Below are 56,398 nucleotides of genomic sequence, written 5' to 3' on the forward strand. Positions count from 1 at the left end.
TAACACGAGGCTGGTGCAGACCGGGCTGGAAAACGTTGCCGAGCGTGTCGGATGCCGTGTGTCCGACGGCATTGCCGAGCGGGTGATCTTCCGGTCGCTGTTTCCCATCGGCATGACGGTTTTCGATCCGCTCGATGCGGAGGCACTGGGGGGCATGCCGACCATGAGCCATATCGGGGCGCGGCAGGAATATCGGTTGCTGCTGGAAGCACTCAACCTGTTTTCGCGCCATCGGCGTTCTGGTGAGCACAGTTCGCGCGATCAGCGTGTCCTGGCGGGATCGGTCTAGGCGCGGGCCTTCTCAGATCAGCAGCGATTGCGCCCCATCGATCCAGATGGGCGTTCCCGTGATGTGCCTTGAGGCATCCGAGGCCAGAAAGCAGACCAGATCTGCAACGTCCTCGGCTTTGCCGGGGGCACCGTCCGTCAGCGGAATGTCTCCATCGGGGTAGTGGGCGGGTTCGGCTGCTTTTTCCACATTGCGGAGCTCGGTGTTCTCATCGATCTGGCTTTCGATGGCGCCGGGGCAGATGGCGTTAACGCGGATGCGGTGCTTGGCAAGCTCGAGCGCGGCCATCTGGGCGAGGGCGAGTTGACCGGCCTTTGTTGTGGAATAGGCGGACGCGCCGGCCGTGGTGAAGGTCCGCGTTCCATTGATGGAGGAGGTTATGACGATCGATCCTCCGCGCGCCTTCATCAGGGGCACGGCGTGATGGAGGGTTAGAAACGTGCCGCGCAGATTGACATTGATGGTCCGGTCCCAGTCGTCGACCGTCAGATCCTCGATTGGCGCCCAGGTGCCGTTTATGCCCGCATTGGCGAAAACGAAGTCGAGCCGTCCGAACGTCTCGGTGATCTGATCGAATGCTGCCTGCATGTCGGCGACATCGGAGATGTCGGCATAGAGGGGAAGGGCCTTGCGCCCCAATCGGTTGATTTCAAGGGCGACGGCGTCGACCTCTTCCATCGTGCGGCTCAGAAGGGCGATGTCGGCGCCCTCGGCAGCCAGCTTGAGGGCGCTGGCCTTGCCCAATCCCGAACCGCCGCCGGTCACCAGAGCGATCTTGCCTGTGAGTGCCATACCTGCCTCCGTTGCCAATACCTCAGGCAACGCAAGCAGGGGCAAGCGGTTCCGCTGACCCTAGTCTTCCTGGGGCATATACATGCGCAGGGCGCGGCGTCCGGCGGGATCGAAGACATCGACATCGACCGACACGCGGGGAAGGACCATGCGGCGTGTACGGGACGAAAGGGCCAGCACGACCGAGAGCATGTCCGACATGCGGCGGTGAACGGGCTTGTTTTCTCCCAGGCCGCGGGCCAGCAGGCGCAGGGACTGGACGCGAACCGCGTCATCGTCCGAGGCCAGTGGCGAGCGGGGCTGAAATTGGCCAAGCTCGGAAAGTCGTGTCATTTCGCTCATTGGGCTACTCCATACATCTGCGCCAATTGTCGAAGACCGTCGGTCGTCCTGTTTGTTACCCCTGAACCGTGAGGCAGTTGATCGCGGCTTGTGAGAGCGCATCGCAAGTGGTTCTGGCCTGCGTGCGATCGGCAAAGCCGGCGAAACGGGCGCGGTAATAGGTCACGCCGTTGCGCTCGAAGGTCTCCACATAGCTGCGAAGGTTGGCAAGCTGATCGTATGTGCGGGTCGCTTCGCTCAGCAACTGCTCGGCGTTGTCTTCGCTGTCGGCGGCGCCGACCTGGACCACCCAGCCACCGGCCGGAACGGTCTCGGCGCTGTTTGTGCTCATTGTGTCGAGCGCCAGGCCGTCGGGCCGTGCAATTGGCGCGGGCGGCACGAGAACCTGTCCCGATTGCGGGCCGAGCTGCAGGGATTCTGCAATCCATGCGCCAATCGGATCGTCGGCGGGATAGACCGGGGCTTCGGACGGCATGACGCCGGTTGCGACATAGGTCGCCTGGTCGAGGGCGTTATCGCCCGGACGCGAGGGAATGTCCTCGGCCGAAACGATCTGGAACGGGATGGTCTCGGGTTCGTTCGAGTCCGGCGCTGATCCGGAAGCGGACTGGCTGAGCGACGCCACCTGCATGGCCTGCTCCGCCGTGATAACCGGCAGAAGGTTGACGGGACGGCCGGGGGGCAGGCGATTGAGCGGAACGGCAGCACCCGCCGATGCCACGGCAACGCCATTGCCGAGCAGGGTGGGGCGCGGGATCATCGCTTCGCGCCAGTAGTCGCCCTGGCGCGCCTTGGGGAGATAGGTGCGCACCAGCTCTGCGACGCGCGCGTTGCGCGAAGCGCCGGTGTTGAACCCCAGGCCGATCACCACGATATGGCGGTTGCTGGAGCGGGCGGCGGTCATCAGGTTGTAGCCCGACGCATTGATATAGCCGGTCTTGATACCATCGACGCCGTTCTGGCCCAGAAGGGCGTTGTGCCCGTTGTAGGTTCTGCCGTTGTACTTGAAGCTGCGGGCCTGGAAATAGTCGTAGTAGTGGGGGAAATGGAGATAGACGGCCCGGCCCAGGATCGCTTGGTCGGCGGCCGTCGTGACCTGTCCGGAGTTGGGCAGGCCATTTGCGTTCTTGTATGTGGTGCGCGACATCCCCAGCGCCCTTGCGGTTTGCGTCATCCGCTCGGCGAACTGGGACTCCGTACCCGAAATATTTTCGGCAACGACGCGGGCGACGTCATTGGCCGATATTATAACGAGGGCGTTGATCGCGTCTTCAACGGTGATCGTGCTGCCGGGCTGCACCCAGAGCTTTGTCGGGACTGCCTGAGAGGCGTATTGGGAAACCCTCAGTTTCGAGTCGAGCTTGAGCCGGCCAGCCTCGAGCTCCTGAAAGATGATATAGAGCGTCATCACCTTGGTGAGCGAAGCGGGGTAGCGCAACTCGTTGGCGTTGTCCTGATAGAGGACCTGGCCGGTCTTGGCATCCACGGCGATGCCGGCATAGGCACGCGGCACATTTTGCGCCGCCGCAGGAGCGGAAACGGCGGCAAGGGTCATCGCCGCGATCACAAGTGTGAGAAAAAAGCGTACAAAAGGGACGCGCGCGGAATCGATACGCAGAAGGGTCGGCACCCGATACTCCAACTCTTTACTGGACCGGTACGAAAAACGCCGCACCGTTACTCTACTCTTGGGGTCGTCGCGCGCTGTCCCCCGATGGCGCCGAAAACCCTAACTCGCAGGCACTTTAGGCCGATGCGGTTACAAATCCGTAAAGTGCTTAAAACTTGATGCAAAAACCTTGTGGGCGATCACACCTGATTGATCGGATTTTCGCCCCTTAACATGGCCGAGATTTTGCCTACATAATGGGGCCATCTTGCCTTTCTGATTTGGGATAAAAAAAGCCGTGCCAATATCTGCCCTCCCCACCGGACCTGACCTGCCGCACAACGGCGGTCTGCTCGCAAAGCACGCCGTGCTGCGGGCGATTTCGGCCGGTCCGGAAAAGGGGGACGATGACAGGGACGAAGGAAGCGATGGCCAGACCGGTGTCGCGACCAAGACCAGAACGAGGACCAAGAAGCCAAGCCTTTATAGGGTTCTGCTTCTCAATGACGACTACACGCCCATGGAGTTCGTCATCCTCATTTTGGAGGAGGTCTTCAACAAATCCCGGGAGGATGCGACGCGCATAATGCTGAGCGTCCATAATCAAGGTGTGGGGGAATGCGGGGTTTATCCGTACGAGGTGGCCGAAACCAAGGTCACCAACGTTATGGATGCCGCGCGCCGAAACCAGCATCCGCTGCAATGCGTGATGGAAAAGCAATAGGATAGGACCAACATGCCTTCATTCTCTCGCGGTCTTGAAAAGGCGTTGCATCAGGCCATGAATTTGGCTCGGGAGCGCAGTCATGAATTTGCGACCCTCGAACACCTGCTGCTGGCGCTGACCGAGGATCGCGACACGATTTCGGTTCTGACCGGGTGCGATGTCGATATCGAGTCGCTCAGGGCCGATCTCGAAGAGTTCATCGACGAGGAGCTCGACAGCCTCGTTGTGCCCAACGGCCAGGATGCACGTCCGACGGCCGCCTTCCAGCGCGTCATCCAGCGCGCGGTCATTCACGTTCAATCGTCCGGGCGCGAGGAAGTGACCGGGGCCAACGTGCTCGTTGCGATCTTTGCCGAGCGCGAAAGCCACGCTGCCTATTTCCTCGAGCAGCAGGACATGACCCGGCTCGACGCGGTCAATTTCATTTCCCATGGCATCGCCAAGTCGGGCCGCAATGCCGACCGGCCCGTGCGCGGTGCTGAAGAAGGCGGACCCGGGTTCGAGGGCGAGCAGGAACGCGGCGGGGGCAGCAGCCCGCAGCAGAGTTCGGCGCTTGCCGATTTCTGTGTCAATCTCAACGACAAGGCCAGGGCCGGAAAGATCGATCCGCTGATCGGCCGCGGCATCGAGCTTGAGCGCACAATTCAGGTGCTTTGCCGTCGCTCCAAGAACAACCCGCTCTATGTGGGTGATCCCGGCGTTGGCAAGACCGCTATCGCCGAAGGTCTGGCCCGGCGGATCATTGAGGGTGACGTTCCCGAAGTGCTCGAAACCGCAGTAATCTATGCGCTCGACATGGGTTCGCTTCTGGCGGGCACGCGTTATCGCGGCGATTTCGAGGAACGGCTCAAGGCGATCATGAAAGAGCTCGAAAAGAAGGACAATGTCATTCTTTTCATCGACGAGATCCATACGGTGATCGGCGCGGGGGCAACCTCGGGCGGAGCGCTCGATGCTTCGAACCTTTTGAAGCCTGCTTTGGCCTCGGGAGCGATCCGCTGCATTGGTTCGACCACCTACAAGGAATATCGTCAGTTCTTTGAAAAGGACCGGGCTCTCGTGCGCCGGTTCCAGAAGATCGATGTCAACGAGCCCACGATCCCCGATGCCATCGAGATCATGAAGGGGCTGCGCCCGTATTTCGAGGATTACCACAAGCTCAAATATACCGACGACGCGATCAAGGCATCGGTCGAGCTTTCGGCCCGCTATATCAACGACCGCAAACTGCCCGACAAGGCAATCGATGTGGTTGACGAAACCGGTGCCCGGCAGATGCTGGTGACCGAGGACAAGCGCAAGAAGACCATCGGCGTCGAGGATATCGAGGCGACGATAGCTATGATTGCGCGCATTCCGCCGAAATCGGTCTCCAAGTCCGATACCGAGCTGCTGGGCAATCTCGAAGCCAACCTCAAGCGCGTGGTGTTCGGCCAGGACAAGGCCATCGACGCCCTTTCGTCGGCCATCAAGCTGGCCCGCGCGGGCCTGCGTGAGCCCGAAAAGCCCATCGGTTCGTACATGTTCACCGGCCCGACCGGTGTGGGTAAGACCGAGGTGGCCAAGCAACTGGCCGACACGCTCGGGGTGGAGCTTTTGCGCTTCGACATGTCCGAATACATGGAGCGTCACACCGTTTCGCGGCTGATCGGCGCGCCTCCGGGTTATGTCGGGTTCGACCAGGGCGGGCTGATGACCGATGGGGTCGATCAGCATCCCCATTGCGTGCTGCTGCTCGATGAGATCGAAAAGGCCCATCCGGACCTGTTCAATATCCTTCTGCAGGTCATGGATCACGGCAAGCTCACCGATCATTCGGGCAAGCAGGTCGACTTCCGCAACGTCATCTTGATCATGACGTCGAACGTGGGTGCGACCGAACTGGCGAAATCGCCCATCGGCTTTGGCCGGGTGCGTCAGGAAGGCGACGACGAGGAAGCGATCAACCGGATGTTCACGCCGGAGTTCCGCAACCGGCTCGATGCGATCATCTCGTTCGCGCCGCTGCCGTCCTCGACCGTCAACCGCGTCGTGGAGAAGTTCATTCTCCAGCTTGAAGGCCAGCTTGCCGAACGCGGCATCACCATTGAGCTGACGCCCGAAGCCTCCGATTGGCTGGCGGCCCGCGGCTACGACGAAAAGATGGGTGCCCGCCCGCTGGGTCGGGTGATCCAGGAATACGTCAAGAAGCCGCTGGCCGAGGAAGTGCTGTTCGGCCTGCTCCAGAAGGGCGGTTCGGTCAAGGTGACAGTGGTCGGCGAGGGCAGCGAAGCGCGGCTCGAACTGGTCTCAGTCCCTCCGCGCCCGGCACGTCCAAAGGCGATAACCGGACCCAAGGGCGGCAAGAAGCCGGCCCGCAAGTCCAAGTCCAAGGACGCCGAGCAGAACACCTAAGCGGGTTTGGTGTTCGACCATCCCCTCAAAATCTGGAAAAGGCCGGTCCTACGACTGGCCTTTTCCGTGCCGTGAGGTCCCGGCTTAGCTGCCGGTCGTCGGATCGATGACAGCGGTCACTTCGGTGACGACATTGGCAGGAAACCCACTCAATCGCGCGTGCTCGTGTATCGTGTGTTCGTCTTGGGCAAGATAGATGCAAAAGGTCTTGTCCGCCGTGAAATAGGAATGCTGCCATTGCACCTTGGGTGCGAGTTGGGCGAGGGCGCCGTTTGAGGTGCGCGCCGCCTCGCAAAGCGCTTCGGGGGACATGGCGCCGACGCCGGCAATATCGCGTTCGATGATGAATTTTTTCATGGTTGGCCTTTCTCTCGCCTCACGTGAGAGGATGAAAGCAGCGACAGCTGTATCTCGCCAGTTCACGACCTGAATCAAGCCGGTACAGCTTCTGAACTGGAATCTCATTGCTCTGCCCGTTTAAGATTGCAGGCGGATCGGCAGGAGGCGTGTCCATGACAGAAGCCAGCTACCACCAGTTTTGTCCCGTCGCCATGGCGTCGGAAATCCTTGGTGCCCGATGGACAATTGTTCTCCTACGCGAGCTTTGCGCTGGATCGACACGCTTCAACGACCTGAGGCGCGGCGTGCCGCGCATGTCGCCGGCCCTTCTGGCGCGGCGGTTGCGTGAACTCGAACAGCACGGCGTTGTCGAAAGACGGCTCGTGCGGCGGACGCCTGAACTCTACGAGTACGTCCTCACCGAGGCGGGACAGGGGTTGCGCGATGTTGTCATGGCGGTGGGCATTTGGGGTCAACGTTGGATTGAAAGTGCCCCGAGTCTCGAAAACACGGACCCCTCGCTCCTGATGTGGGACATACGCCGCAACATCAGGCTGGAGAATTTGCCACCGCGACGGGTGACGGTACAGTTCATCTATGCGGACCTTCCCGCTGCATCGGCCAACTGGTGGCTCCTTAGCGATCCGCAAAAAGGCGCCGACTTATGCTCGGTCGATCCGGGGTTCGATGTTGATCTTTTTGTCCGCACCGATCTGCGCACCATGACGGCCATCTGGATGGGGCTCGAAACCGTTGCCAGGGCGGAAAACGAGCAGCGCCTGGCGCGGATCGGAGACAGCGATTTAGGTGCGGCGATGCAAAGCTGGCTCGGGCTCAGCCCGTTCGCAGCCTATGAAAAGCACGCTTTCTAGATCCACTTATTCCGCAAACATTCCAATCGCCATTGCGCGCCGCCTTGCCTGTCCATGAGTAAGACGGCCGGCCTTCCGACCGGCGCTATTGGGGGTTTTCCCCGTACTTATCCCCAGAATTATCCCCGCTACCCCCGCAATTTTCCACAGACCTTAAAACGCGGAGCGGATTTTTTCCGCCTGGGCGGCCAACTCGTCCTGATCGGCCATTTCGCCGGTGTGGGGGCGCAGTGGCACGCCCTCATACATGGGTATGATGTGGAAATGGAGGTGGAACACCGTCTGGCCGGCCGGAGCTTCGTTGAACTGGGCAACGCGCAGGCCGTCGGCATCCATGGCGGTCATGACGGCTTTGGCGACCCGCTGGGTTTTCTGGATCAGATCGGCCAGCACCTGCGGTTCGGCGTCGAACAGATTGCGTGAACCGGTCTTGGGGATCACCAGCGTATGCCCGCGTGATTGGGGCATCACATCCATGAAGGCCAGCGTGTCGTCGTCCTCATAGACCGTGTGGCTCGGGATTTCGCCTTTGAGGATCTTGCCGAAGATATTGTCCGGATCGTAAGCAGTCATAACACGCTCCCTTGCTTTTCAATCCGAGCTATAGCCGAACGGCGATCAGGAACAAACCCCGCTATCCCTTGCGGAAGGGGGCGTAGTCGGCCAGCTCCTGGTTCTGCAGGTCGACATATTTGCGCTCGTCCTCGAGATATTCGGCAACGGCGCGGCGCAGGCCCGGGTGAACGATGTGGTGGATCGAACGGGTGATGGCCGGGGCGTAGCCGCGCGCCAGCTTGTGCTGGCCCTGGGCGCCGGCCTCGACGCGCTTCAGGCCGTGTTCAATGGCAAAGTCGATGGCCTGGTAATAGCAGAGTTCGAAATGGAGGAACGGCACGTCCCGGATGGCACCCCAATTGCGGCCATAGAGCGTGTCTGCGCCAAGGAAATTGAGCGCCCCGGCGATATAGTCGGTACCATCGCGCGCCAGCATCAGGACAATGCTGTCGGCCATGGTTTCGGTGATGCGCGAGAAAAATTCACGATTGAGGTAGGGGCGGCCCCATTTGCGCGCGCCGGTGTCCATGTAGAACTGATAGAAGGCATCCCAGTGTGCTTCCGTCAGATCGGTGCCGGTCACCCATTCGCAGGTGATGCCGTCGATTAGCGCCTCTCGCCGTTCGCGACGGATGGACTTTCGCTTGCGCGATTGCAGCGTGTCGAGAAATTCATCGAAGGTCTTGAACCCGTCATTGGTCCAGTGAAACTGGGTGTCGTGGCGCACCAGCCAATTGGCGCCTGCGGCAATTGCTTCTTCGTCACTGGTTACGAACGTCGCGTGGACCGAGGACGCACCGAGCCGCTCGGCTAACGCTTCGGATGCTTGGAGGAGGAGCGTCTGAGTGTCGGCACTGCCGTCCCGCGTCAGAAGTTTCGGCGCGCTGGCCGGGGTGAACGGCACTGAGGACTGCAGCTTTGGATAGTAGTTTCCGCCGGCCCGTTCGATGGCGTCGGCCCAGGCGTGGTCGAAGACATATTCGCCCATCGAATGGGATTTGAGGAACAGCGGCATGAGGCCGACAGGGGTCTCGCCGCGTGAAATCAGGATATGCTGGGGCTGCCATCCGGTTGCACCTGTGGCGCATCCCGACTCCTCCAGCGCTGAGAAAAAAGCGTGCTCAAGGAATGGGTTGTCGGGCTTTTCTCCACCGCAAGATGCAAGTGCATTCCAGGTGGCGGCGGGGATGGAGGCGGTGGTTGGATGAACCGAGATCGTCAGTTCGGAATTTTCACTCACGCGTCGGGATCGAATCCTTCAAACACTATCTGGTCGGCATTGCGCCGGGCGACCCGGGCCTGATCGGACGAACGGACAGTCCAGCTCATGACCTTAAAGCCGATGGCGCGGAAAAAACGGATCGCTGGCAATGTCAGCGCCGTCTGTTCGCACGATATGAATGTGAAGCGCGTCCACGGGTAGTGCAAGAGGTGGCGCAACATAAATCGCGTGCGCGCGGGCATGTCGCCATACCAGTCCGGTTTGTCGTATCCGTAGGTGATGATGCCGATTTCGCCCTGAAACCCTTGCCCACGCAGCGCGACGATCATGCGGGGATCGAAGGTCTTGAGAACGAACGGACCTTTGTAGGTCGCCAAAGATTGAACGACCCGCTTTGCCAGATCGATTGTATCGCGCTCATTTGCCTGCTTTTTGACCTCGATGACCAGCGGCGCGCGGCCACTGATCTGATCGAGGAAGGCGGCAAAGGTCTGCGGGCAATCGCCCGCAGTGCTGCCAAGCAGGGGAAGCTCCGTTAACGCGCTGGCGGGCACGGAGCGAACGCGGCCGCTGCCGCTCACAAGCCTGGCCAGGTCGTCATCGTGAAAGACAACCGCCTCGCCATCTTCGGTCAACTGAAGATCGCATTCGATGCCAAAGCCGCGTTCGATCGCGGCCGCAAAGGCTGAAAACGAGTTTTCGATGATCCCCCGGTCCCTGTCGTGCAATCCGCGATGGGCGATGGGACGGGCGAACGGGGGATTTGATGTCATTTATTCGATCTCGATGATGGCGTCGATTTCGACTGCGGCGCCAAGGGGAAGGGAGGCCACGCCAAACGCGGCGCGGGCGTGCTTACCCGTGTCGCCCAACAGCTTTATGAACAGATCGGACGCGCCGTTGGCCACCAGATGCTGTTCGTTGAATGTTGGCGTCGAGGCGACGAGAACGGTCAGTTTCTGGACGGCCTTGATCTGCGAGAGCGGCACCACGGTATTGACGTGGGCCAGGATGTTGATGGCGCACAGTTCGGCGGCCTTTTGCCCGGCCCCAACGTCCAGACTGTCACCGAGGCATCCCTTGGTGATGCCATCGGGGCCCTGGGAGATCTGCCCGGAGACAAACAGAAGCTTGCCCGACTGACGCACCGGAACATAACTGGCTGCGGGTGCTGTGGGTGTGGGCAGGGTGTAGCCCAGATCATTGAGTTTCTGTTCGATCGTCATCATCGTTCTCCGGTTTGATCTTTGTGATTTTCGACTGGCGGTAGAGTTTACCGCGCACGAGCGCTTCGCGGCCATATTTGTCGCGCACCTTGTCCATGGCCCGCTCCGCTGCCGCCTTGCGGGCGATTTCGGGTTCGATCAAGTCGACCGGATCGATGCCTGTGGCCACCTCAAGACCGGTAACACCGATGCCGAGCAGGCGAAAGGCCGTGCCGTCCACCTCACGGGCCAGAAGTTTCACGCCGGTTTCATAGAGCGTCGTGGCAAGCTGGGTTGGCAGCATGATGTGTTGCGCGCGGGTGCGGGATTTAAATCCCGCGGTCTTGAGCTTGACGGTAACGGTATCGCCGACCAGTTGCTGCTTTTTGAGCCGTTCCGAGAGCCGCTCACACAATGAGAGCAGGGCGGTCGAAAGCGAGTCGAAATCGGCAAGATCGGTTAAAAAGGTCGTCTCCGTGCTCACCGATTTGGTTTCGCGGTCTATCGAGACGCGACGATAATCTTCACCGCGCGCCAGTTTGGCCAGGCGTGCGCCCATCTCACCATAGCGGCGCATGAGGTCTTCGGGCGCGCGCTGCTGGAGCTGGCCGATGGTGATCAGCCCGTCCTTGCGCAGCGTTTCGGCCATGACCTTGCCGACGCCGAAAATTACGGTGATCGGCTTTTCGGCCAGCAGCGATACGGTCTCGGCCTCGCCGATGATGGCAAAGCCGCGTGGCTTGTCGAGTTCCGAGGCGATCTTGGCGAGGAATTTGTTGTGGCTCAGCCCGATCGAGATGGTGACACCGATCTCTTCCTCAATTCGTTTGGCCAGCCGGGCCAGCGAGACCGCCGGTGCAGCCTTGTGCACCTTTTCGGTGCCGGACAGATCGAGAAACGCTTCATCGATGGAGAGCGGTTGGACCAGCGGGGTCAGTGAATCCATAAGCGTGCGAATCTGGCGGCTGACGCCGACATATTTGGCCATATCGGGCTTGATGATAACGGCTTGCGGGCACAGGCGCTTCGCCTGAAACATCGGCATGGCCGATTTGATGCCACTAATGCGGGCAATATAGCAGCATGTGGAGACCACGCCGCGCTGTCCACCGCCGATGATCAGCGGTTTGTCGATCAGACTCGGATCATCGCGTTTTTCGACCGAGGCATAGAAGGCGTCGCAATCGATATGGGCGATGGACAGCGAGAAGAGCTCTGGGTGAGCCAGGATGCGCGGTGAGCCACATTTGGGGCACCTGGCCGGTGCCTTGGCACTCTCGCCTGTCGCAAAGCAATCGCGGCACAGATGTCCGCCGGCGGCCATACCATCAACTCTGCGGGTTCAGGCCGTGCCAAAGACCCATGACGCGGTTTACGTCCAGACCGGCATTGGCACACATGGCCAGCAACAAGGATTCATTGCGTCCGAAATAGTCGACCAGGCCCTCTGCCAACGGGCGCGTGCCGACAGATTCCCGCAGGCGTTGCGGCGAAAAACCGGCCAGCGCCATGAAACGCTCAAGCTCGTTGACGTCAGCGGCGAGCCAGGTGAGGCAGGCATCGCCAACGGCCAGCAATTCTTGTGTATCGACCCTATCGCGCAAAGCGTCAGACTCAGCTTATTTCTTGTTTCGTAACACATTGCTGTTAGCGCAAAGCAATGACAACTCAAAGCACCCGATTGCCGGTGCCGGGCGAGGGTAGATGGCCAAGACCGTCATGATCGTGGAAGACAACGAGCTCAACATGAAGCTCTTTCACGACCTGCTCGAATCCCGTGGGTACCATACCGTCCAGACCCGCAATGGACTGGAAGCGCTCGATCTGGCGCGCGAGCACCGTCCGGACCTGATCCTGATGGACATCCAGCTGCCCGAAGTGTCGGGGCTGGTGGTCACCAAGTGGCTCAAGGAAGACGACGACCTCGCCCATATCCCGGTGATCGCGGTGACAGCCTTTGCCATGAAGGGCGACGAAGAGCGTATCCTTTCGGGGGGATGTGAGGGTTACATCTCAAAACCGATTTCGGTGCCTCACTTTTTGGAAACGATTGAAAGCTATATTGGCAAGGCCGAATAGCCAGACAACCATTCTTCATTCAGGGCCGAAGGGACGCGCGCCGTGACTGCACGAGTGCTCATCGTTGATGACATTCCCACCAATGTGAAATTGCTCGAAGCGCGCCTACTCGCCGAGTATTTCGAGGTGGTGACCGCGTCATCGGGCGCTCAGGCCATCGAGATCTGCCGCAGCCAGGACATCGATATCGTCCTGCTCGATGTTATGATGCCGGAAATGGACGGGTTCACCTGTTGCCAGATTCTCAAGCGCGACGCCGTGACTGCCCATATCCCCATCGTGATGATCACCGCGCTCGATCAGCCTTCCGACCGTGTGCGCGGTCTGGAGGCGGGGGCTGACGACTTTCTGACCAAGCCCGTCGATGACGTGCAATTGCTGGCGCGGGTCAAGAGCCTTGCCCGACTCAAGGGGCTGGGCGACGAGTTGCGGGCCCGCAGCCGCACCAGTCACGAACTGGCGCTCGAAGACACCGCGCGGACCGAGTTCGGCATTGCTGTCGATGCTGGCCGCATTCTGGTCATCGATACCGAGCGGGCACGGGCCGAACGCATCGAGGCTTATCTGCGCAGTTCCCACAAGGTCACGATTCTGGTCGACCCCTCGGAGGCCGTGTTCCAGATGTCGGGCGGCGACTATGAACTGGCCATCGTCTCGATGGCGCTCGAGGGCTTTGATCCGCTGCGCATCTGTTCGCAGATTCGCACTGTCGATCAGACCCGCTCGCTTCCCATTATCCTCGTTGCCGAGGACAAGGATCGCCCGCAGGTGGTTAAGGCGCTCGATCTGGGGGTCAATGATTTCATCATGCGGCCCGTCGAGCGGCATGAGCTTTCGGCACGGGTTAAGACCCAGATCCGGCGTCAGCGCTATACGGTCGAGCTGCGTGAGAGCCTCAATTCGACAATGGCCATGGCGGTGATCGACGAGTTGACCGGGCTTTACAACCGGCGTTATTTCGAGCGGCATCTGGCCATGGTGCTCAACAAGGCCCAGGAGCAGGATCGCGACATGGCGGTAATGCTGCTCGATATCGACTATTTCAAGCCCGTCAACGACACCTATGGCCATGATGCCGGCGATGTGGTGCTCAAGGAGTTCGCCACGCGGCTGCAGCGCAACATTCGCGGCGTCGATCTTGCCTGCCGGTTCGGCGGTGAAGAGTTCGTGGTGGTCATGCCCGATACCGACATGCGGGCCGCGCAGGGCGTTGCCGAGCGGGTGCGCAGTGCCATTGCTGATGAAGAGTTCAAGGTGGGAGCCGCAAAGCCGCTCAACATCACGGTCAGTGCCGGACTGGCGCTGAACGATCAGGAGAGCGATACACCAGAATCGGTCATCAAACGGGCCGATATCGCGCTCTATCGCGCCAAACGGGCCGGGCGCAATCGTGTGGTCCACGACGCCGCCTGATCCTGGGCGGCCGGTAAGGTTAACACTTCATTATTAATGGTGAAGCCGGGGCCGGACGACCCCGGAATGCTTGGCGTTCGGGTCGGCTGGGAGTAGGTTGCAGGCACTGAGAAGGACGCGCTTGCGCGATCCGGTTCAGTACAAACCCCTACGGTTCTCAGGTCCGCCGCAACTCCTGATCCGTAGGGCGGCTGGCCCGGTATCGGACAAGAGTGGCCTCTTCGACAAACCGGACCGGGTCAGCCAACCCCGCCTCGCTCAGGATTTTCTGGTGCAAACAACAAAAACCCCGCTGCGTGGCGGGGTTTCTCTTGTTCGGCAGATGCTTTCGATCAAACTATTTGATCTTGGCTTCCTTGAATTCGACGTGCTTGCGAACAACCGGATCGTACTTGCGGAACGAGAGCTTTTCGGTCGCGGTACGGGTGTTCTTCTTGGCAACGTAGTAAAAGCCGGTGTCGGCGGTCGAAACCAGCTTGATCTTGATCGTGTTGGACTTTGCCATCGCGGTAGCCTTTGAAACAAACAGGCCGCGCGACGGATTTGCGCACGGCTCGGGAAATGAGTTGGGCGCAAACTATGCATTTCGCGCCAAAAGTCAAGCGGATCAACTCCGCCCGTCATCCTCGAAATCATCATGAGCGCCCACCGGATCGAAGCCGTGCATGTAGCGCGCCCATTGCAGGCCCACGACTGCGCCCTTGGTGACGGGCAGCAGGAGGAGCGAAGAGAGGATGATGAGTGGAATCATCACCCACAGATAGGTCAGGGGATGAAGCGGGGTCGAGCTCATCTCCATGTGCAGAACGGCGCCGACGGCCAGATGGCCGACGATGGTAATCACGATATAGGGCGGCGCATCGTCGGCGCGGTGGTGAAAAAACTCGGTGCCGCAGACATCGCACTGATCTGCGACCTTGAGGTAGCTCGAAAACAGCTTTCCCTGCCGGCAATTGGGGCAGCGGCATTTCATGCCATTGAGCATGGCTGGCCAGGTGGGCCGGGCCGGGCGCAATGTCAGATCGGTATATGGCATCGGCTATCTCCTCGCGCGGTGTCCGCGCGGTGTCGGCTTGCCCTTGCGGTCTCTGCGGCCGCGTGTCGGGCCGGGTGGCTTGACCCGTTCACCTTCAGATAGAACTTCAAACCGCAGCGCGCCAGCCATGGGCGCTGCTTCAAGCAGTCGCACCTCGACCCGGTCGCCGATTCGGAACCGCTCGCCGGTGCGTTCACCGATCAGGGCCTGCTGGTCCTCGAAATGGCGGAAATAATCCTGGCCGAGCGAGGAGACGGGCACGAAACCATCGGCACCGGTTTCATCGAGCCGCACGAACAGGCCCGCGCCGACAAGGCCGGCGATTTTGCCGGTGAACCGGGCGCCGATATGGGCAGCCAGATATTGCGCCAGAAGACGGTCGGACGTTTCGCGCTCGGCAACCATGGCGCGGCGCTCGGTGGCCGAAATGTGCTCGCCAATCGAGCCCAGCCGCTGTTCCTCGGCCACACTCAGCCCATCATCGCCAAGATCGAGCGCCCGGATCAGGGCGCGATGGACGATCAGATCCGCATAGCGGCGGATGGGCGATGTGAAATGGGCGTAGCGGTCGAGGTTGAGGCCGTAATGGCCATAATTGCCCGGCGCATATTCCGCCTGCGCCTGGCTGCGCAGCACCATTTCGTTGACCTGCTGGCTCTTGCCGGCCTTGTCGGCACGGTAAAGGATCTGGTTGAAATCTTTCGGCCTTAGCGCTTCGCTGCGCGGCACAGGCAGGTCGAGAGACTTCAGGAATTCGCCAAGCGTCACGATCTTTTCCTGGCTCGGCGCATCGTGGACACGATAGAGCAGGCCGAGTTTGTGTTTTTCCAGCGTCTCTGCGGCGCAGACGTTGGACAGGATCATCATCTCTTCGATGAGCTTGTGGGCGTCCAGCCTCTCGGGGACATAGACGCCCTCGACCATGCCGTTGGCATCGAGCCGGATGCGGCGCTCGGGCAGGTCGAGCGCCAGCGGGCCGCGCCGGTCGCGGGCTTTCGCGAGCGCCGCATAGGCGGCCCACAGGGGTTTGAGGATCGGTTCGAGCAAGGGGCCGGTCACGTCGTCGGGCTGGCCGTCTATTGCAGCCTGAGCCTGCTGGTAGCTGAGCTTGGCCGCCGAGCGCATCATCACCCGATGGAAGGAATGGCTCTTCTTGTTGCCTTCGGCGTCGATCACGATGCGCAGCGCCATGGAGGCGCGATTTTCACCTTCGCGCAGCGAACACAGATCGTTTGAAATACGCTCGGGCAGCATGGGCACGACCCGGTCGGGGAAATAGACCGAATTGCCACGCAGGAACGCCTCGCGGTCCATGGTCGAGCCCGACTTCACATAATAGGAAACATCGGCGATCCCCACGCGGATTATGAAGCCGCCGGCATTATTGGGGTCGGTATCGGGTTCGGCGTGAACGGCGTCGTCATGGTCCTTGGCATCGGCAGGGTCGATGGTGACCAGCGGGATGTCGCGCCAGTCCTCGCGGCCCTTGAGCGGTGCTTCCTGAGCCTCTTCGGATTCCTTGAGGACGGAGGCGGGGAACCGATAAGGAATATCGAGCGAATGGAGGGCGATCAGGCTGACTGCGCCCTCAGACTGCGGGTTACCCACAACGCTGACCACCTTGGCGCGCGGGATCATCATCCGGCCCGAAACGGTCACCTCGACTTCGACCAGATCGCCGTCTTTGGCGTCACCGAGATCGCCGGCGGAAATCCGCATTTCGCGGGCCTTGCGCTCGATAGGCACCAGCCGGGCGCCGTCGTCGTCCATGCGCACGATGCCCAGATCGGCCTTGCGGGGCTTGTCGAGCACCTTCATGGGCCGGGCGGTGTAGGTCGGCACGGTGCCGCCATCGCGCTGGATGCGGGCAAGAATTCGGTCGCCGGGGCCGGGGACGACGCGGGCATCCTTGCTCACCGACACCGCCACGCGGGGCTTTTCGCCCTCGTCTTCGTCCCATTTGGCGGGGAAGGCGTGAAGATTGTCAGGATCGGCATCGGCGGGAATGTCGAGCACGGTCACTGCAGGCAATTCACCCACGGGACGCAATTCCTTGCGCTTGCGGGCCAGAAGGCCCTCTTTTTCCATGTCGCGCAGCAGCACCTTGAGCGGCACGCGGTCGTCGCCCTTGATGTTGAAATGCCGGGCGATCTCGCGTTTGGAATTGATCTCGGGGAAATCGGCGATCGCTTCGAGAATCTGTTCGCGGGTCGGCAATTGACCGGGTGTAAAGCTGGCCGAACGCCGGCCCTTACGCGGAGCGGGGGCCGAAGGGGATTGTCCTGTGCGTTTGGCCATTTCTATCCTTTAGGCCTCGGCCTTCTTCTTGGCTGCTGGCTTTTTGGTTGCCGTCTTCTTTGCCGCCGGCTTTTTGGCGGCCGGCTTTTTTGCTGCTGCTTTGGGTTTGGCTTTCGCCTTGCCCTTCGAACCGCCCTTGGCGGCGATCAGTTCCAGGGCTTTTTCAAGCGTCACGGCTTCGGGGGCCAGATCCTTGGGCAGGGTGGCGTTGACCTTGCCCTGATTGACATAAGGGCCGTAGCGGCCCGCGCGAACCGTGATCGGACCGTCGTCATGCTCGAAGGTCTGGATCGCCGCCACCGCGGCCCCACGTCCTCCGCGCCCGCCGCCGGCCCGCTTCTGGGCGATCAGGTCAACAGCGCGGTTGAGCCCGACTGTGAAAACTTCTTCCACATCAGGGAGATTGGCATATGTCTTCTCGTGCAACACGAAGGGGCCGTAACGCCCGATCCCTGCGGTGATCGGCTTGCTGTCTTCGGGATGCAGACCGACTTCGCGCGGTAGGGACAGCAGCTTGAGCGCCTTTTCCAGATCCATGGCACCGACATCCCAGCCCTTGGGGATTGAGGAACGCTTGGCATCCTTGGCGTCTTCGCCAAGCTGCACATAGGGGCCGAACCGACCGGTTTTGAGGTAAATTTCCGATCCCGTTTCCGGATCCGCGCCCAGAACGCCATCGCCCTGTGCGGCTTCGGACGCCTGTCCGGTGGCGCTTTCGGCAAGCTGCTGGGTATGGCGGCATTCGGGATAGTTCGAGCAGCCGATAAAGGCGCCGTACTTGCCCAGTTTCAGCGAAAGCTGGCCGGTCCCGCAGGTCGGGCACAGCCGCGGGTCGGTCCCATCGGGCTTTTCGGGGAAGATATGGTGTCCCAGAAGGTCGTTGAGCGCATCGAGGACTTCGGAAACCCGCAGATCCTTGATCTCGTCGGCCTGATGGGAAAAATCCTTCCAGAAACGCCGCAGCACTTCCTTGTAGTCGATCCGGCCGGCCGAAATCTCGTCGAGCTCTTCCTCGAGACCGGCGGTAAAGCCGTATTCGACATATTTGGTGAAAAAGCTCTGCAGGAATGCCGTCACCAGCCGTCCGCGATCCTCGGGCATGATGGCGCGTTTTTCAAGCTTGATATAATCGCGATCCTGGAGCGTCTTGAGCGTCGCCGCATAGGTCGAGGGACGGCCGATCCCCAGCTCTTCCATCTTCTTGATGAGGCTCGCTTCAGTATAGCGGGCAGGGGGCTGGGTGAAATGCTGTTCGATCTCGACGTTTTCGAGCGCCGGGGTGTCGCCGACATCGAGCGCGGGCAGATCCTTGCCGTCCTCATCGTCCTCGTCGGTCTTTTCCACGCCATAGACGCCGAGAAAGCCCGGGAAGGTCACGACCGAACCCGTAGCACGCAGGGTAATGGCGCGGCCCGCGGCAATGACGTCGATATCGGCTGTGGTGCGTTCGATTTCGGCCGAGCGCATCTGGCTGGCCAGCGCGCGGCGCCAGATCAGCTGGTAGATCTTGTGCTGGTCGGGGTCGAGATTGCGCAGCGTATCGGGGTGCTTGCCCAGATCGGTGGGGCGGATCGCCTCGTGCGCTTCCTGGGCGTTTTTGGCCTTGGTCTGATAGAGGCGCGGCTTTTCGGGCACGTACTCGGTGCCGAATTCCTTGCCGATCACCCGGCGCGCAGCTTCGATGGCCTCGGGCGCCATCTGCACCGCGTCGGTGCGCATATAGGTGATCAGCCCGTCCTCATAGAGGCGCTGGGCAATCTGCATGGTGCGCGAAGGCGACAGCGACAGCCGCGAGGAGGCGTCCTGCTGCAGCGTGGATGTTGTGAACGGCGCGTACGGATTGCGCTTGGTCGGCTTCTTGTCGACGCTGGCGACCTTGAAATTGCCCTTCTCGATTGCGGCTTTGAGGCCTTCGGCATCCTCGCCGGTCTTGACGGCCAGCTTGTCGGTCTTGTCGCCATCGACCGAATACAGCCGCGTCGCAAAGCTCTTGCCGGACTGGTTGAGAGTCGGAATGACGCTCCAGTATTCCTGGGGCTTGAAGCGCTCGATCTCTTCCTCGCGCTCGGTGACCAGTCGCAGCGCGACCGATTGCACGCGACCTGCCGAGCGTGAGCCGGGCAGCTTGCGCCACAGGATTGGCGAGAGCGTGAACCCCACCAGATAATCAAGCGCCCGGCGCGCCAGATAGGCATCGACCAGCGGCGCATCGATATCGCGCGGATGCTGCATGGCGGTGGTCACGGCATCCTTGGTGATGGCGTTGAACACCACGCGCTTGACCGGCATGTCGGCCTTGATGGCCTTTTTCGCCTTGAGCGCATCGAGCAGGTGCCAGGAAATGGCTTCGCCTTCACGATCCGGGTCAGTTGCCAGAATCAACTCGTCGGCGCCCTTGAGGGCGCGGGTGATGTCGGCAAGGCGTTTTTTGGAGTTGGAATCGACTTCCCAACTCATGGCGAAATCGTCGTCGGGCCGCACCGATCCGTCCTTGGCGGGCAGGTCGCGCACATGGCCAAAGCTGGCCAGAACCTCGAAGTCCTTGCCCAGATATTTGTTGATGGTCTTTGCCTTGGCCGGGCTTTCGACGATGACGACTTTCATGCCTGTGACGGCTCCGCGAATAAGAGAGAATTGCCTTGAAGGGATGGAGATAGGGCGGAAGACACCCGCCCACAAGGTCCGCGCAAAATGGTGAAAGCGTTCGCTTCTGTCAATTGCGCGCGGTTATTGCAGCTTTTCGGCCGCCGCCTGGGATGCCTTCCGACGCTTTTCGATGAAGGGGCGTATTGCCTCCATCGCCTGCGTAAGGTCGGTCTCTGACGCCGTCCTTGGCGATCCGCCTGTGAACGGCGGCTGCGGATCGTATTCCATCCCCAACTGCGTCATTCTCGCACGCTCTTGGCCGAATAGTTGTGCGCTCAGGCTCAGCGCAAAGTCGATTCCCGACGTCACGCCGGCACCTGTTATCACATCGCCGTCGATCACGACGCGTTCGGCGACTGGCGTAACCCCGAACAGCGCGAGCTGGTCCAGTGACGTCCAGTGGCATGTTGCCCTGCGGCCCTTGAGCAGGCCCGCTGCAGCAAGGACCAGCGAGCCGGTACACACAGAAGTGACATAGCGTGCCGTCCGGGCCTGATCGCGCAGGAAGTCGAGCGTTTCGGGATCGTCCATAAGCGCGATTTGTCCGGGCCCCCCGGGCACGAAGACGATATCGGCCGGCGGGCAGGTCGAAAACGTATGTGTCGGCACAATGGCCAGCCCGTTCGCATCGCGCACCGGATCGAGCGTTTTCCACACCAGATGCAGCTTGAGCTCGGAAAAGCGCGCCATCACCTCGAACGGCCCGGTGAGATCGAGCTGTGTCAGGCGCGGATAGAGCAGCATGGTGACGTTCACAGGCGCACCCTCACGCCCTGAGCGCGAAAAGCTGACCGGCCGAGCGCTCGATCCGGCCGGCCAGTTCGAGTTCGAGCAGCAGGATCTGCATGACCGGGGCCGCAATGCCGGTCGCCTCGATCAGCATGTCGGTGGCCGTGGGGGCATGGCTGAGCGCTGTTATCAGGCGCCCGCGTTCGTCCTCGGATGGGTCCGCCGTGGCGGCGGGGGGAGATGAATCCGTGATCTCTTTTTCGAACAGCGGCAGGCGCGCCGGATCGGCATGGGTGAGTTCGGCGACGATGTCGCGCGCGCCGGTCACCAGTTTTGCGCCCTGCTGGATGAGGTGATTGCCGCCCTCGGCGCGCGGATCGAGTGGCGAGCCGGGCACGGCGAAGACCTCCCGGTCCTGTTCCAGTGCCAGCCGCGCGGTAATCAGCGATCCTGACCGCTTTGCGGCCTCGACGATGACCACGCCAAGGCAGATGCCGGCCACGAGCCGGTTGCGGCGGGGGAAATCGCGGGCGCGGGGCTCCCACCCGAGCGGCATTTCGGTGACCAGCGTGCCGCCCGCCTCGACAATGGCGCGGGCCAGGTCCTCATTTTCGCGGGGATAGATGTGGTCGAGACCGCCAGCCATCACGGCGACGGTCCCGGTTTGAAGCGAAGCGTGGTGCGCCGCCGCATCGATGCCGCGCGCCAGGCCCGAAACGATGACATAGCCTTCGCGCCCCAGATCGGTGGCGAGCAGCTGCGCCATGCGGCGTCCGGCGGCCGAGGCGTTGCGTGCACCCACGATGCCCACTGTCCGCTTGCCGGTCAAAGCGGTGCCACCCATCACGGTCAGAACAGGCGGTGGCCCGGCGACGTGGCGCAGATGGGGCGGATAGTCGGGGTCATTGATTGTAACCAGCCGCGCCCCGATTGCCTCGGTGCGCGCGATTTCGTCTTCGGCCTCGTCCCGGCTCGGGATTCCGACATGCTGGCCGCCGCCGCGCCGGGCCAGATGGGGCAGGGCGTCAAGCGCGGCGTCGGCCGAGCCGAACCGGTTGATGAGCGTGCGGAAGGTTGTCGGCCCGACATTCTCCGAACGGATAAGTCGGAGCCATGAAACGCGCTGGGATGGGGTCAAACTCGAGCGCGTCATCTATTCGGCCTAGCCTTGCCCGGCGTTTTTGCTGCTGCCAACCTTGCTTTCGGTTCCTCTGGCCAGCCGCATGATGTTTTCGCGATGGGTGATGAACAGCACGATCGAAAGGATGCCGGTGACCCAGGTCAGCGGCACGCCTGAAAAGGCGAAGGCAAACATCGGGGCTGTGGCCGCGGCAGTGAGGGCGGCGAGCGAGGAATAGCGCTGAGCGAACAGGATCAGCAGCCAGGTTGCGCAAAAGATCAGCCCGACCACCCAGTTGAGGGCCAGAAGGATGCCGACATAGGTTGCTACACCCTTGCCGCCCTTAAAGCCCAGCCAGACCGGGAAGATGTGGCCCATGAAGGCCGCAACGCCGGCGATCATCGCGGCCTCTTGGCCCCAGAGCCAGTTGGCGACCAGCACGGCCACGGCACCCTTGCCCGCATCGAGGAGCAGGGTTAGCGCCGCGATATCGCGCCGGCCGGTGCGCAGCACATTGGTTGCGCCGATATTGCCCGAACCGATGGTGCGGACGTCTCCGAGCCCGGCTGCTCTGGTGATCACAAATCCGAACGGAACCGAGCCGAGCAGATACCCCAATATAAGGGCCAGCGCATACTGGGTCATGCGAAGGCTTCCTCTCTATAAACAACGCGCCCGCCGACCAGGGTCGCCATGACCTTGCCCGACATGCGGGCGTTCTCGAACGTGGTGTTGGTCGAACGCGAGCGAATGGTAGCTTCCTCGACAATCCATGGATAGTCCGGATCGAAAAGACAAATATCGGCCTTGGCGCCCTTGGCGATCCGCCCGGCCTCTATTCCCAGAATTTCAGCGGGCCGCGCGGTCATGGCGCGCAGAATGGTCATCAGATCGACATCACCTGAATGGACGAGCCGCATGGCGGCGGCCAGCAGGGTCTCGAGCCCGATGGCGCCCGTCGCGGCGTCGGCAAAGGGCTGGCGCTTGCCTTCGGCATCCTGAGGGTCGTGATCGGAGACGATAACGTCGATGGTCCCGTCCTTGAGCGCTTCGACCAGCGCCAGCCTGTCGTCTTCGGTCCGCAGGGGCGGGTTGAGCTTGAAGAAGGTGCGGTACGAGCCGATGTCGTTTTCATTCAGGCACAGATTGTTGATCGAAGCGCCGACCGAAATGGCATTGCTGCGCTGCTTGTAGAATGCAGCCAGTTCGGCGGAACGGGCCGTCGAGATGGCTGCGGCGTGGTAGCGCGCGCCGGTCATCAGGGCCAGTTGCAGGTCGCGGTCGAGCGGGATGGTTTCAGCTTCTGCCGGAATGCCCTTGAGCCCCCGGAAGGTGGCCAGCGGCCCCGAATTCATTACCCCATCGGAAACCAGGTGCGCATCTGCGGGCAGGTGCATGATCGGCATATCGAAATTGGTGGCATAGACCATGGCGGCGCGGATCACCGCGCTGCTCTGGAGCGCTTTGCGCCCCTCGGTAAAGCACACCGCGCCCGCTTCCTTGAGCAGTCCGAATTCGGTGAGGTCCTTGCCCTCGGTGCCCGTGGTGATTGCAGCGGTTGGCAGGACGTTGACGCAGGTGGTCGCCTCGGCATGGCGGGCGATGAATTCGACCAGCGCGCTGTTGTCGATCACAGGTTGGGTGTCGGGCATGACGAGGATCGAGGTGACCCCGCCCGCTGCGGCAGCGCGGCCGGCACTCTTGAGTGTCTCCCGGTATTCGTGGCCGGGCTCGCCGGTAAACACCCGCATGTCGATAAGACCCGGCGCCAGCACCAGCCCTTTTGCATCGATGGTTTCGGCCTTGTCGGGTGCTCCGGGCGCCTTGCCCTCAACGATGTCCGATATGCGCCCGTTTTCGATCAGCACCGCGCCGGTGAAATCGGCATTGCTGGCGGGATCGATGATGCGCGCGTTTTTTATAAGGAAGGGCTTATTCACGGCCTTCCTCCTTGTTGAGCAGCGCATCGAGCACCGCCATGCGCACGGCGACGCCCATCTCGACCTGTTCGGTGATGACCGATTGCGGGCCGTCGGCAATGGCAGGGTCGATTTCCACGCCCCGGTTCATGGGGCCAGGGTGCATGACCAGGGCATCGGCATTGGCTCTGGCCAGCTTGTCGGCATCGAGCCCGTAAAAACGGTAATATTCGCGCACCGATGGGATCAGCTTGCCGCCCGAGGCACGTTCGTTCTGCAGCCGCAGCATCATCACAACGTCGACGCCTTCGAGGCCCTTTTCCATGTCGGTGAAGACTTCCGAGGCCATTTGTTCGACACCGCGCGGCAGCAGCGATTTTGGCGCGATGACCCGCGTACGGGCCTGCATGGCGCCCAGAAGAATAAGGTTCGAGCGGGCAACGCGCGAATTGGCGATATCGCCGCAGATCGCCACGGTCAGCCCGTTCAGCCGCCCCTTGTGGCGGCGGATGGTCAGCGCATCGAGCAGGGCCTGTGTGGGGTGCTCGTGAGCACCGTCACCAGCGTTGAGCACCGCGCATTCGACCTTTTGACTCAGCAATTCCACCGCGCCGGACGATCCGTGCCGCACGACGATGGCGTCGGGCTGCATGGCGTTCAGCGTCGCTGCGGTATCGATCAGCGTTTCGCCCTTGGCCACCGATGATGTGCGCACGGCCATGTTCATCACCGTCGCGCCCAGCCGCTTGCCGGCGATCTCGAAACTCGCCTGAGTGCGGGTCGAATTTTCGAAAAACAGATTGATCTGGGTCTTGCCCGCCAGGCTCGGCAGCGTCTTGCGCTGTCGCGAAATGGGGATCATCGCCTCGGCCCGGTCCAGGAGATCGATGATCTCGACCGGATTGAGCTGGGCGATTCCCAACAAATGCCTGTGGCGGAAAGGAAGAAAGGAACCGGACGCGCCGGCCTGCGTGTCCGAAGATTCTGGCTGTCGTCGTGCCATCTGATGTCCCACTTGCGACTGCCGGTCCCTACCGTATGGCGGCGGGGGCGGCAAGGGTCGCAAGCGAGATTTCTGTGATTCCCGGATTATGGGAGCCCGAGCCCCTCGGCATGTCTGCGCCGCCAGAAAAGCGCGCCGGCGATGCCGAGCAGCAGTTCTGATGTCATCGCAGTTATCAGGCCGGGTCCGGGCGGACCGTCCGCGGCGATCGCCAAGCCTCGTGCTGCGGCATGGCTGAGATAAAAGGCAGCCGCGGTGGCGAGCGGGAGGCGTCGCATATCGGGCCTCAACGCTCCGCGTGCGATAATGAACCCGATCAAGGCGAGCCAAAGTCCTGGCGAACGTAACTCGTTGGCCAGATCGATCGAAGCCGCCGGATCGATACCGTAGCTGCCATAAAAGGCGCCGGGCAGGGCGATCATACCCAGTCCGGTCAGCGCTGCGACCACTCCGGCCAGTAACAGATAGCCGCTTTCGAGCCGGGCGATCATGCTGCCTGCTGCCATGCGCCATTGGCGATTGCGGTGCGAAGATAATCGGCAAAGTCTCGCGGCTCACGCCTCAGCGCGCGCTGAACCCCGTCGCCAAGCCATTCATTGCGTCCGTCGAACACCTCGGCGCAGAGATTGGCGAGAAGATCGGCATCGTCTTTGCCGATGACGGGCAACAGGGCCGCGTGGAAGTCTTCGACGCTGAGCGGGATGTAGGTTACGTCCAGTCCGGATGCGGCCGAAATCTCCCTTGCGACATCGGCAAATGTCATGAGTCGCGGTCCCGTCACCTCATAAGTCTCGCTGGTGTGGCGCTCATCGAGCAGCGCGGCGACGGCCACATCGGCGATGTCGTCGGCGTCCACGAAGGGCTCGAGCCTGTCGTCGGCGGCCAGCGCCAGCGTGCCCGAGAGAACCGAAGGGAGCAGTTGGCCCTCATCGAAGTTCTGGTTGAACCAGCTTGCCCGCACAATGACATGGTCAAGTCCGCTCCGGCGTACCCTGTCCTCGGACAGCTCGGCGCCGTGCTCGCCGCGCCCCGAAAGCAGAACGATCTTGCGAAGTCCTTGAGCCCTAGCGGTCGTGGCGAACCGCTCGATGATTTCGGGTGCGCCGGGAACCGCCAGGTCGGGCACGTAGGTGACAAAGGCACTGTGCATGCCTTCCATGGCTCTTGCCCAGCCTGCCGGGTCCTCCCAGTCGAATACCGGTGCCGTGGAACGCGAAACGGCCCGATGGGGATGTCCGTTGTCGGCAAGGCGGTCGGCGACGCGGGAGCCGATTTTGCCGGTGGCACCGATGACGAGGATTGGATTGTCGATTGGCATTTTCTGTCTCCTGTTGACGATAATGCCAATGTCAGGCGAATGGTCTGGACGAACAATGATTTTTCGACCGGATATATTTGCGGTTCGTCTAAACATGTGGACTATCGGAAAGCGCTGGGTTAGTTTTTGGAGATGGACGATTGCTTTCAACCCGCGCCGCTGGCCGATCCCCTTGGCGAAGTGCTTCACATGTTGCGGCTCACAGGCACGCTCTATTGCCGTGCGACCATGACGGCGCCTTGGGGGATCGTCCTGCCCAGGCTCATCGATTCGATGATCTTCGTGATTGTCACCGCTGGACGCTGCATTGCTGAAATGGACGATGAGAGTGTGCCGCTCTCGGCTGGCACCATGGTGCTGCTTCCGCATGGCGACAGTTTCAAACTGCTGAGCGAGACGGGTGCCCACGCAGAGCCACTGTTCGACCTCCCGGTCGAAAAGATCAGCGAACGCTATGAGTTGATGACCCATGGTGGAGGCGGGGAGATGACGCGCGCCATGGCGGGCGTCGTGCAGTTCGACAGTGTTGCGGGGCAGCGACTGCTGAGCGTTTTGCCACGGGTTATCCGGATCGAGGGATGGGATGAGTCGCTTGGCGATTGGGTGCGGAGCACGCTGGGGCTGATTTCGCGCGAAGCGAGTTCGCTCAGGCCGGGGGGCGAAATCGTCATGACGCGGCTTGCCGATATTCTGGTCATTCAGGGTGTCCGAACCTGGCTCGACTCGGCGCCCGAAAGCGAACAGGGCTGGCTTGCCGCGTTGCGCGATCCGCAATTGGGGCGGGCGTTAGTGGCCATTCATCGCTATCCGCAAACCGACTGGACGCTCGCACAACTGGCCGCCCAGGCGGGTATGTCGCGTTCTGCCTTTTCGGCGCGGTTCAGCGCGCGGCTGGGGCAATCGGCCATGGCCTATCTTGGGCAATGGCGGTTGCATCTGGCCCGGGCGCGGCTCATGGAAACCACCGATCCGTTGGCTATGGTGGCTCGGGCGGCCGGCTATCAATCCGAGGCCGCTTTCAGCCGGGCCTTCCGGCAGTATTTTGGCAAACCTCCGGGTGCAACGCGTCGCTCAGTTGCGGCGTAAACGGTCCAGCGCACCCTGCAAAATGTAGCTGGCGGCCAGCTTGTCGACCACTTCGGCGCGCTTGGCGCGCGAAAGATCGGCTTCAAGCATGGTGCGGGTGACCGCCATTGTGGACATGCGCTCGTCCCAGAAGACGACCGGCAGATCGGTCTTTTGCTTCAGATTCCGCACGAACGCCCTGGCCGATTGGGCGCGGGGCCCCTCGCTGCCATCCATGTTGAGCGGCAGGCCCATGACGATGCCCGTCACATTGTTTTTGGCAATCAATGCCAGGAGGCGCTCCGCGTCCGCGGTAAATTTCGTGCGCTTGATGGTTTCGATCGGCGAGGCCGCCATGCGCAGGGAATCCGAGATCGCCACACCGATGGTCTTCGTACCCAGATCGAGCCCCATCAGCTTGCCCGCAGGACGCAGGTCGGCGAGGGCATAGGGGGCATCGGTCATTTCGAGGTTCCTTGCGGAGATTTCTCTGTCGGCTTATCAGCAGTTTGCGCCGCACTGGCAAGGGAAATGGAATGAAGATCACCTGGTTTGCCGATATGACCTTCCGCGTCCAGATCGCGGGGCGGATCATTGTTACTCATGTCGAGGGCGCTCCCGAGGGGATCGATCGCACCGAACTGATCGCCGGAGCCCAGACAGTTATTTCGGCCCAGAGTTCCGATCTTGCCCAGTTCGACGCCAAAGAATGGCGTCCGCGCCGCCGCCCGCGGCTGATCGACGAAGACGAGGGTGATGAGGGGCTCGACCTTTACCGGTTCGGCGCGCGCAGTCTTGTTGCCTATTCGGTCGATGAGGGGCTGCTGGTGCTCGAAGACGCCGGGGTCGGCGCGCAATGGAATGGGTTCGCGGACAATGGCGTTATCGTCCTCGCCGGATCGGGTGCGCAATGCGCCGCCCACGGCACCGCCTTGCTCGATATCGCCCGGCCGCGCCTCATTGCGCTGGCCGTCGACGATGGAGAGATCGACATCGCCTTCGACGCACTCGTGCCAAACCTGGGCCAGACGAGCCTGATCGTCCTTGAGCCCCGGCTCGCGGTGGAAGTGTAAGACGGATCGATCGAACCCATAAAGCCTTCCGATGGGCGGATTTGCCGATTGCGTTTGCTGGACGCCCATTGCTAAAAGCCCATTCAACACCAAGCTTGCCAGGAGATAGCTATGTCGGTCGACGCCGATACAGTAAGACGCATCGGGCGTCTGGCCCGCATCCGGATCACCGAAGACGAAGTCGCCGCCTATGAGGGTGAGCTCAACGCCATTCTCGGCTTTGTCGAACAGCTCGGCGAGGTCGATGTCGAAGGCGTCGAGCCGATGAATTCGGTGACCCCCATGACCCTGCGCCGCCGCGATGACGCGGTGACCGATGGCGGGTATGCTGATCGGATCGTCGCCAACGCGCCGATTTCGGAAGACAATTTCTTCATGGTCCCCAAGGTCGTGGAGTAGGCCGTGGCCGCAACCATAGCCATCGAGACGCCGTTGACCGACGAGGTGCGGGCGCTGGTCAAGGCGCTCAACGCCTACCTCAACCCGCTCTCACCGCCAGAGTTTCAGTTCCAGATGACCGTCGAACAGATGGCGGGTGCGGACACCACGGTGTTCATCGCCCGCGATGCGGCCGGACAGCCGGTGGGCATGGGCGCTCTCAAAACGTTCGGCGAGAACATGGCCGAGGTCAAGCGCATGTATACGCTGCCACAAGTGCGTGGCCAGCGCATCGGCGTCGCGCTGCTCGAGGCCATCGAGGCGCTTGCCCGCCAAAAGGGCGTTACGATGCTCAAGCTCGAAACCGGAAAAGTGGCCGGGTTCGAACCGGCCTGGCGGCTTTACGAGCGCGGTGGCTTTACCCGTTGCGGCGCCTTTCTCGATTATCCCGATAGCGAATATTCAGCCTTTTACGAAAAGGCCCTGATCTAAGGATTTATCCGTGACCGATCTTACCCGTCTGAGCCTCAAAGCCCTGCGCGATGGTATCGCCGCCAAGGAATTCACGGCGCTCGAAGCCACCGATTCCTATATTTCGGCCATCGAGGCCGGAAACGACAAGCTCAACGCCTATGTCGCCGTCACCGCCGAGCAGGCGCGCGAGATGGCCAAGGCATCCGACGCCAAAATCGCGTCCGGCGACAATGGTATGCTCGAAGGCGTGCCGCTTGGCGTCAAGGATCTGTTCGCCACAAAGGGCGTCCACACCCAGGCCGCCAGCCACATCCTCGATGGCTTCAAGCCCGAATATGAATCCACGGTCACAGAGCACCTGTGGGCCGACGGTGCCGTCATGCTGGGCAAGCTCAACATGGACGAATTCGCCATGGGTTCGTCCAACGAGACCTCGTATTACGGCCCCGTGGTCAATCCCTGGCGCGGGGAGGGCGGCAACAAGGATCTGGTGCCCGGCGGGTCCTCTGGCGGGTCCGCCGCCGCCGTTTCCGCATGGCTGTGCGCCGGCGCGACGGCCACCGACACCGGCGGTTCGATCCGCCAGCCAGCGGCGTTCACCGGCACCGTGGGCATCAAGCCGACCTATGGCCGCTGCTCGCGCTGGGGCACCGTTGCCTTCGCCTCCTCGCTCGATCAGGCCGGGCCGATTGCCCGCACCGTTGAGGATACGGCCCTGATGCTGCAGTCGATGGCCGGGTTCGACCCCAAGGATTCCACCTCGGTCGATATGGCCGTCCCCGATTTCGCCGCTGCGGTGGAGCGGGGCGTCAAGGGCATGACCATCGGCGTTCCGGCCGAATACCGCATGGACGGCATGCCCGAAGAGATCGAAAAGCTCTGGACCCAGGGCCTTGAATGGCTGAAAGCCGAAGGTGCGACGGTCAAGGACATTTCCCTGCCGCACACCAAATATGCGCTGCCGGCCTATTACATCGTCGCCCCCGCCGAAGCTTCGTCCAACCTCGCCCGCTACGACGGCGTCAAATACGGTCTGCGCGTTTCGGGCAAGGACATCACCGACATGTACGAATTGACCCGCGCCGAAGGGTTCGGTCGCGAGGTCAAACGCCGCGTGATGATCGGCACCTACGTGCTTTCGGCCGGCTATTACGACGCCTATTACGTCCGTGCCCAGAAGGTCCGCACCCTCATCAAGCGCGATTTCGAGGACGTCTTCAACGCTGGTGTCGATGCCATCCTGACCCCGGCCACGCCCTCGGCGGCCTTTGGCATCGCCGATCAGGAACTGCACGCCGATCCGGTCAAGATGTATCTCAACGACATCTTCACGGTGACCGTGAACATGGCCGGTCTGCCGGGCATTGCTGTTCCCGCCGGCAAGGACGGGCAGGGGCTTCCCCTCGGGCTACAGCTCATCGGCAAGCCGTTCGACGAAGAAACGCTATTTGCCGCCGGTCGGGTCATTGAAAAGAGCGCCGCTCTCGATCTGGCCCCCGCCAAATGGTGGTGATGACCCAGGGGCAGCTCGAAGAGCTGATCCTTGCCAAAAAGCCCGTCGAGAATGCCGATCTCTCGGCGATCGACTGGTCCGACCTCCCTGATGGCGCGCTGCATGCGCGCCATTGCGCCTTCCGCGATGCCCATTTGACCGATGCCGAGCTGGCAGGTGCAAAGTTCGAAAACTGCACCTTCGAGCGGGCCTGGTTCGGCGGCGCCAATTTCACCGATGCGACATTTTCCAATTGCTCGTTCTTTGATGCCGAAACCCGGCAGGGCTGCGATTTCTCCCGCGCTGATTTCGAGGGCGCGACGTTCGAGAACTGCAATCTGGCGACGGCGAAATTCGGGCTGGCAAGCCTGTTCGATACGACCTTCAAACATTGCAAGGCTGCAGGGGCAGATTTCGAGGATGCGCGGTTTGCCAAGGCCTCGGGCCGGGTCGCGGTTTCCCGCGTGCGCTTCATCGGCACCCAGCTCGATATGTCGAATTTCCGCCAGGCCCGGCTTGAAGACTGCGTGTTTTCCGAATGCAGCCTGCGCCAGGCCGATCTGCGCCAGACAACGCTTTCGAGCGCGGACATGCGTGGCTCGGACCTTTCCGAAGCCAATCTCAACGGCGCCATTCTCGATAATACCGATCTGCGCGAAGCTACGCTGCTCGGCCTCGATGTAACCGGGCTCACCAGCTTTGAAGGCGTCAGGGTTTCGGCCGACCAGTTGACCGATCTGGTGCGGCCTTTGGGCATCAGGGTCTTTCCGCGGGCCCGCTGAGCCACCATGTTGCACTGACGGCCCTTAGCGGCTAACTCACCTTTTCAACTGTTTACCGGTATGCACGAAACTCATGTCCGATATCTTCACCACCCACGATTGGTCCGCTCCGCCCAAGGATCTCAGCATGCCGCTTCAGGCGCTCTGGTGGATTCGCAAGGGCGAATTCCGCATGGGACCGGAATGGGAGGAGGCCCACCGGATCGTGGTCCAGATGGAAGGCGTCGAAGCCTTCGATTGGGTTCACGCCCTGCTGCACTGGATTGAAGCCGATATGGGGAACGCCGATTATTGGTACCGCCGCTCCGGAAAACGCCGGGCCGCGCCGTCGGTCTCCCAGGAATGGGAGCATATCGCCATGACGCTGTCCGAAGCGCCACGCCATTAGCCGCCGACGGCACTCGCCTCACCCCCAAAGTTATCCCGGAGCTTTGCCCAGGGATCTGCGACGCTGCCTGTGGGAGAAGCCGCGTGGCGGCCTCACGCTCCCCCCTCGCTTCCCCGGCGAACGCCGAGGTCCATGTGCCTCTCCTCCCGCACCGGAGCGGCGGCGATGCTGCTGGGTCCCGGATCGCGTCCGGGACAGCGATGGGAGTTGGGCAGGCTCCCGGCTCCATCACCACCACTCACTTCCCCCCATCGTCATCCTCGGGCTCGACCCGGGGATCTGCTGCATCGGGAAGCCGGTGAAGGGGTTGGGGACCGATGAAGCGCGAAGGCGCACCATTTCTGCTGCGCTAGTGGACGCCCTGCGGATCCCCGGGTCGAGCCCGAGGATGATGTGAGTGAAGTTGGAAACGCTGCGTAAAAAACTTTATCCCCGTCCCCAGTCCCTCATGGCATTCTCCCCTCACGGCCGCACCAGAGACGAGGATGCATACGAGCTTCCGGTGAGGGCAGGATGGAGAAAGGGGAAGCATGGGTCCGAGCCTTAGGACCGCATTGGCCTCCGGGCACTTCGATCCCATCCGACAGGCCGATCCGGGTTCCATGCGGGTCGCCGCAGGGAAGGCCCAAAGCGGACGGATGGCCGGGCGAGGATGGGAGTCCACGTCGTACTCCCGAAAGGGAGAGGGGCACCGCGGAAGGCACCAGCGATGGTGCCATCCCGACAAACCCCAGCCCGAGACGCCGCCATAAGCCAAAAACCCCGGATGCGTGGGGCGATGATCGCTTCATATAAAAACTAAATCATGCGGAGCGTTCATTGCCCCATGCCGTCTTTGAGTTTTGCGATAACCGCGGTCCGCTGGACCGGCGGACGATTTGCCGCGCCGGTCCATCGGCATCGTTCAGCGGTTGTCGGTTTGACTGCGCACCAACATCACGCCCCGCCTGGTTATCCGGTAGGGGCCACCACCCTGAGAGGCGATGGTCTTGCGGCGGCGCAGCTTCTTGAACAGCGTCATGTCGCACTGGGTCAAAAGCCAGCCGTCGCGGTTATAGCACTCGATGTCGGCGATTTTGCCGCGTGCGTCCTTGAGCGGCTGGATGTAGCCGCCCTGTGCCAACGCGTGCAGCACGCGCTGTTCGTCTCGGGAAATGTCCATGAAAGTGTGTCTGCAAATTTGGCGGAAAGGACCGCCAGCCGATCGAAACCGTGCCGCCCGCATAACGCAGGGAGGACGGTGGGTTCGATTTTCAGCCCAGCCTTATTTGACCGGGCCTCAGCGGAGCTCAGACAGATTACACATCAGGTGGTTGCTTAGACCGGTGGCTGCCGGCAGGCAAGTGGGCCGAATAGGGTGGTTGAAAATTGTCGTCCGCCGATGCACACCTGCATCACTGCCAAAATGGAAACACTGCAATGACCGCCATAAAACTGCCCGCCGACTGTGAAACCAAGGACGATGTGCGCGTCGAGATCGACCGGATCGATAACGCGCTGATCGAACTTTTTGCCGAGCGGCATGGCTATGTGACGCGGATGGCCGAGATCAAGACCGATCCCCATGAGGCCAACGATCCGGCCCGGATCGAGGCGATTGTCGCCAAGCGACGGGCCCAGGCTCTTGATCTCGATCTCGATGAAGATCAGGCCGAATTGCTCTGGCGCACATTAATTGACTGGAACATCAACTACGAAAAGGGCATCATCATTGCCCGGACCCGGAAAAAATAGAGCGCCAAGGGAAATGCTCGACAATCTGATCCTCCGCCGCGCCTCCATCGCCGAAGCCGACAAGCTCGGCAAGCTGGCTTTTGCGTCCTGGGATTCGAGCATGCGCCACATCATCAGCCCTGAATCCGAAGAGGGAATAGCTGCCGAACGTGCCGCGCTCGAGCTGTCGTTCCAGCTGTTCTGCATCACGGCCAGCGACGCGATCACGGTGGCCGAGCATGACGGGGAGCTGACGGGCTGGGGTGCCCGCGAGCCGATGAGTGATTATATATCCGATCTCTGGGTCACCCCCGCCCATCAGCGAAACGGCATTGGCCGTGCACTTCTTTCTGCCGTCGAGCAGGACATTTTCCGCGCCGGGCACGATGTCGCCGTGCTCGAAACTCACGCGGAAAATGGTGGAGCCATCCGCTTTTACGCTCGCGAGGGGTATGGGATCGTCTGGCGCGGGGTCAAATTCTCCCGCATGCTGGGCCAGCGCGTCGAAAAAGTGCGCATGGAAAAGCAATTGGTGGTCACGGCCCACTAGCCTGACGGCGGCAATTGTTTTATCCCCCACATCATATTTCCGCGCATTCTCGCGCCTGAGCAATCAAGCAGGTCTTCGCTTCCATGACACTGGTCGATACACGCACCCCCACCCCGAAATATTTCATCTCCGGCGCCACCGGCGATTGGGAAATGGTCATCGGTATGGAGGTGCATGCCCAGGTGACCTCGGAGTCCAAACTGTTCTCGGGCTCGTCCACCGAATTCGGCAATCCGCCCAATTCCAACGTCTCGTTTGTCGATGCCGCCATGCCCGGCATGCTGCCGGTCATCAACGAGGAATGCGTGCGCCAGGCCGTGCGCACCGGGCTGGGGCTCAAGGCCCAGATCAACAAGCGCTCGGTGTTCGACCGCAAGAACTATTTCTATCCCGATCTGCCTCAGGGCTATCAGATTTCCCAGTTCAAGGACCCTATCGTCGGCGAGGGCAAGGTCATGCTCGACCTCGGTGAAGACGGCGAGGTCGAAATCGGTATCGAGCGTCTGCATCTCGAACAGGACGCGGGCAAGTCGATTCACGATCAGCACCCCAATATGAGCTTTGTCGATCTCAACCGCTCGGGCGTGGCGCTCATGGAAATCGTCTCCAAGCCCGATCTGCGCTCGTCGGATGAAGCCAAGGCCTATCTCACCAAGCTGCGCACGATCCTGCGTTATCTGGGCACCTGCGACGGCAATATGGAGCAGGGCTCGATGCGCGCCGATATCAACGTTTCGGTTCGTCGCCCCGGCGGCGAATTCGGCACGCGCTGTGAGATCAAGAACGTCAATTCGGTCCGCTTTGCCGGCCAGGCCATCGAATATGAGGCGCGCCGCCAGATTGATATTCTGGAAGATGGCGGGGTGATCGATCAGGAAACCCGGCTTTACGATCCCAAGACCGGCACGACCCGGTCGATGCGGTCCAAGGAAGAAGCGCACGACTATCGGTATTTCCCCGATCCCGACCTGCTGCCGCTCGAATTCGATGACGCTTTCATCGCCATGCTCGCGGAGAACCTGCCCGAGCTCCCGGACGAAAAGAGCGCGCGTTTGGTCCAGGACTATGGCGTCACCCCTTACGATGCGTCTGTTCTGGTCTCGGATCGGCGCTATGCCGATTTTTACGAGGACGTCGCAAAGGGGCGCGATGGCAAGCTGGCCGCCAACTGGGTGATCAACGAATTTTTCGGACGCCTGTCCAAGGAAGGGCTTTCCATCGATGACAGCCCGATGGATGCCGGCCAGCTCGGCGGCATCGTGGATTTGATCTCCAAGGGTGAGATTTCGGGCAAGATCGCCAAGGATCTGTTCGAGATCGTGTGGACCGAAGGCGGCGATCCGGCCGAACTGGTTGAATCGCGGGGCATGAAGCAGGTCTCCGATACCGGGGCGATCGAAAAGATCGTCGATGAGATCATTGCCGGCAATCCCGGCCAGGTCGAAGCGGTCAAGACCAAGCCGGGTCTTCTGGGCTGGTTTGTCGGTCAGGTCATGAAGCAGACCGGCGGCAAGGCCAATCCGCAGACGGTCAATGAAATCCTGAAAGCCAAGCTGGGACTGGAATAGATAGGGAACACAGGCGATAGGGTTATCGTTGGTTGGGAAAGGAGGTCGCCATGACCAACCCACCACCCGACAACCCTATTCCCAATCCCGATCCCACCCCGCCGATTCCGGGGCCGAATCCCGACCCGGTTCCACGGCCGCCCGATAGTCCGGTCCCAGATCCCACCGATCCCATTCCGCATCCGCCGGAACCGGAAATTCCGCCCAATCCGGGCGATCCCGTTCAGCCGACGCGGAGCTAATCGGCGGTTCGTGAGCGCAGGCCCAGCAGGCGGGGCAGGCGGCCATCGATCATCAACAGACCGATGAAGATGGCCAGCATGCCCAAGAGATGGGTGGGCAGAATGATTTCCCCGAGCAGCACGAAGCCGAATATGATCGCGGATACGGGCGCGATGAAGGTTACCGTCGAAAAGTTGGTCGCACCGATCCGGGGCAGGATGCGATACATGATGATGAACGTGAAGGTCGTGGCCATAAGTCCGATCCCAAAGGCGGCCAGCCAGGTTTCCGGCAAGGTAATGACCGGCGGACCCTCAAAGCCGAAGGCCACGATCGCCGAGCTCAGGCCCGCGCCTGACAGGGCCATGACCGCGAATGCCGTCGGCTCAACGGATTTGAAGCTGCGGGTAATGTTGAGCGAAAACGCGTAGCAGATCGTCGCGCCCAGGCATGCGGCGATGGCCCAGAGTTGCGAATTTCCGCCGCTCTGAAGAGCCGGCGAGGCAAGAATGGCAACGCCGGTGAACCCGCAAACCACGCCGACGAATTTAAGCACGCTGGCCCGTTCCCCATCGCGGAAGAACAGTGAGATGATCACCGTCATGATGGGGGTCAGGGCATTGATGATCGCCGCGACACCACTCGCCAGGCTCCCTTGAGCCAGCGGATAGAGGGCGAACGGGATCGAATAGGCCAGCCAGCCCAGTGCACCGAGTTTGAGCCAGAGCATGGGGTCGCGCGGCACGGGTTTGCGCATGACGAACAGCGCCACCCAGCAGCCCAGCGCGCCGATACAGACGCGCAGCGCCGAAACCCAGAGAGGTCCGAGTTCGCGAATCAGGATTGCGTTAAAAATGAAAGAGAAGCCCCAGATCCCTCCGAGCAGAAGAATCCAGAACCAGTCACGAGTCGCCATGGGATTGTGCCTACAGGTGGAAGACCGGAACGCTACGCCTTTGCCGGCGCGATGTCGAAGCAGTTATGGAAATGACACCTATCAAATCGGGTGATCCGAACCACCCGATTTTGACGTCAGCCGCGATAGGCAACCGCTCCGGATGCAAGCAGGGCCAGAGCCTTGGGATAGAGCTTGTGTTCCTCCGCCAGCACCCGGGCAGCCAACGTCTCGGGGGTATCGCCCGGCGCGATGGGCACGCGGGCCTGCAGGATGGCAGGGCCCTCATCAAGGCCCGGTGTCACGAAATGGACGGTACAACCTGCCTCGAGCGCGCCATCGGAAATGGCCCGTGCGTGGGTGTCGAGCCCCTTGTAGGCGGGCAGGAGCGAGGGATGGATGTTGATGGCCTTTCCCTGCCAGTGCGTCGTGAACTCGGCCGTCAGAATACGCATGAAGCCGGCAAGGCAGATGTAATCGACGGCCCAGCCCTCAAGGATCCGGGTCAGCGCATTTTCGAAATCGAGACGGCTCTCAAAGCTGCTCTGCGCGAGGTTGGCCGTCTCGATCCCCTCGGCGCGGGCCGTTTGCAGGCCCGGTGCCGCGGCGCGATTGGAAAAGACGCCGACGATTTCGGCGGGATATTGTGGAGCCTTGGCGGCTTCGATCAAGGCCGTCATGTTCGAGCCGCGCCCGGAAATAAGGACGGCGACGCGCTTTTTGGCGCTCATAGGGAGAGGGCACCGGTAAATTCAACGGCATCACCGCTGCGCTCGACCAGTTCGCCAACGATGCTGGCGGTTTCGCCGTGGCTTTCGAGTTTGGCGACGAGTGCTTCGGCATCCCCGGCACTCACGGCGACCAGCATGCCGACACCGCAATTGAAGGTGCGCAGCATTTCCCGCTCGGCAATCCCGCCCTGTCTGGAAAGCCAGCCAAAGACTTTCGGCGTCGATACCGCATCGAGATCGACGCGCGCCGCCAGCGTTTGGGGCAGGACGCGGGGGATGTTTTCCTGAAATCCGCCACCGGTGATATGGGCCAGCGCCTTGATGTTCAGACCCGAGCGGATTGCATCGAGCAGCGGCCTGACGTAGATTTTCGTGGGCACGAGCAGCGCGGCGCCAAGGCTGGATTCGGGCGCAAAGGGTGCTGGATCGGACCAGGCAAGGCCGGACATGTCCACGATCTTGCGGACCAGCGAATAGCCGTTCGAGTGCACGCCGGACGAAGCGATGGCGACGAGTTTGTCCCCGGCACCAATATCGGTACGGGGCAGGAGGCTGCCGCGTTCCGCGGCGCCCACGGCAAAGCCGGCGAGGTCGTAATCGCCACCGTGATACATGCCAGGCATTTCAGCGGTTTCCCCACCGATCAGCGCGCATCCCGCCTGACGGCACCCTTCGGCAATGCCTTCGACGATGGCAGTGCCCTGGGCCACGTCAAGCGCGCCGGTGGCGAAGTAATCGAGGAAAAACAGCGGTTCGGCACCCTGGACGACGAGGTCGTTGACGCACATGGCGACAAGATCGATGCCGACGGTATCGTGGATGCCGGCATCAATCGCGATCCGCAGCTTGGTTCCGACGCCATCATTGGCAGCGACCAGTACGGGATCGGTGAACCCGGCCGCCTTGAGATCGAACAGACCGCCGAAACCGCCGATTTCCCCATCTGCGCCCGGGCGGCGGGTCGACTTGACTGCCGGCTTGATGGCTTCGACGAGCGCGTTTCCCGCGTCGATATCGACTCCGGCCTGCTTGTAGGAAAGGCCGTTCGAGGGCAGGTTTGTGTCGTCGGACATTTGAATACGCCATCCCCAGTGATGCGCCCTTGTGAGGGGCGGCATCAGATTAACGTTGATCGGCCCGGTCGGGCTCTATATTTCGGAAGGCTGATACCGGCTCGCAACGCTACACGCAAGGACTGCCATGTCACTGAGGAACCAGATCACCTTCTGGATCGCACTGTTAGTCGTTCTGGGGGTCCTGTTGTGGGTCTTCCGCGGCATTCTGCTGCCATTCGTTCTCGGCATCACGCTGGCCTATCTGCTCAACCCGTTCGTCGACTGGCTTCAGAGCCGCAAGTTCCATCGCGGGTTTGCAACGCTGATTGTGATGCTGCTGGCCATGCTGGCGCTGCTGGCTGTCTTCCTGCTTATTGTTCCGCTCCTGCTTCAGCAGGCTTTCGGGCTGGCGCGCAACATTCCCACCTATGTCCAGCAGTTGCAGGTGTTCATCGAGAACATGATCCCGCGGCTCGAGCAATGGCTCGGTCCCGAACGGATGCAGGAACTCGAGCGCGGCATCGAACAGATGTTTGCCGATGGCATCGGCATGCTCACCGGCTTTACCGGGCAGGTGATGCAGCAATCGATGAGCATCATAAATACGATCGGCATCATCGTCGTAACCCCGGTCGTGGCTTTCTATCTCCTTCTCGATTGGGACCGGATGGTGGCCAGCGTGGATAGCCTGTTTCCACCGGCGCACCGCGCCGAGATGCACGCGCTGTTTAAGGACATGGACATAGCCCTTGCCGGTTTTGTTCGCGGGCAGGGCGCCGTGGTGGGGATATTGGCAATATTTTATGCCGTGTCGCTGTCGCTGGCGGGGCTGAGCTTTGGTCTCGCCATCGGATTGATGGCCGGGCTTTTCAGCTTCATCCCCTATGTCGGCGCATTGATCGGGTTTGTGCTTTCGATGGGCATTGCCCTCGTGCAGTTCTGGCCCGAATGGCCCATGATGGCTGTGATCCTGGCGATTTTTCTCGTCGGCCAGTTTCTCGAAGGCAATATTTTGTACCCCAAACTCGTGGGATCGAGCATTGGTGTTCATCCCGTTTGGCTGATGTTCTCGCTTTTTGCCTTTGCCGTCCTCTTCGGGGCGCTGGGGGTCTTGATTGCCGTGCCACTGGCGGCCATCTGTGGTGTGCTCGTCCGTTGGGCTGTTCGCAAATACAAGCAAAGCCCCATCTACGATTCACCGACTGCAATGATTGCTCCGCAGAAGGCTGGCGCCGATGCAAGCCCAAAAGAAATCTCCTAGCACCTTGTCCCCGCTGACAAAGGAACAGCTTATTCTCGATCTCGGGCACGATGTTGCCCAGACCGAGGATGATTTCATGGTGTGTGCCGGCAACGAGATGGCTTTCGGACATGTGATGGCGTTCCCCGACTGGGCCGCTCCCATGACGCTGGTGGTCGGAGCCGCCAAATCGGGCAAGTCGCATCTGGCACGGATATGGGCGAGGCGGGCCGGTGCAGCCATCATGCGGCCCGATATTGCCGAAACATTCGCCACAGAGGGCGGACGGCAACCGGTTCTGGTGGAAGATGCGGATCGGAACGGATATGAGGAAGCGGAGCTTTTTCATTTGCTCAACCAATCCATGCGCGACGAGCGGCCTCTATTGATGACGGCCAGGACTCAGGTAAACGAATGGCCCTACAAGACCAATGACGTCAAATCGCGTGTCCGGCTGGCCGCGCACTTTTCGCTCACGGCGCCCGATGACATCTTGTTGTCGCAGATGTTCGTGAAGTTGTTCGCCGACAGGCAGTTGTCGGTCGATCCGAAAGTAATCTCCTATCTGGTGGGCCGCATGGAGCGCTCGTCGGAGGAAGTGGTCGCTCTGGTCGAGCTTCTCGACAGGCTGTCACTGTCACGGGGGCGGGCAATCACGCGGGCCATTGCGGCCGAAGCGCTGGTAATCCGCTCGGAACGCTAGGCGACCGGGAAAGGTGAAAAATGGACGATATGGCCCATGACCAGCATTTGAGCGACGAGGCAGCGCCCGATATCGAGGCATTGCGGTCGAGCCCTGCGCGGTTTGTAAACCGCGAGGTGAGCTGGCTGCAGTTCAACATGCGGGTGCTCGAAGAAGCGGCCAATCCCAATCACCCACTGCTGGAAAGGCTGCGGTTCGTCTCGATTTCGGCCAACAATCTCGACGAGTTCTTCATGGTGCGCGTCGCCGGTCTGAAAGGGCAATTGCGGGCGGGTCTGCCGCGCGAAAGCGCCGATGGCATGACGCCGAGCGAGCAGATCGAGGAGATCACGACGCTTGCCCAGCATCTGCACCTCGAACAGCAGGATCAGTGGCAGTCTATTCGCGACGAGTTGTTCGAGCAGAACATCATTCTGCATGAAGCCGCGGATCTCACGCCGGAGCAGGTTGAATTCCTGCAAAAGATTTTCCGGGAAGAGATTTTTCCGGTGTTGACGCCGATTGCCATCGATCCGGCTCACCCCTTCCCGTTCATTCCCAATCTCGGGTTCTCTCTGGCCTTCCAACTCGACCGAGCGACTGACAATTCGCGCCTGACCGCACTGGTGCGCATACCGTCCAACCTCGACCGTTTCATAAAGCTGCCCACCAAGGCGATTTCGGATCGGCGCGTCGAGATGGTGACTGTCGAGACGATGGTCCAGATCTTCTTCCACAAGATATTTCCCGGCTACAACATCGTCGGGCACGGGTCGTTCCGGATCGTTCGTGACAGCGAAATCGAAATCGACGATGAGGCAGCCGATCTGGTCGTCGAGTTCGAATCGGCACTGCGTCAGCGTCGTCGCGGCCAGGTGATAAGGCTGGAAATCGAGCGGTCCATGCCGCGTTCGCTCAAGCGGCTTATCGCTGAAGAACTGGGCATTACGGCCGAGGATACGTTCGAGGTCGATGGCTTTATGGCGCTCGCCGACGCGGGCAAGATTTGCGATCTGGATCGGCCAGAGCTGAAGTTTCCGCGCTACCACGCCCGCTTTCCCGAGCGCATCCGTGACCATCACGGTGATTGTTTTGCCGCGATCCAGGAAAAGGACATTGTTGTCCACCACCCTTACGAGAGTTTCGATGTCGTTGCGCAGTTTGTCGCCCAGGCGGCACGCGATCCCGACGTTGTGGCGATCAAGCAGACGCTTTACCGCACGTCCAAGGACTCGCCGATCGTCAAGGCCCTGATAGCGGCGGCCGAAATGGGTAAATCGGTCACCGCGCTGGTCGAACTCAAGGCACGGTTCGACGAGGAAGCCAACATCCGCTGGGCGCGTGATCTTGAACGGGCCGGCGTGCAGGTGGTCTTCGGGTTCATAGAGCTCAAGACCCACGCCAAGCTCAGCCAGGTCGTGCGGCGCGAGAAGGGCAAGCTGGTTTCCTATTGCCACGTCGGGACGGGCAACTACCACCCGGTAACGGCCAAAATTTATACCGATCTGTCCTACTTTACCGCCGATCCGATCATCACGCGTGACGTTGCACGGGTGTTCAACTTCATCACCGGCTATGCACGCCCCAGTGAACTCGAAGCCATCGCCATTTCGCCGTTCGCGTTGCGGGCGACTTTGATGGAACATATCGCAACCGAGATCGAATTGGCGCGCCGGGGCGAGCCCGCTGCCATCTGGTTCAAATGCAACGCACTGGTCGATCCCGAGCTCATTGATGCCCTTTACGAGGCCAGTCAGGCCGGCGTGAAGGTCGAGCTGGTGGTGCGCGGGATATGTTGTTTGCGGCCTGGTATTCCGGGCTTTTCTGACAATATCCGCGTCAAGTCCATCGTCGGGCGGTTCCTTGAGCATTCCCGAATTTATTGCTTTGGCAATGGTGGCGAGATGCCATCGCGCGACGCGGCGGTCTATATTTCTTCGGCAGATCTGATGCCGCGCAATCTGGACTGGCGTGTCGAAACGCTGGTGCCTATTAAGAACCGGACCGTGCACAGGCAGATTCTCGACCGCATCATGGTGGCCAACCTTCGCGACAACCAGCAAAGCTGGGAGGTCCTGCCGGATGGTACTGCCCAGCGCATTGTGCCTGGCGATGGAGAAGAGGCATTCAACGCGCACGACTATTTCATGACCAATCCATCCCTGTCGGGACGCGGGAGCGCGTTGCACGGGGATAGCGACGACGAGGACAGTGATCTTTGATTCGATTCTGGAGCCTTGAATCCGACCCGGCCGGGCAGGGCCGCCTTTCAGGGGCCAAGCCCGTTGCGGTGCTCGACATCGGCTCGAACTCGGTGCGTCTTGTTGTTTACGAGCGCCTCGCGCGCGCTTTGACGGTTCTCTACAATGAGAAGTCCTCGTCCACGCTCGGGCGCGGGGTGGCCGCCACTGGGCGGCTGGCCGAGACCTCGATGGCCAGCGCCCTGAAGGCCATAAGGCGGTTTGCGCTGGTCTGCCGTTTGACTGAAGTCGGCGACATTTACGCCATCGCGACATCGGCCACCCGGGAGGCTGAAAACGGGCCGGAATTTGCACGGGCCGTCGAGGATATCATAGGTGTGCCGGTGCGGGTGCTCAGCGGCTCTGAAGAAGCCCACTATGCGGCCCTTGGGCTTGTCTCGGGTATGCCCGAGTTCGTGGGAGTGGTGGGTGATCTGGGCGGTGGTAGCCTGGAACTGGCCATGGTGGATGGCGGGCAAGATACCGGTGGGGAGACCCACGAATTGGGCGTCATCAGGCTTCAGGACGACACCCAGATGACAGCGACCAAGGCGTCGGGGATCATCCGGGAGCGCCTCAAGTCGTCCAAGCTGCTCGAACCGGGACGATACAAATCTTTTGCGGCCATCGGTGGTACGTGGCGTGCGTTGGCCAAATTGCATCAGGCCCGGTGCAACTATCCTTTGCATATGGTGCAGGATTACGTGGTCAGTACGGCGGACATCCTGCCCTTGTGCGAAGCACTGATTGAGGGCAATGGCGACAAGAAACTGGTCAAGGGCATCGAAACGGTATCGGGGTCGCGAAAGGATCTTCTGCCCTACGGTGCGGCCGTTCTGGCGGAAGTGTTGCGGGCCGGAGACTTCGATGAAGTCGTCTTTTCGGCACAGGGCGTACGTGAGGGCTATCTTTACGACAGGCTCCCAGACTCTGAAAAGGAAATCGATCCACTGCTGCAGGCTGCAGCGGAAATTTCCATGCTGCGTTCGCGGGCGCCTGAATTTTCGGGCGATCTTATCGATGGCAGCGGGGCATTGTTCAATCTGATCGGAGCTCAGGAAAGCACCGATGAGGAAAGATTGCGCAAGGCTGCGTGCTATATTTCCGATATCGGTTGGCGGGCACATCCGGACTATCGGGGCGAACAAAGCATCCAGATGGTGGCCTTTTCCGACATTGTCGGGATCAGTCACGCCGGTCGGGCTTTTCTCGCTCAAACCCTGGCGTTCCGCTACATGGGCTTTAAGCAAAAAAGCACCAATGCCAAGCTGCTTGAACTTTCTGGCAAGGATTTGGGGCCAAGGGCGCGATTGATCGCTGCCTATTTTCGGGTCGCTTATCCGCTGGCGGCAGCCATGCCGGGAATTCTGCCGCGCACCCGGTTCTCGGTGGATGGCAAAACACTCGAATTGCACCTGCCTGCCGACCTGGCGTTTCTGGACGGCGACAGGATGCGCGGGCGCCAACGCCAACTGGCCACTGAGGCAGGGTTCAAGGATGGCACAATAAGGGTCGATTGACCCTTATTCGGCAAGGTCGACGGACACTTCGACCACACCTTTGCGCGTCGCGGCCAGAGCCATGCGACCGTGCTTGATCGCCAGGGCCTTTTCGCCAAACAGCTTGCGGCGCCAGCCTTTGAGGGCAGGCACGTCGGCGTTGTCGTCAAGCACAATGGCATCGATGTCATCGGAACTGGCGATGATGCGGGTTGCAACGCCGTTGGTGTCGGCAACGGCCTTGAGCCAAACTCGAAGCAGGTCGCCGACTGCGCCTTTGGGTGAAGGTCCGCGGGGGCGTTCGGCGATCTTGGGCAGGCTCGATTTGTCCGCCGCTTCCACCGATTTGATGATGGCGATCAACTCTCCAGCAGCCGACGACCGGCCATAGCCACGCGGTACGGCGCGAAGCTTTTCAAAGGCATCGGGTGTGGTGGGGCGCTGGATCGCCAACTCGGCGATGGCGTCGTCCTTGAGGATCCGGCCACGTGGCTGGTCGTTTTCCTGAGCGCGGCGTTCGCGCCAGGCGGCAATGGCTTGAAGGGCGGCCAGGTCGCGGGGCTTGTTGACCCTGGCCTTAACCCGCTTCCAGGCGACTTCGGGCTGGATAACGTAGGTATCGACGCTTTCCAGTACGGCCATTTCGTCGGCGACCCAGGCGCCCCGGCGCGTTTTTTCGATTTCAGTGCGCAGTTGCGCATAGATGTCGCGCAGATGGGTGACATCGGCCAGAGCGTAGCTGAGCTGCTTTTCGGTCAGTGGGCGGTGCGACCAGTCCGTAAAGCGTGAACTCTTGTCGATCTGCTCGCCGACCACGGAGCGCACCAGATTGTCATAGGAGACCGAATCGCCATGGCCGCACACGCTGGCGGCAACCTGCGTATCGAAGATGGGGTGGGGAACGACGCCGAACAGCTTTACGAAGATTTCGATATCCTGCCTTGCGGCATGGAATACTTTTGTCACATGCCGGTCCGCAAGAAGTTCTGCGAACGGCGCCAGATCGATGTCATCGGCGAGGGGGTCGATGATGACCGCCCGGTCGGTGGTGGCAGCCTGAATGAGGCAAAGCTTCGGCCAGTATGTCGTTTCGCGCAAGAATTCGGTATCGACGGTCACGAAATCATAGGTCGCAGCGTCCTTGCAGAACGCTTCCAGCGCCCGCGTCGAAGTGATGACCTGCATTGAGTCGGTATCCAGTTCAAAAATAATGGGATGTCTGTTATCAGCATTGTTGTCCCACCGCAAAGTGCCATGGCGCATCATGCTTGACATTGGGCCCGTCACATGCGCTTTTCCGGCACAAATTCCCACTCCGTTCTCGAAAGACTTGTTGTGATGCATCGCTATCGTTCGCACACCTGTGCCCAACTCAAAAAGGCAGATGTTGGCTCGACCGCTCGGCTGTCAGGATGGGTGCATCGCATTCGAGATCATGGCGGGCTGCTGTTTCTGGACCTGCGCGACCATTATGGATTGACCCAGTGTGTGATCGATCCGGACTCGCCCGCTTTCAAGCTGGCCGAAACCGTTCGGGCCGAATGGGTCATTCGCGTGGACGGCGAGGTCAAGGCGCGTACGCCGGAAACCACAAACAAGAATCTGCCGACCGGCGAGATCGAGGTTTTCATCCGCGACATTGAAGTGCTGGGCAAATCCGCAGAGCTGCCCTTGCCGGTGTTCGGGGAGCCCGACTATCCCGAAGACACCCGCTTGCGTTATCGCTTTATCGATTTGCGCCGCGAGACCTTGCACGCCAACATCGTCAAGCGTTCCCAAATTATCGCCGACATGCGCCGTCGCATGAACGAGATCGGCTTTGGGGAATACTCAACGCCGATCCTGACCGCCTCGTCGCCCGAAGGTGCCCGTGATTTTCTCGTGCCGAGCCGTATCCACCCGGGCAAGTTCTTCGCTCTGCCGCAGGCGCCGCAGCAGTACAAGCAATTGCTTATGGTGGCCGGGTTCGATCGGTATTTCCAGATTGCCCCGTGCTTCCGCGACGAGGACCCGCGCGCCGATCGGCTGCCGGGTGAGTTCTATCAGCTCGATGTTGAAATGAGCTTTGTGACCCAGGAAGAAGTTTGGGACACAATGGAGCCGGTCATTCGCGGCGTGTTCGAGGAATTTACCGAAGGCAAGAAAGTTACCGGGGAATTTCCGCGTATTCCCTATGATGTGGCAATCCGCAAGTACGGTTCGGACAAGCCCGACCTGCGCAACCCGATCGAGATGGACGATGTTACCGAGCATTTCCGCGATTCAGGTTTCAAGGTTTTCGCCAATCAGATAGCGGGCGATCCCAAGGTCGAGGTTTGGGCCATTCCGGCCCCGACAGGTGGATCGCGTGCGTTCTGCGACCGCATGAACGCCTGGGCGCAAGGTGAGGGCCAGCCGGGCCTGGGCTATATCTTCTTTAAGGATGGGGCCGGTTCGGGGCCGATCGCCAAGAACATCGGTGAGGAGCGCACGGATGCCATTCGTGCTCAACTCGGCCTCAAGGATGGCGATGCCGTGTTCTTCGTCTGCGGCGTCCCTTCCAAGTTCCATAGCTTTGCCGGTGCTGCCCGCACCAAGGTTGGTACCGATCTCGAACTTCTCGATCTCGATAGCTATGCGTTGTGCTGGATCGTCGATTTCCCGTTCTATGAGTGGGACGAAGAAGAAAAGAAGTTCGAGTTCGCGCACAACCCCTTTTCGATGCCCCAGGGCGGTCGCGAGGCGCTGGATGGCGAGGATCCGCTGTCGATCAAGGCCTATCAGTACGACGCCGTCTGCAACGGCTTTGAAATCGCCTCGGGTTCGATCCGTAATCAGGAGCCTGAAACCATGGTCGCCGCCTTCGAGAAGGTGGGGCTGTCGCGCCAGGACGTCGAGGATCGGTTTGGAGGACTGTACCGTGCGTTCCAGTATGGTGCCCCGCCGCATGGCGGCATGGCTGCGGGCATCGACCGTATCGTCATGCTGTTGTGCGGTGTTCAAAACCTGCGTGAGATCACTCTGTTCCCGATGAACCAGCAGGCGGAAGACCTGCTTATGGGCGCACCGAGCGAGGCATCGCCCAGACAGTTGCGTGAGCTTCATTTGCGGCTCAACTTGCCGGCGGACAAGAAGAACGCCTGATGTATGCGGCGTAATGCGCCCGATTTAATGCGTAGTTAAAGTGTTGCCCGGTAGGGTCGAATTTGAGGGTTCGATACTTCCGGGCATTTTTTTGCGATCGCGTTTTTCACAAATTGTGCTGCTCGTCGTCGCACTGCTGGCGTTTCTGCCGGTGGTGGCGGTTGACCATGTCATCGACGGATACGTCATGGCACGGGAAACAACCGCGCTTCAGACGACGGTCGATGCCATCACCCACGATTCCCAGCTCACGGTTCACGAGGGCATTCAATCGCTCAGACGTATTCTGGCGAACAGCCCGTCACTGTGCGCTGCAACGTTTGTGGACAACGTCAACACTGAACTTCAATCCAATCCGTTTTTGCGACAGGTGATCGTGCAGAATAGTGATGGCGTGCAATACTGCTCTGCGTTCGGGCATGCGGTGCAGTACCGTGTGCTGTCCGAAAATCTTACAATTCCGGGCCATACTGAAACGCTCAGCGTTGTGGCCATCGATGGCATAGAGACGCCGCTGCTCAAGATAACCCAGGCGTTCGGACGCGAGCGTACCGTCTCGGCGCTCGTGCTGGCCTCACCGATGCTCATGAGAAACGATGTCCCGCTTCTCGGCCAGATCAGCTATTTGCAGGTCGCTCTGACAAGCGGCAGTTCAATCCTGCTGCGGGGAGACGAGCGGATCGGGCAAGGGGCCGGTCGGGACGACTATATTTTCGCGCGTTCATTTGCTGGTGAAATACCGCTCAAGGCCGAAGCCGGGGTTTCATTTTCTCAAGTTCGTTCCGGTTATTCGCCGCTCGATATCGGATTTACGGTTGCTGCATGTTTCATGGGCGGGCTCATTTTGGTTCTGGCGATCCAATATGCACGCAAGGCCGATATCGTTGCCTTCGACCTCGAACGCGCCATTATCGCCGGTGAGATGAAGCCCTATTACCAACCGGTCATCAATCTCAGGACCGGAAAGCTCATAGGCTGTGAGGTCCTCATCCGGTGGGTGAAGAAAAACGGTGAAGTCATTCCGCCGGGGGTCTTTATCGATTACGCGGAGATGTCGGGGCTGGCCATTCCTATGACATTGAGCCTGATGGAGCAGGTCCGCTACGACCTGGAGGACATCTGCCGTGAAGTTCCGGATTTCAAGGTGTCGATCAATCTGTTCGAGGGCCATTTTCGGGACGGATCGATTGTGGAGGACATTCAGTCGGTCTTTGAAGGCAGCGGCATCTCCTATCGTCAACTCGTCTTCGAAATTACCGAGCGCAGGCCGCTTGACGATCGCAATGCTGCAAACCGGGTCATGACGGCGATGCACAAGCTGGGGGTTCGGATCGCCATGGATGACGCGGGCACCGGGCATTCAAATCTCGCGTATCTTCAAACGCTGGGCATCGACATCATCAAGATCGACAAGATTTTCGTCGAAATGATACGGGACGCCAACCAGCCCGTTCCGGTGGTCGATGCCCTGATATCGATGGCCAAGGACCTTGATATCGATATCATAGCCGAAGGCGTCGAAACCCAGGAGCAAGCACTCTATCTTCGGTCCAAGAACGTGGTTTTTGCCCAGGGCTATCTTTTCGCCCCGCCGTTGAAACTGTCATCGTTTCTCGTTCTGGCCAGTGCCCTCAGACCGAGCAGTCGGGAAAGCAATCTCGAGCCGGGGCTGGCAGCCTGATTTGCCGATGTATTGTTTCGGCCTTTAAGCGGAATTTTCCGTTCGCAGAAAAGATAGGTCTGCAAGCCTTCCATTTTGGTGCGATTGGTGGCAGTTATCTCGCCGCTAATCCGAGGAGACGGCATGACGGACGAACCGCGCGATCCGCAGAAGGCACTTAAAGACGCTGCCCTGCATTTCCACCAGCATCCCAAGCCCGGCAAGATCGAGATTGTCCCGACCAAGCCGCTGGCAAACCAGCGCGATCTGGCGCTTGCCTATTCGCCCGGGGTCGCGGCACCGTGCGAGGAAATTGCTGCAGATCCGGAAACGGCGGCGCTCTACACTTCGCTTGGCAATCTTGTGGCGGTCATTTCCAATGGTACCGCAGTTCTCGGCCTGGGGAATATCGGAGCACTGGCATCCAAGCCGGTGATGGAAGGCAAGGCGGTTCTGTTCAAGAAATTTGCCGGTATCGATTCCATCGACATCGAGATTGACGAGCAGGATCCAAAGAAATTCATTGAAACCGTAGCGCCGATGTGGCCCTCGTTCGGCGGCATCAATCTTGAAGACATCAAGGCGCCCGATTGTTTCGAAATTGAGGAAGCCTTGCGGGAGCGTATGTCGATCCCGGTCTTTCATGACGATCAGCACGGAACGGCGATCATCGTTGCCGCCGCTGTCCTTAATGGGCTCAAGATTGCCGGTAAGGACATTTCGGACGCCAAGATCTGCACTTCGGGAGCCGGTGCGGCGGCGATTGCCTGCCTGAACATGCTGATTGCAGTTGGCGCAAAGCGGGAAAACATATGGGTTGCCGACCGCGAAGGTCTGGTGACGACGCGGCGTGACAATTCGGTCGACCGCTGGCGTGGCGCTTTCGCGCAAGACAGCGACAAGACCGCGCTGGCCGAGGTGATGCAGGGCGCTGACATTTTCCTTGGGCTTTCCGCGGCCGGCGCGCTCAAGCGGGAGATGCTCAAGGACATGGCGGAAAACCCGCTGATCCTCGCGCTGTCCAACCCCGTTCCGGAAATCATGCCCGAAATCGCTCAGGAAGAGCGTCCCGACGCGATGATCTGCACCGGGCGGTCCGATTATCCCAACCAGGTCAACAACGTCCTGTGTTTCCCGTTCATCTTTCGCGGCGCGCTCGATGTCGGCGCCACCACGATCAACGAGGAGATGAAGGCCGCGGCCGCTCACGCCATCGCAAAGCTCGCCCATGAGCCTGTCCTCGAGTCGGTGCCGGGCGCCCCGTCGACCTTCGGGCGGGATTACCTTATTCCCAATCCGTTCGATCAGCGCCTCATTTTGCGTATCGCGCCCGCTGTGGCCAAGGCCGCCATGGACTCAGGCGTTGCGCGTCGTCCAGTCGCCGATTTTGATGCCTACAAGGACAGTCTCAACCGCTTCGTTTTCCGCTCGGGCATGGTGATGAAGCCTATGATCGAACGCGCCAAGGGCGCCGGTCAGCGGGTCGCATTTGCCGATGGCGAAGACGAGCGCGTATTGCGGGCCACGCAAGTGGTGCTCGAAGAAGGAATCGCGCAGCCCATACTCATCGGGCGGCCGTTCGTTATCGAGCAGCGTATCGAACGCTTCGGGCTGCAGCTGACGCCGGGCAAGGATTTCGAGATCATCAATCCCGAAGACGATCCGCGCTATAAGGAATATGTCTCCGAGTTCCATTCGCTCGTCGGTCGTTCGGGCGTCACACCCGACACGGCGCGGACCATCGTGCGCACCAACACCACGGTTATCGGCGCTCTTGCCGTCAAGCGCGGCGATGCCGATGGTCTTATCTGCGGTCTTCAGGGCCGCTACATCAAGCATGTTCGCGATATCAAATCGGTCGTCGGCCTTTCGGACGGCGTTTCGGACGTCTCGGCTCTCTCGATGCTTATCATGCCGCGCGGGGCATTTTTCCTTGCGGACACTTACGTGAACATGGATCCGAGCGCCGACGAGATCGTTTCGATCACCTTGCAGGCGCGCGATCATCTCAAGCGCTTCAATATCGAGGCCAGGGCGGCCCTGCTGAGCTACTCGAACTTCGGATCGCGTGAAGGCACCACATCACACAAGATGAAAGAGGCCTACGACAAGCTCAAACGCGTGGCCCCCGACCTCATCGTTGAGGGCGAAATGCAAGGCGACTTGGCGCTTAACCAGGGGTTGCGTGAACGCTACATTCCCGACTCGGTCCTCAAGGGCGAAGCCAACCTTCTGGTGTTCCCGAACCTTGAAAGCGCGAATCTTTCCATGACCTTGCTGAAAGAACTCAACAACGCACTTCCGGTCGGGCCGATCCTGATGGGCACGCGGAACCCGGCGCATATTCTGGCGCCGTCGGTAACCAGCCGTGGGATCGTGAACATGACCGCGATCACTGCCAATGAGAGTCTGGCGCTCAAACGCTGAGGCAGGATTTTCCGGGCTTATGAGGAGGGCGCCAGAGGCGCCCTTTCTTATTGGAATGCCGTTTCGGCAAAGGATCGCAGCTTGCGCGAGTGCAGTCTTTCGACCGGCTGATTGCGCAGGATCTCCATGGCCTTGAGGCCAATCAGCAGGTGCCGGTTGACCTGGGTGCGATAGAAGTCCGAGGCCATGCCCGGGAGCTTGAGTTCGCCATGCAGGGGTTTGTCGGATACGCAGAGCAGGGTTCCGTAGGGAACGCGAAAGCGAAATCCATTGGCAGCGATAGTGGCGCTCTCCATGTCCAGCGCGATGGCGCGCGATTGTGACAAACGGCGAGTGATCTCGCTCTGGTCGCGCAACTCCCAGTTGCGGTTGTCGATGGTAAACACCGTTCCCGTCCGCATGATGGTCTTGGTTTCGAGCCCTTCAAGGTGGGTGACCTCGGCCACGGCCTCCTGCAGTGCGAGCTGGATTTCGGCCAGTGCAGGAATAGGGACCGTCACAGGCAAATCGTCGTCGAGAACGTGATCTTCGCGCACGTAAGCGTGGGCCAGAACGTAGTCGCCCAAGGACTGAGAGTTGCGCAGGCCGGCACAGTGGCCGAGCATCAGCCAGGCATGTGGACGCAGAACGGCGATGTGGTCTGTCGCCGTTTTGGCGTTGGAGGGGCCGACGCCGATATTGATCATCGTGATGCCACGTCCGTTCGGCGCGGTCAGGTGATAAGCGGGCATCTGGGGCTGGCGGGCCGGGAGCGTGCCTTCAGTGCCGCCGCCGAGCCGGGAGTTGGTGGTTATCACATTGCCCGGTTCGACAAAGCTTTCATAGAATTCGTGGCCTTCGCTCATCCACTGATGGGCGAGGCGGGTGAATTCCTCAATATAGAACTGGTAGTTGGTAAAGATCACGAAATTCTGGAAGTGATCGGGGACCGTGCCGGTGTAGTGGTTGAGTCGGTGCAGCGAATAATCGACGCGCGGTCCGGTGAAAGCGGCAAGCGGGTAGGGGCCGCCCGAGGGCGGAATGAAGGTGCCATTGGCGATCTCGTCATCCATATGCGCCAGATCGGGGACATCAAACAGATCGCGCAGCGGCACGCCGATATCGAGGAGCGTGTCGCCTTCGACCCGTTCCTTGGGATCGACGGCGAAATGAAGCGGAATGGGGGTTTCAGACTCCCCGACCTCTATTTTGCCGCCGTGGTTCTTGAGGATCAGCGAGAAGTTCTCGATCAGGTATTTGTGAAAAAGCGCCGGCTGGGTCAGCGTCGTCTGGTAGAGGCCGGGGCTGTGCAGGAAACCATAGGCGAGACGCGAACTGGCCTGCTGCTGGAAACTGGTGGAAAGGACCTGCACCTTGGGGTAGTGGGCCCGGATTTTGCCCGGTGGCACCTGGCCCTTGGTGAGGTTGAGCAGATGGTCGCGGATGAAGCCCGTGTTGCGATCATAGATTTCGCAGACATACTCCCAGGCCTTGACCGGATCGGAGAAGGATTTCAGCGGTATGGCGGGCGGAGTGATGAGTTTCATGCGCTAGTCCTGTTCTTGTTTTTGGTTTTAACCCCAAGGCATGCCAGTTTCGGCTTCGCCGTGCAATGCTCTGCGATCCAATCAGCATTTTATCACAGTTCGGTGATTGGGCCTTTTGTCGCCGCAATGGCACCCGATATTGAAGGTGTCTGCTGGACTGGCAAACGAGCCCATGCACTAGCGGACACAAGCTTCCGCTGTAGTCCCCCAAGCCCTCAACAGCGCGGCGGAAGCGTTTATGGAGACCGCAGTCGTCCGCCCGGCGCTGCGGTCTCTTCTTATCTGGTGGGGTAGGCCGCCTTCATGTCGTGGACCGACCGCCGAATGATCTCTTCGAGAACATCAAAGTCGATATCGGCCAACTTCTTGATATAGAGACAGGATTTTCCCATGGAGTGCTTGCCCAGCCTGGCCATGAGGGATTCATAGTTCGAGAATCCAGGCATCACGTAGAGCGTGAGATTTGCCTTGCGGGGCGAAAATCCGGTGATGGGCCAATCGGCGGGTTTTTTGGTCGTATTGACGTAGGTGTAGGTGCCGAAGCCAACGATCGAGGAACCCCACAGGACGGGTTCGGCACCGGTTACCGTGCGCATCATTTCGACGATGGTCCAGCAGTCCTGCCGCTTCTGATCGGTTTCGACAGCGTCGATGAATTGGGAAACTTTCCGGTCGGTTGGGCGGGTCTTGAGTTCTGACATGGCACGCGGTTCCTATTTGAAACGCACGAGGGTTTCGGGATTGGCCTCGCCATCATACTGCGCATCGACCTCGTAGCGGATAAGTACGAACTGACCCTCATCGAAGGTCCAGGTTCCCGCTGAGAAAGCGTCGCCAAGGCCGCGCCAAAGGGCGTGAGAGGTGATGGTCATGCTGTCGGGGTCAAATTCGGAATTGGTAAGCAACAGCTGGGTGCCGTAGCCTGTCATCGGCATATCGAGGACCGCGCCCTCGAAATCATCATTTTCATACACGACGTCGAACTGGGGCGTGGCAAAGGCCACCGGCACCAAGCCCTCATACTCGGTTTCGAGATAGTACATGTGGTTGACGTTGTAAGCGCCAGAACCGCAGAAGAATTTGTAGAGTGTGGCGGTCTGTGGGGTGTCCGAATATTCGGGCTCCCAGCTCAGATCCCAACTCTCGTTCGCGTAATATTCCGCGGCGGCGGAGTCTTCGAGCCCATAGCACAGTTCGGGAAAGCTCTGTGAAAAACGCGCAAAGGCGTCTTTTTCGCTTCCGGCTTCCTGCTGCGCGAAGCCGATCGCCGGTAAGGCGCTTATAAGGATGGCTGCTATTGCAAATCGGGTGTTTCGCACGGTTGGGCCTTTCCTGAAACAGGTGCATAGAGTGCCGGAAAACGGTGTTCTCTCAAAGCGGGAAGTTCCCGTTGCGACACGATCCAAAGTTGTGCTACCCATCGAGTCGTTCGACAGGGGTGCTCCGTATGGCCGGGGCTGAGAGGACGGCGCAAAGCCATCTAACCCTAAAGCTGATCTGGATAATACCAGCGGAGCGAGGCGAAGATGAAGTGCGGCGCACAACTCTCCCTTTATGTCATGGCGGACGATTTCGTTCGCGTAATTCTGTCCTCTCTCGACGCAATTGCGCCCTATAGGGACCGCTTGCGCATAGAGACCGACGATATCTCGACGCTTGTCGTCGGTCCGCCAGAGTTGATTTTTCCAACCATGCGCGAATTGTTCGTTGCGGCAGCGCGGAGCGGGCATCATGTGGCGATGCATGCCACCATCTCGCGCGGGTGTCCGGGAGAACCGGACATGGACATCTGCTCGCCCGAGCAGCCGTCGGCTTTCGATGAAGACCTTGAAAGGCGCAAGACGCACGCGGCGCAGGCCGTGACCGATGCGCCCTCGACTGGCCAGCGGGTTACCGTGCAGTTTTCGCTCTATCCACTGGGCCCGGCCGATTACATGGACGAAATCTACGGCTGCATCGATTTCCTGAAAGCCTCGCCGGTGTTCGACAGGGCGAAGAACTATTGCACAAGGTTGGCCGGCGACGCCGGGCCCGTTTTTGAGGCCCTTTCGCAGGCATGGCTCAGTTTCGGCGACCCGAGTGCACATGTCGCGATCGATCTGACCGCTTCGGCCAACAGCCCGTCCAAGGACGCCGCTGCGTAACTTGTCCGTGGGGCGCGGCCCCGCGGCGCTTTTTCCGACATCGTTATCAAAGGAGGACAGCAAATGTCCGATTTCGCTTCGCATTCGTGGCGCTGGACGCTGCGCGAAACCCTTGTCGTTGCCGTTTTCGGCGCCGCGTTCGCCGTGTTGTATCTGGCCTGGGTTCAGGTCTGGCTGGTCAGTCAGGCAGCGTTCGGGCCGGTGACCATGGATGTCTTCATGGGGTTCTGGTTCTCTGCCTCCATCGTTGCCGCCGCCATCGTCCGCAAACCCGGGGTGGCGCTGATGGCCGAGGTGCTCGCGGCCGGGGTCGAGATACTGCTGGGCAGTCCGGCGGGCATCGGTCTGCTGATCGCCGCAGTTGTGCAGGGGCTGGGGGCGGAACTGGTTTTTGCGGCGCTGGGCTGGAAGCACTACCGGCTGCCGGTGCTGATCGCTGCGGGGATGGGCGCTTCGGTGACGAGCTTTGTCTATAACTGGTTCCTGTTCGACTACGGCGCGCTTGAGCCCTGGCTGGTTGGGGCCATGTTTGTCATCCGGCTTGTCAGCGGGGCCGTGTTGGCTGGGGTTGTGGGTCACCTGATTGTCGAGGCTCTCTATCGTACGGGCGTGCTCAGAGGGCTGCGCATCGATATCGAGCGTCGCGGCGCTGGATTTGCGGCGCAGGCAGCCCAATGACCATGGCGCAATGGGAGGGGGTATCGATCCGATATCCCTTCGCCACCGACGATGCGGTGGGGCCGGTCGATATCGATGTCGAGCAGGGAGAGCGCGTTCTTGTGCTCGGACCGTCGGGCTCGGGGAAATCTTCGCTCATGCTTGCGCTGACGGGGCTGATTCCGAATGCCGTTCCGGCGATCGTTGCGGGGTGGATCAAACTGAATGGCGCCGACGTTGCCAGTCGCAGTGCGGCCCAATGGGCCGATACGGTGGCGCAATATTTCCAGAACGCAGACGAAACACTGTGCGGCATGCGTGTGGGTGAGGAGATTGCCTTTGCGCTGGAGAACCAGGGAATGGATCCGGCAACGATCACCGCGCGAACTGCTGACGTTCTCGATCGGCTCGGTTTGCCGCAGGCGTGGCAGGGCCGGCGCAGTTCTACGCTGTCCGGCGGCGAGCGCCAGCTCGTCGCACTGGCTTCGGTGCTGGCGCAGGAGACACCGGTTCTGATCGCCGACGAGCCAACCTCGCATCTGAGCCCGGCGGCGACCGCCAAGGTGCATGGTCTGCTGTCGGAGCGGGAGACGTTTGACGCTGTGGTGGTCATCGACCATCGGCTCGACGGGTTGATCGACGCTATCGACCGCGTTGTGGTGCTTGGCGAGGACGGCGCAGTGCTGGCGGATATGCCGCCGGGGCCGCTGTTTCGGGAGCGCGGGCAGGACCTTGTGCAAGCCGGTATCTGGCGGCCCGGCTTTTCGGCGCTCGATGACATGCTCGGCGCGATCGGGCTTGCCGCCGAGCAGGCCCCGCTGTCCTTTGCGGATGTGCTGGCACCATTCGATCCAGGTGTCGGCGATGATGCGGCCGTAGCGGCGGCCGGTGTCGTTGCGCAGCGATA

56 protein-coding genes and 1 riboswitch (2 of these 57 only partly in view) are annotated in these 56,398 nt (G+C 60.7%); of the genes, 26 read left to right on the forward strand and 30 right to left on the reverse strand.

Translation table 11 applies throughout. The annotated features are described in order from the left end of the window. Positions 1–289, forward strand: the final stretch of a protein-coding gene (locus V6617_RS08710; RefSeq protein ID WP_338610477.1) for a division plane positioning ATPase MipZ. The gene continues 584 nt to the left of window position 1, outside the view; only the last 289 of its 873 coding nucleotides appear in the window; its start codon lies off the left edge, out of view; its stop codon occupies positions 287–289. 12 nt (positions 290–301) lie between these two features. Here the strand turns inward: V6617_RS08710 and V6617_RS08715 are convergent, their stop codons facing one another. Genes V6617_RS08715 through V6617_RS08725 form a run of 3 tightly spaced genes read right to left on the reverse strand, consistent with a single transcriptional unit; the run spans position 302 to position 3,053 of the window. Continuing rightward, complete coding sequence (locus tag V6617_RS08715) at positions 302–1,081, reverse strand: SDR family NAD(P)-dependent oxidoreductase (protein ID WP_338610479.1); 780 nt, start codon at positions 1,079–1,081, stop codon at positions 302–304. Positions 1,082–1,141: 60 nt separating this feature from the next. Further along, the gene (locus tag V6617_RS08720) at positions 1,142–1,423 is read right to left on the reverse strand and encodes a hypothetical protein (RefSeq protein WP_338610481.1); all 282 of its coding nucleotides are present in this window, start codon (positions 1,421–1,423) and stop codon (positions 1,142–1,144) included. A 55-nt stretch (positions 1,424–1,478) separates the two neighbouring features. After that, positions 1,479–3,053 (reverse strand): D-alanyl-D-alanine carboxypeptidase, encoded by a 1,575-nt coding sequence (locus tag V6617_RS08725; protein ID WP_338610483.1) that lies wholly within the window; start codon positions 3,051–3,053, stop codon positions 1,479–1,481. A gap of 358 nt (positions 3,054–3,411) precedes the next feature. Here V6617_RS08725 and clpS point away from each other — a divergent pair, with 358 nt between their 5' ends. Together clpS and clpA are read left to right on the forward strand one after the other, a co-directional pair. Continuing rightward, entirely contained in the window at positions 3,412–3,756 is a 345-nt protein-coding gene (clpS, locus tag V6617_RS08730; protein WP_338610662.1) for an ATP-dependent Clp protease adapter ClpS, read from the forward strand. A 12-nt stretch (positions 3,757–3,768) separates the two neighbouring features. Next, entirely contained in the window at positions 3,769–6,153 is a 2,385-nt protein-coding gene (gene clpA / locus V6617_RS08735; protein WP_338610485.1) for an ATP-dependent Clp protease ATP-binding subunit ClpA, read from the forward strand. A gap of 84 nt (positions 6,154–6,237) precedes the next feature. Here clpA and V6617_RS08740 read toward each other — a convergent pair whose 3' ends face one another. Continuing rightward, positions 6,238–6,510 carry a DUF4242 domain-containing protein gene (locus tag V6617_RS08740; RefSeq protein WP_338610487.1) on the reverse strand — a complete coding sequence of 91 codons (273 nt, stop codon included), beginning with the start codon at positions 6,508–6,510 and terminating at the stop codon, positions 6,238–6,240. A 155-nt stretch (positions 6,511–6,665) separates the two neighbouring features. Here V6617_RS08740 and V6617_RS08745 point away from each other — a divergent pair, with 155 nt between their 5' ends. After that, on the forward strand, positions 6,666–7,364 hold the full coding sequence (locus V6617_RS08745) for a helix-turn-helix domain-containing protein (protein WP_338610489.1): 699 nt from the start codon (positions 6,666–6,668) through the stop codon (positions 7,362–7,364). Between the two features lie 153 nt (positions 7,365–7,517). Here the strand turns inward: V6617_RS08745 and V6617_RS08750 are convergent, their stop codons facing one another. From V6617_RS08750 to V6617_RS08775, 6 genes are all read right to left on the reverse strand, one after another. Next, positions 7,518–7,937, reverse strand: coding sequence for an HIT family protein (locus V6617_RS08750; protein WP_338610491.1), 420 nt, complete (start codon positions 7,935–7,937; stop codon positions 7,518–7,520). Positions 7,938–7,998: 61 nt separating this feature from the next. Beyond that, on the reverse strand, positions 7,999–9,159 hold the full coding sequence (locus tag V6617_RS08755; RefSeq protein WP_338610493.1) for a GNAT family N-acetyltransferase: 1,161 nt from the start codon (positions 9,157–9,159) through the stop codon (positions 7,999–8,001). Continuing rightward, entirely contained in the window at positions 9,156–9,914 is a 759-nt protein-coding gene (locus V6617_RS08760; protein ID WP_338610495.1) for a glycerophosphodiester phosphodiesterase family protein, read from the reverse strand. Before V6617_RS08760 ends, V6617_RS08755 begins: the two co-directional genes overlap by 4 nt. After that, positions 9,915–10,367, reverse strand: a complete 453-nt coding sequence (locus V6617_RS08765; RefSeq protein WP_338610664.1) for a RidA family protein — start codon at positions 10,365–10,367, stop codon at positions 9,915–9,917. Then, positions 10,342–11,670 (reverse strand): DNA polymerase IV, encoded by a 1,329-nt coding sequence (locus V6617_RS08770; protein WP_338610497.1) that lies wholly within the window; start codon positions 11,668–11,670, stop codon positions 10,342–10,344. The genes V6617_RS08765 and V6617_RS08770 overlap by 26 nt, the downstream gene beginning before the upstream one ends. Positions 11,671–11,674: 4 nt before the next feature. Then, entirely contained in the window at positions 11,675–11,950 is a 276-nt protein-coding gene (locus V6617_RS08775) for a DUF3572 family protein (RefSeq protein ID WP_338610499.1), read from the reverse strand. 100 nt (positions 11,951–12,050) lie between these two features. Between V6617_RS08775 and V6617_RS08780 the strand changes: the two genes are divergently transcribed. After that, positions 12,051–12,425 (forward strand): response regulator, encoded by a 375-nt coding sequence (locus V6617_RS08780; RefSeq protein WP_338610500.1) that lies wholly within the window; start codon positions 12,051–12,053, stop codon positions 12,423–12,425. Between the two features lie 42 nt (positions 12,426–12,467). After that, entirely contained in the window at positions 12,468–13,838 is a 1,371-nt protein-coding gene (locus V6617_RS08785; RefSeq protein WP_338610501.1) for a PleD family two-component system response regulator, read from the forward strand. 337 nt (positions 13,839–14,175) lie between these two features. On the opposite strand, the gene rpmG is transcribed toward V6617_RS08785, so the two are convergent. From rpmG to V6617_RS08840, 11 genes are all read right to left on the reverse strand, one after another. After that, positions 14,176–14,343, reverse strand: coding sequence for a 50S ribosomal protein L33 (gene rpmG / locus V6617_RS08790; RefSeq protein ID WP_014130775.1), 168 nt, complete (start codon positions 14,341–14,343; stop codon positions 14,176–14,178). Positions 14,344–14,445: 102 nt separating this feature from the next. Next, positions 14,446–14,874, reverse strand: a complete 429-nt coding sequence (locus V6617_RS08795; protein WP_338610504.1) for a DUF983 domain-containing protein — start codon at positions 14,872–14,874, stop codon at positions 14,446–14,448. 3 nt (positions 14,875–14,877) lie between these two features. Further along, the gene (gene rnr, locus V6617_RS08800) at positions 14,878–17,172 is read right to left on the reverse strand and encodes a ribonuclease R (protein ID WP_338610506.1); all 2,295 of its coding nucleotides are present in this window, start codon (positions 17,170–17,172) and stop codon (positions 14,878–14,880) included. 9 nt (positions 17,173–17,181) lie between these two features. Further along, positions 17,182–19,776 (reverse strand): type I DNA topoisomerase, encoded by a 2,595-nt coding sequence (topA, locus tag V6617_RS08805; RefSeq protein WP_338610507.1) that lies wholly within the window; start codon positions 19,774–19,776, stop codon positions 17,182–17,184. A gap of 123 nt (positions 19,777–19,899) precedes the next feature. Further along, a complete protein-coding gene (locus V6617_RS08810; RefSeq protein WP_338610508.1) occupies positions 19,900–20,574 on the reverse strand; it encodes a DJ-1/PfpI family protein in 675 nt (224 codons plus the stop codon). Positions 20,575–20,584: 10 nt separating this feature from the next. Continuing rightward, the gene (gene dprA / locus V6617_RS08815; protein ID WP_338610510.1) at positions 20,585–21,700 is read right to left on the reverse strand and encodes a DNA-processing protein DprA; all 1,116 of its coding nucleotides are present in this window, start codon (positions 21,698–21,700) and stop codon (positions 20,585–20,587) included. A 9-nt stretch (positions 21,701–21,709) separates the two neighbouring features. Then, positions 21,710–22,312 (reverse strand): glycerol-3-phosphate 1-O-acyltransferase PlsY, encoded by a 603-nt coding sequence (plsY, locus tag V6617_RS08820; RefSeq protein ID WP_338610512.1) that lies wholly within the window; start codon positions 22,310–22,312, stop codon positions 21,710–21,712. After that, complete coding sequence (gene pyrC, locus V6617_RS08825; RefSeq protein ID WP_338610514.1) at positions 22,309–23,607, reverse strand: dihydroorotase; 1,299 nt, start codon at positions 23,605–23,607, stop codon at positions 22,309–22,311. Before pyrC ends, plsY begins: the two co-directional genes overlap by 4 nt. After that, positions 23,600–24,589: an aspartate carbamoyltransferase catalytic subunit gene (locus V6617_RS08830; protein ID WP_338610516.1), complete on the reverse strand. Its 990-nt coding sequence runs from the start codon at positions 24,587–24,589 to the stop codon at positions 23,600–23,602. The genes pyrC and V6617_RS08830 overlap by 8 nt, the downstream gene beginning before the upstream one ends. Before the next feature lie 86 nt (positions 24,590–24,675). Continuing rightward, positions 24,676–25,095 carry a DUF4345 domain-containing protein gene (locus V6617_RS08835; protein WP_338610518.1) on the reverse strand — a complete coding sequence of 140 codons (420 nt, stop codon included), beginning with the start codon at positions 25,093–25,095 and terminating at the stop codon, positions 24,676–24,678. Continuing rightward, positions 25,077–25,907 carry an SDR family oxidoreductase gene (locus V6617_RS08840; protein ID WP_338610520.1) on the reverse strand — a complete coding sequence of 277 codons (831 nt, stop codon included), beginning with the start codon at positions 25,905–25,907 and terminating at the stop codon, positions 25,077–25,079. Before V6617_RS08840 ends, V6617_RS08835 begins: the two co-directional genes overlap by 19 nt. Positions 25,908–26,096: 189 nt before the next feature. Between V6617_RS08840 and V6617_RS08845 the strand changes: the two genes are divergently transcribed. Then, entirely contained in the window at positions 26,097–26,993 is an 897-nt protein-coding gene (locus V6617_RS08845; RefSeq protein WP_338610522.1) for an AraC family transcriptional regulator, read from the forward strand. Here the strand turns inward: V6617_RS08845 and ruvX are convergent. After that, positions 26,979–27,437 (reverse strand): Holliday junction resolvase RuvX, encoded by a 459-nt coding sequence (gene ruvX, locus V6617_RS08850; protein WP_338610524.1) that lies wholly within the window; start codon positions 27,435–27,437, stop codon positions 26,979–26,981. The two genes, V6617_RS08845 and ruvX, sit on opposite strands and share 15 nt — an antisense overlap. Positions 27,438–27,508: 71 nt before the next feature. Between ruvX and V6617_RS08855 the strand changes: the two genes are divergently transcribed. The 6 genes from V6617_RS08855 to V6617_RS08880 all read left to right on the forward strand — a co-directional run bounded on the left by V6617_RS08855 (position 27,509) and on the right by V6617_RS08880 (position 31,559). Beyond that, positions 27,509–28,045, forward strand: a complete 537-nt coding sequence (locus V6617_RS08855) for a hypothetical protein (protein ID WP_338610526.1) — start codon at positions 27,509–27,511, stop codon at positions 28,043–28,045. A 111-nt stretch (positions 28,046–28,156) separates the two neighbouring features. Beyond that, positions 28,157–28,444: an Asp-tRNA(Asn)/Glu-tRNA(Gln) amidotransferase subunit GatC gene (gene gatC / locus V6617_RS08860; RefSeq protein WP_338610529.1), complete on the forward strand. Its 288-nt coding sequence runs from the start codon at positions 28,157–28,159 to the stop codon at positions 28,442–28,444. Between the two features lie 3 nt (positions 28,445–28,447). Further along, entirely contained in the window at positions 28,448–28,915 is a 468-nt protein-coding gene (locus V6617_RS08865; protein ID WP_338610531.1) for a GNAT family N-acetyltransferase, read from the forward strand. 10 nt (positions 28,916–28,925) lie between these two features. Next, positions 28,926–30,410, forward strand: a complete 1,485-nt coding sequence (gatA, locus tag V6617_RS08870) for an Asp-tRNA(Asn)/Glu-tRNA(Gln) amidotransferase subunit GatA (protein ID WP_338610533.1) — start codon at positions 28,926–28,928, stop codon at positions 30,408–30,410. Then, positions 30,401–31,171, forward strand: coding sequence for a pentapeptide repeat-containing protein (locus V6617_RS08875; protein WP_338610535.1), 771 nt, complete (start codon positions 30,401–30,403; stop codon positions 31,169–31,171). The genes gatA and V6617_RS08875 overlap by 10 nt, the downstream gene beginning before the upstream one ends. A 73-nt stretch (positions 31,172–31,244) precedes the next feature. After that, positions 31,245–31,559, forward strand: coding sequence for a hypothetical protein (locus V6617_RS08880; protein WP_338610537.1), 315 nt, complete (start codon positions 31,245–31,247; stop codon positions 31,557–31,559). Between the two features lie 904 nt (positions 31,560–32,463). Here V6617_RS08880 and V6617_RS08885 read toward each other — a convergent pair. Further along, positions 32,464–32,721 (reverse strand): YjhX family toxin, encoded by a 258-nt coding sequence (locus tag V6617_RS08885; RefSeq protein ID WP_338610538.1) that lies wholly within the window; start codon positions 32,719–32,721, stop codon positions 32,464–32,466. 257 nt (positions 32,722–32,978) lie between these two features. Between V6617_RS08885 and V6617_RS08890 the strand changes: the two genes are divergently transcribed. The 3 genes from V6617_RS08890 to gatB all read left to right on the forward strand — a co-directional run bounded on the left by V6617_RS08890 (position 32,979) and on the right by gatB (position 35,390). Next, the gene (locus V6617_RS08890) at positions 32,979–33,293 is read left to right on the forward strand and encodes a chorismate mutase (RefSeq protein ID WP_338610539.1); all 315 of its coding nucleotides are present in this window, start codon (positions 32,979–32,981) and stop codon (positions 33,291–33,293) included. Positions 33,294–33,306: 13 nt separating this feature from the next. Continuing rightward, the gene (locus V6617_RS08895) at positions 33,307–33,822 is read left to right on the forward strand and encodes a GNAT family N-acetyltransferase (RefSeq protein WP_338610540.1); all 516 of its coding nucleotides are present in this window, start codon (positions 33,307–33,309) and stop codon (positions 33,820–33,822) included. 83 nt (positions 33,823–33,905) lie between these two features. Then, positions 33,906–35,390 (forward strand): Asp-tRNA(Asn)/Glu-tRNA(Gln) amidotransferase subunit GatB, encoded by a 1,485-nt coding sequence (gene gatB / locus V6617_RS08900; protein WP_338610542.1) that lies wholly within the window; start codon positions 33,906–33,908, stop codon positions 35,388–35,390. A gap of 238 nt (positions 35,391–35,628) precedes the next feature. Here gatB and V6617_RS08905 read toward each other — a convergent pair whose 3' ends face one another. From V6617_RS08905 to purM, 3 genes are all read right to left on the reverse strand, one after another. Then, entirely contained in the window at positions 35,629–36,528 is a 900-nt protein-coding gene (locus V6617_RS08905) for a DMT family transporter (RefSeq protein ID WP_338610544.1), read from the reverse strand. Between the two features lie 116 nt (positions 36,529–36,644). Further along, positions 36,645–37,238, reverse strand: coding sequence for a phosphoribosylglycinamide formyltransferase (gene purN / locus V6617_RS08910; RefSeq protein ID WP_338610546.1), 594 nt, complete (start codon positions 37,236–37,238; stop codon positions 36,645–36,647). Continuing rightward, a complete protein-coding gene (gene purM / locus V6617_RS08915; RefSeq protein WP_338610548.1) occupies positions 37,235–38,311 on the reverse strand; it encodes a phosphoribosylformylglycinamidine cyclo-ligase in 1,077 nt (358 codons plus the stop codon). Before purM ends, purN begins: the two co-directional genes overlap by 4 nt. 127 nt (positions 38,312–38,438) lie before the next feature. Between purM and V6617_RS08920 the strand changes: the two genes are divergently transcribed. From V6617_RS08920 to V6617_RS08935, 4 genes are read left to right on the forward strand one after another with little or no spacing between them, the layout of a single operon-like run. Then, complete coding sequence (locus V6617_RS08920) at positions 38,439–39,554, forward strand: AI-2E family transporter (RefSeq protein WP_338610550.1); 1,116 nt, start codon at positions 38,439–38,441, stop codon at positions 39,552–39,554. Between the two features lie 4 nt (positions 39,555–39,558). Then, positions 39,559–40,236 carry an HdaA/DnaA family protein gene (locus V6617_RS08925; protein WP_338610552.1) on the forward strand — a complete coding sequence of 226 codons (678 nt, stop codon included), beginning with the start codon at positions 39,559–39,561 and terminating at the stop codon, positions 40,234–40,236. Between the two features lie 20 nt (positions 40,237–40,256). Next, entirely contained in the window at positions 40,257–42,437 is a 2,181-nt protein-coding gene (locus V6617_RS08930) for an RNA degradosome polyphosphate kinase (RefSeq protein ID WP_338610554.1), read from the forward strand. Then, positions 42,434–43,975, forward strand: a complete 1,542-nt coding sequence (locus tag V6617_RS08935; protein ID WP_338610555.1) for a Ppx/GppA phosphatase family protein — start codon at positions 42,434–42,436, stop codon at positions 43,973–43,975. Before V6617_RS08930 ends, V6617_RS08935 begins: the two co-directional genes overlap by 4 nt. 3 nt (positions 43,976–43,978) lie before the next feature. On the opposite strand, the gene rnd is transcribed toward V6617_RS08935, so the two are convergent. Continuing rightward, positions 43,979–45,139, reverse strand: a complete 1,161-nt coding sequence (gene rnd / locus V6617_RS08940) for a ribonuclease D (protein WP_338610557.1) — start codon at positions 45,137–45,139, stop codon at positions 43,979–43,981. 153 nt (positions 45,140–45,292) lie between these two features. Between rnd and aspS the strand changes: the two genes are divergently transcribed. From aspS to V6617_RS08955, 3 genes are all read left to right on the forward strand, one after another. After that, a complete protein-coding gene (gene aspS / locus V6617_RS08945; protein ID WP_338610559.1) occupies positions 45,293–47,077 on the forward strand; it encodes an aspartate--tRNA ligase in 1,785 nt (594 codons plus the stop codon). Positions 47,078–47,168: 91 nt separating this feature from the next. After that, positions 47,169–48,758 carry an EAL domain-containing protein gene (locus V6617_RS08950; RefSeq protein WP_338610561.1) on the forward strand — a complete coding sequence of 530 codons (1,590 nt, stop codon included), beginning with the start codon at positions 47,169–47,171 and terminating at the stop codon, positions 48,756–48,758. Between the two features lie 123 nt (positions 48,759–48,881). Beyond that, a complete protein-coding gene (locus V6617_RS08955; protein ID WP_338610563.1) occupies positions 48,882–51,164 on the forward strand; it encodes an NADP-dependent malic enzyme in 2,283 nt (760 codons plus the stop codon). 47 nt (positions 51,165–51,211) lie between these two features. On the opposite strand, the gene V6617_RS08960 is transcribed toward V6617_RS08955, so the two are convergent. The 3 genes from V6617_RS08960 to V6617_RS08970 form a co-directional block, all read right to left on the reverse strand. Then, on the reverse strand, positions 51,212–52,690 hold the full coding sequence (locus tag V6617_RS08960; protein WP_338610565.1) for an AMP nucleosidase: 1,479 nt from the start codon (positions 52,688–52,690) through the stop codon (positions 51,212–51,214). Positions 52,691–52,968: 278 nt separating this feature from the next. Continuing rightward, positions 52,969–53,391, reverse strand: coding sequence for a DUF1801 domain-containing protein (locus V6617_RS08965; RefSeq protein WP_338610567.1), 423 nt, complete (start codon positions 53,389–53,391; stop codon positions 52,969–52,971). A gap of 12 nt (positions 53,392–53,403) precedes the next feature. Next, complete coding sequence (locus V6617_RS08970) at positions 53,404–54,009, reverse strand: DUF1176 domain-containing protein (protein WP_338610569.1); 606 nt, start codon at positions 54,007–54,009, stop codon at positions 53,404–53,406. A gap of 105 nt (positions 54,010–54,114) precedes the next feature. Then, a riboswitch (TPP riboswitch) is annotated at positions 54,115–54,226 on the forward strand. Here V6617_RS08970 and V6617_RS08975 point away from each other — a divergent pair. The 3 genes from V6617_RS08975 to V6617_RS08985 all read left to right on the forward strand — a co-directional run. Continuing rightward, positions 54,217–54,834 (forward strand): YkoF family thiamine/hydroxymethylpyrimidine-binding protein, encoded by a 618-nt coding sequence (locus V6617_RS08975; RefSeq protein ID WP_338610570.1) that lies wholly within the window; start codon positions 54,217–54,219, stop codon positions 54,832–54,834. It overlaps the preceding riboswitch by 10 nt. A gap of 63 nt (positions 54,835–54,897) precedes the next feature. Then, positions 54,898–55,512 carry an ECF transporter S component gene (locus V6617_RS08980; RefSeq protein WP_338610571.1) on the forward strand — a complete coding sequence of 205 codons (615 nt, stop codon included), beginning with the start codon at positions 54,898–54,900 and terminating at the stop codon, positions 55,510–55,512. Beyond that, positions 55,509–56,398: the 5' portion of an ABC transporter ATP-binding protein gene (locus V6617_RS08985; RefSeq protein WP_338610572.1), read on the forward strand. Its footprint extends 760 nt past the window's final position; 890 of the gene's 1,650 nt are visible here — the first part of the coding sequence; the start codon lies at positions 55,509–55,511; the stop codon falls past the right edge of the window. The genes V6617_RS08980 and V6617_RS08985 overlap by 4 nt, the downstream gene beginning before the upstream one ends.

This window comes from Pelagibacterium nitratireducens, from assembly GCF_037044555.1.
Taxonomy (GTDB): Bacteria; Pseudomonadota; Alphaproteobacteria; order Rhizobiales; family Devosiaceae; genus Pelagibacterium; species Pelagibacterium nitratireducens.

Bases quoted from the DNA above. Each gene is read 5' to 3' on its own strand.
- V6617_RS08745 (WP_338610489.1), top strand. From the start codon at position 6,666: ATGACAGAAGCCAGCTACCACCAGTTTTGTCCCGTCGCCATGGCGTCG.
- topA (WP_338610507.1), bottom strand. From the start codon at position 19,776: ATGAAAGTCGTCATCGTCGAAAGCCCGGCCAAGGCAAAGACCATCAAC.
- V6617_RS08845 (WP_338610522.1), top strand. From the start codon at position 26,097: ATGTTGCGGCTCACAGGCACGCTCTATTGCCGTGCGACCATGACGGCG.
- rpmG (WP_014130775.1), bottom strand. From the start codon at position 14,343: ATGGCAAAGTCCAACACGATCAAGATCAAGCTGGTTTCGACCGCCGAC.
- V6617_RS08905 (WP_338610544.1), bottom strand. From the start codon at position 36,528: ATGGCGACTCGTGACTGGTTCTGGATTCTTCTGCTCGGAGGGATCTGG.
- rnr (WP_338610506.1), bottom strand. From the start codon at position 17,172: ATGGCCAAACGCACAGGACAATCCCCTTCGGCCCCCGCTCCGCGTAAG.
- V6617_RS08885 (WP_338610538.1), bottom strand. From the start codon at position 32,721: ATGGACATTTCCCGAGACGAACAGCGCGTGCTGCACGCGTTGGCACAG.
- gatC (WP_338610529.1), top strand. From the start codon at position 28,157: ATGTCGGTCGACGCCGATACAGTAAGACGCATCGGGCGTCTGGCCCGC.
- V6617_RS08740 (WP_338610487.1), bottom strand. From the start codon at position 6,510: ATGAAAAAATTCATCATCGAACGCGATATTGCCGGCGTCGGCGCCATG.
- V6617_RS08975 (WP_338610570.1), top strand. From the start codon at position 54,217: ATGAAGTGCGGCGCACAACTCTCCCTTTATGTCATGGCGGACGATTTC.
- V6617_RS08715 (WP_338610479.1), bottom strand. From the start codon at position 1,081: ATGGCACTCACAGGCAAGATCGCTCTGGTGACCGGCGGCGGTTCGGGA.
- V6617_RS08750 (WP_338610491.1), bottom strand. From the start codon at position 7,937: ATGACTGCTTACGATCCGGACAATATCTTCGGCAAGATCCTCAAAGGC.
- V6617_RS08765 (WP_338610664.1), bottom strand. From the start codon at position 10,367: ATGACGATCGAACAGAAACTCAATGATCTGGGCTACACCCTGCCCACA.
- dprA (WP_338610510.1), bottom strand. From the start codon at position 21,700: ATGACGCGCTCGAGTTTGACCCCATCCCAGCGCGTTTCATGGCTCCGA.
- V6617_RS08890 (WP_338610539.1), top strand. From the start codon at position 32,979: ATGACCGCCATAAAACTGCCCGCCGACTGTGAAACCAAGGACGATGTG.
- V6617_RS08895 (WP_338610540.1), top strand. From the start codon at position 33,307: ATGCTCGACAATCTGATCCTCCGCCGCGCCTCCATCGCCGAAGCCGAC.
- ruvX (WP_338610524.1), bottom strand. From the start codon at position 27,437: ATGACCGATGCCCCCTATGCCCTCGCCGACCTGCGTCCTGCGGGCAAG.
- purM (WP_338610548.1), bottom strand. From the start codon at position 38,311: ATGTCCGACGACACAAACCTGCCCTCGAACGGCCTTTCCTACAAGCAG.
- rnd (WP_338610557.1), bottom strand. From the start codon at position 45,139: ATGCAGGTCATCACTTCGACGCGGGCGCTGGAAGCGTTCTGCAAGGAC.
- V6617_RS08840 (WP_338610520.1), bottom strand. From the start codon at position 25,907: ATGCCAATCGACAATCCAATCCTCGTCATCGGTGCCACCGGCAAAATC.
- V6617_RS08930 (WP_338610554.1), top strand. From the start codon at position 40,257: ATGGACGATATGGCCCATGACCAGCATTTGAGCGACGAGGCAGCGCCC.
- V6617_RS08720 (WP_338610481.1), bottom strand. From the start codon at position 1,423: ATGAGCGAAATGACACGACTTTCCGAGCTTGGCCAATTTCAGCCCCGC.
- aspS (WP_338610559.1), top strand. From the start codon at position 45,293: ATGCATCGCTATCGTTCGCACACCTGTGCCCAACTCAAAAAGGCAGAT.
- plsY (WP_338610512.1), bottom strand. From the start codon at position 22,312: ATGACCCAGTATGCGCTGGCCCTTATATTGGGGTATCTGCTCGGCTCG.
- V6617_RS08965 (WP_338610567.1), bottom strand. From the start codon at position 53,391: ATGTCAGAACTCAAGACCCGCCCAACCGACCGGAAAGTTTCCCAATTC.
- gatB (WP_338610542.1), top strand. From the start codon at position 33,906: ATGACACTGGTCGATACACGCACCCCCACCCCGAAATATTTCATCTCC.
- V6617_RS08760 (WP_338610495.1), bottom strand. From the start codon at position 9,914: ATGACATCAAATCCCCCGTTCGCCCGTCCCATCGCCCATCGCGGATTG.
- V6617_RS08780 (WP_338610500.1), top strand. From the start codon at position 12,051: ATGGCCAAGACCGTCATGATCGTGGAAGACAACGAGCTCAACATGAAG.
- V6617_RS08830 (WP_338610516.1), bottom strand. From the start codon at position 24,589: ATGGCACGACGACAGCCAGAATCTTCGGACACGCAGGCCGGCGCGTCC.
- clpA (WP_338610485.1), top strand. From the start codon at position 3,769: ATGCCTTCATTCTCTCGCGGTCTTGAAAAGGCGTTGCATCAGGCCATG.
- V6617_RS08795 (WP_338610504.1), bottom strand. From the start codon at position 14,874: ATGCCATATACCGATCTGACATTGCGCCCGGCCCGGCCCACCTGGCCA.
- V6617_RS08880 (WP_338610537.1), top strand. From the start codon at position 31,245: ATGTCCGATATCTTCACCACCCACGATTGGTCCGCTCCGCCCAAGGAT.
- V6617_RS08855 (WP_338610526.1), top strand. From the start codon at position 27,509: ATGAAGATCACCTGGTTTGCCGATATGACCTTCCGCGTCCAGATCGCG.
- V6617_RS08920 (WP_338610550.1), top strand. From the start codon at position 38,439: ATGTCACTGAGGAACCAGATCACCTTCTGGATCGCACTGTTAGTCGTT.
- V6617_RS08980 (WP_338610571.1), top strand. From the start codon at position 54,898: ATGTCCGATTTCGCTTCGCATTCGTGGCGCTGGACGCTGCGCGAAACC.
- V6617_RS08960 (WP_338610565.1), bottom strand. From the start codon at position 52,690: ATGAAACTCATCACTCCGCCCGCCATACCGCTGAAATCCTTCTCCGAT.
- V6617_RS08770 (WP_338610497.1), bottom strand. From the start codon at position 11,670: ATGGCCGCCGGCGGACATCTGTGCCGCGATTGCTTTGCGACAGGCGAG.
- V6617_RS08835 (WP_338610518.1), bottom strand. From the start codon at position 25,095: ATGGCAGCAGGCAGCATGATCGCCCGGCTCGAAAGCGGCTATCTGTTA.
- V6617_RS08875 (WP_338610535.1), top strand. From the start codon at position 30,401: ATGGTGGTGATGACCCAGGGGCAGCTCGAAGAGCTGATCCTTGCCAAA.
- V6617_RS08955 (WP_338610563.1), top strand. From the start codon at position 48,882: ATGACGGACGAACCGCGCGATCCGCAGAAGGCACTTAAAGACGCTGCC.
- purN (WP_338610546.1), bottom strand. From the start codon at position 37,238: ATGAGCGCCAAAAAGCGCGTCGCCGTCCTTATTTCCGGGCGCGGCTCG.